General features: G+C 56.5%; 49 protein-coding genes, 4 tRNA genes and 1 rRNA gene. 1 reads left to right on the plus strand and 53 read right to left on the minus strand.

What is annotated here, in order from left to right:
- Window positions 1-194: 194 nt before the first annotated feature.
- From NJC38_RS27240 to NJC38_RS27250, 3 genes are all read right to left on the minus strand, one after another.
- Window positions 195-1,424 (minus strand): site-specific integrase, encoded by a 1,230-nt coding sequence (locus NJC38_RS27240; protein ID WP_253117953.1) that lies wholly within the window; start codon window positions 1,422-1,424, stop codon window positions 195-197.
- A 143-nt stretch (window positions 1,425-1,567) separates the two neighbouring features.
- A complete protein-coding gene (locus NJC38_RS27245) occupies window positions 1,568-2,143 on the minus strand; it encodes a single-stranded DNA-binding protein (protein ID WP_045484060.1) in 576 nt (191 codons plus the stop codon).
- Window positions 2,144-2,152: 9 nt separating this feature from the next.
- Complete coding sequence (locus tag NJC38_RS27250; RefSeq protein ID WP_253117954.1) at window positions 2,153-3,550, minus strand: MFS transporter; 1,398 nt, start codon at window positions 3,548-3,550, stop codon at window positions 2,153-2,155.
- A 128-nt stretch (window positions 3,551-3,678) separates the two neighbouring features.
- Here NJC38_RS27250 and uvrA point away from each other — a divergent pair, with 128 nt between their 5' ends.
- Window positions 3,679-6,513, plus strand: coding sequence for an excinuclease ABC subunit UvrA (uvrA, locus tag NJC38_RS27255; RefSeq protein WP_253117955.1), 2,835 nt, complete (start codon window positions 3,679-3,681; stop codon window positions 6,511-6,513).
- 142 nt (window positions 6,514-6,655) lie between these two features.
- Here the strand turns inward: uvrA and bfr are convergent, their stop codons facing one another.
- The 50 genes from bfr to rrf form a co-directional block, all read right to left on the minus strand.
- Complete coding sequence (bfr, locus tag NJC38_RS27260; RefSeq protein WP_045484066.1) at window positions 6,656-7,120, minus strand: bacterioferritin; 465 nt, start codon at window positions 7,118-7,120, stop codon at window positions 6,656-6,658.
- Between the two features lie 155 nt (window positions 7,121-7,275).
- Window positions 7,276-8,724, minus strand: coding sequence for a catalase (locus NJC38_RS27265; protein WP_253117956.1), 1,449 nt, complete (start codon window positions 8,722-8,724; stop codon window positions 7,276-7,278).
- A gap of 173 nt (window positions 8,725-8,897) precedes the next feature.
- The gene (rplQ, locus tag NJC38_RS27270; RefSeq protein ID WP_045484071.1) at window positions 8,898-9,284 is read right to left on the minus strand and encodes a 50S ribosomal protein L17; all 387 of its coding nucleotides are present in this window, start codon (window positions 9,282-9,284) and stop codon (window positions 8,898-8,900) included.
- A gap of 41 nt (window positions 9,285-9,325) precedes the next feature.
- Window positions 9,326-10,327, minus strand: a complete 1,002-nt coding sequence (gene rpoA, locus NJC38_RS27275; RefSeq protein WP_045484073.1) for a DNA-directed RNA polymerase subunit alpha — start codon at window positions 10,325-10,327, stop codon at window positions 9,326-9,328.
- Between the two features lie 22 nt (window positions 10,328-10,349).
- Window positions 10,350-10,970: a 30S ribosomal protein S4 gene (rpsD, locus tag NJC38_RS27280; protein WP_045484076.1), complete on the minus strand. Its 621-nt coding sequence runs from the start codon at window positions 10,968-10,970 to the stop codon at window positions 10,350-10,352.
- Between the two features lie 18 nt (window positions 10,971-10,988).
- On the minus strand, window positions 10,989-11,378 hold the full coding sequence (rpsK, locus tag NJC38_RS27285; RefSeq protein WP_002555466.1) for a 30S ribosomal protein S11: 390 nt from the start codon (window positions 11,376-11,378) through the stop codon (window positions 10,989-10,991).
- A 30-nt stretch (window positions 11,379-11,408) separates the two neighbouring features.
- On the minus strand, window positions 11,409-11,765 hold the full coding sequence (gene rpsM / locus NJC38_RS27290; RefSeq protein WP_045484080.1) for a 30S ribosomal protein S13: 357 nt from the start codon (window positions 11,763-11,765) through the stop codon (window positions 11,409-11,411).
- Window positions 11,766-11,895: 130 nt separating this feature from the next.
- Window positions 11,896-12,012: a 50S ribosomal protein L36 gene (gene rpmJ, locus NJC38_RS27295; RefSeq protein WP_002555468.1), complete on the minus strand. Its 117-nt coding sequence runs from the start codon at window positions 12,010-12,012 to the stop codon at window positions 11,896-11,898.
- 28 nt (window positions 12,013-12,040) lie between these two features.
- Entirely contained in the window at window positions 12,041-13,372 is a 1,332-nt protein-coding gene (gene secY / locus NJC38_RS27300; RefSeq protein WP_045484083.1) for a preprotein translocase subunit SecY, read from the minus strand.
- Window positions 13,373-13,807 (minus strand): 50S ribosomal protein L15, encoded by a 435-nt coding sequence (gene rplO / locus NJC38_RS27305; protein ID WP_045484086.1) that lies wholly within the window; start codon window positions 13,805-13,807, stop codon window positions 13,373-13,375. It abuts the gene before it with no gap.
- Window positions 13,808-13,810: 3 nt separating this feature from the next.
- Window positions 13,811-13,987: a 50S ribosomal protein L30 gene (rpmD, locus tag NJC38_RS27310; RefSeq protein ID WP_045484089.1), complete on the minus strand. Its 177-nt coding sequence runs from the start codon at window positions 13,985-13,987 to the stop codon at window positions 13,811-13,813.
- Between the two features lie 2 nt (window positions 13,988-13,989).
- Window positions 13,990-14,490: a 30S ribosomal protein S5 gene (gene rpsE, locus NJC38_RS27315; RefSeq protein ID WP_045484099.1), complete on the minus strand. Its 501-nt coding sequence runs from the start codon at window positions 14,488-14,490 to the stop codon at window positions 13,990-13,992.
- A gap of 3 nt (window positions 14,491-14,493) precedes the next feature.
- Window positions 14,494-14,844 (minus strand): 50S ribosomal protein L18, encoded by a 351-nt coding sequence (gene rplR, locus NJC38_RS27320; RefSeq protein ID WP_002555473.1) that lies wholly within the window; start codon window positions 14,842-14,844, stop codon window positions 14,494-14,496.
- A gap of 10 nt (window positions 14,845-14,854) precedes the next feature.
- Window positions 14,855-15,388 (minus strand): 50S ribosomal protein L6, encoded by a 534-nt coding sequence (rplF, locus tag NJC38_RS27325; RefSeq protein ID WP_045484102.1) that lies wholly within the window; start codon window positions 15,386-15,388, stop codon window positions 14,855-14,857.
- Window positions 15,389-15,400: 12 nt separating this feature from the next.
- The gene (gene rpsH, locus NJC38_RS27330) at window positions 15,401-15,793 is read right to left on the minus strand and encodes a 30S ribosomal protein S8 (protein ID WP_045484105.1); all 393 of its coding nucleotides are present in this window, start codon (window positions 15,791-15,793) and stop codon (window positions 15,401-15,403) included.
- A gap of 209 nt (window positions 15,794-16,002) precedes the next feature.
- Window positions 16,003-16,308: a 30S ribosomal protein S14 gene (gene rpsN, locus NJC38_RS27335; protein WP_045484107.1), complete on the minus strand. Its 306-nt coding sequence runs from the start codon at window positions 16,306-16,308 to the stop codon at window positions 16,003-16,005.
- 14 nt (window positions 16,309-16,322) lie between these two features.
- Window positions 16,323-16,862, minus strand: a complete 540-nt coding sequence (gene rplE / locus NJC38_RS27340; protein WP_045484112.1) for a 50S ribosomal protein L5 — start codon at window positions 16,860-16,862, stop codon at window positions 16,323-16,325.
- A 20-nt stretch (window positions 16,863-16,882) separates the two neighbouring features.
- A complete protein-coding gene (gene rplX, locus NJC38_RS27345) occupies window positions 16,883-17,197 on the minus strand; it encodes a 50S ribosomal protein L24 (RefSeq protein ID WP_045484115.1) in 315 nt (104 codons plus the stop codon).
- A gap of 11 nt (window positions 17,198-17,208) precedes the next feature.
- Window positions 17,209-17,577, minus strand: a complete 369-nt coding sequence (rplN, locus tag NJC38_RS27350) for a 50S ribosomal protein L14 (protein WP_045484118.1) — start codon at window positions 17,575-17,577, stop codon at window positions 17,209-17,211.
- A 23-nt stretch (window positions 17,578-17,600) separates the two neighbouring features.
- A complete protein-coding gene (gene rpsQ, locus NJC38_RS27355; RefSeq protein WP_045484121.1) occupies window positions 17,601-17,867 on the minus strand; it encodes a 30S ribosomal protein S17 in 267 nt (88 codons plus the stop codon).
- A 2-nt stretch (window positions 17,868-17,869) separates the two neighbouring features.
- Window positions 17,870-18,061, minus strand: coding sequence for a 50S ribosomal protein L29 (gene rpmC / locus NJC38_RS27360; RefSeq protein WP_002555481.1), 192 nt, complete (start codon window positions 18,059-18,061; stop codon window positions 17,870-17,872).
- A complete protein-coding gene (gene rplP / locus NJC38_RS27365) occupies window positions 18,061-18,474 on the minus strand; it encodes a 50S ribosomal protein L16 (RefSeq protein WP_009397508.1) in 414 nt (137 codons plus the stop codon). Before rplP ends, rpmC begins: the two co-directional genes overlap by 1 nt.
- Window positions 18,475-18,486: 12 nt before the next feature.
- Window positions 18,487-19,173: a 30S ribosomal protein S3 gene (rpsC, locus tag NJC38_RS27370; protein WP_045484124.1), complete on the minus strand. Its 687-nt coding sequence runs from the start codon at window positions 19,171-19,173 to the stop codon at window positions 18,487-18,489.
- A 13-nt stretch (window positions 19,174-19,186) separates the two neighbouring features.
- Entirely contained in the window at window positions 19,187-19,519 is a 333-nt protein-coding gene (gene rplV / locus NJC38_RS27375; RefSeq protein ID WP_045484127.1) for a 50S ribosomal protein L22, read from the minus strand.
- 13 nt (window positions 19,520-19,532) lie between these two features.
- Window positions 19,533-19,808, minus strand: coding sequence for a 30S ribosomal protein S19 (gene rpsS, locus NJC38_RS27380; protein ID WP_004883670.1), 276 nt, complete (start codon window positions 19,806-19,808; stop codon window positions 19,533-19,535).
- A gap of 16 nt (window positions 19,809-19,824) precedes the next feature.
- Window positions 19,825-20,649 (minus strand): 50S ribosomal protein L2, encoded by an 825-nt coding sequence (rplB, locus tag NJC38_RS27385; RefSeq protein ID WP_045484132.1) that lies wholly within the window; start codon window positions 20,647-20,649, stop codon window positions 19,825-19,827.
- A gap of 14 nt (window positions 20,650-20,663) precedes the next feature.
- On the minus strand, window positions 20,664-20,963 hold the full coding sequence (rplW, locus tag NJC38_RS27390; protein WP_045484135.1) for a 50S ribosomal protein L23: 300 nt from the start codon (window positions 20,961-20,963) through the stop codon (window positions 20,664-20,666).
- Window positions 20,960-21,562, minus strand: a complete 603-nt coding sequence (gene rplD, locus NJC38_RS27395) for a 50S ribosomal protein L4 (RefSeq protein WP_045484138.1) — start codon at window positions 21,560-21,562, stop codon at window positions 20,960-20,962. Before rplD ends, rplW begins: the two co-directional genes overlap by 4 nt.
- Before the next feature lie 12 nt (window positions 21,563-21,574).
- A complete protein-coding gene (rplC, locus tag NJC38_RS27400; protein WP_045484141.1) occupies window positions 21,575-22,210 on the minus strand; it encodes a 50S ribosomal protein L3 in 636 nt (211 codons plus the stop codon).
- An 81-nt stretch (window positions 22,211-22,291) separates the two neighbouring features.
- The gene (gene rpsJ / locus NJC38_RS27405; protein WP_003186070.1) at window positions 22,292-22,603 is read right to left on the minus strand and encodes a 30S ribosomal protein S10; all 312 of its coding nucleotides are present in this window, start codon (window positions 22,601-22,603) and stop codon (window positions 22,292-22,294) included.
- Window positions 22,604-22,743: 140 nt separating this feature from the next.
- Entirely contained in the window at window positions 22,744-23,937 is a 1,194-nt protein-coding gene (tuf, locus tag NJC38_RS27410; protein WP_045484144.1) for an elongation factor Tu, read from the minus strand.
- 32 nt (window positions 23,938-23,969) lie between these two features.
- A complete protein-coding gene (gene fusA, locus NJC38_RS27415; protein ID WP_253117957.1) occupies window positions 23,970-26,102 on the minus strand; it encodes an elongation factor G in 2,133 nt (710 codons plus the stop codon).
- Window positions 26,103-26,132: 30 nt separating this feature from the next.
- A complete protein-coding gene (gene rpsG / locus NJC38_RS27420; protein WP_003186074.1) occupies window positions 26,133-26,603 on the minus strand; it encodes a 30S ribosomal protein S7 in 471 nt (156 codons plus the stop codon).
- A 123-nt stretch (window positions 26,604-26,726) separates the two neighbouring features.
- On the minus strand, window positions 26,727-27,104 hold the full coding sequence (rpsL, locus tag NJC38_RS27425; RefSeq protein ID WP_045484153.1) for a 30S ribosomal protein S12: 378 nt from the start codon (window positions 27,102-27,104) through the stop codon (window positions 26,727-26,729).
- A 198-nt stretch (window positions 27,105-27,302) separates the two neighbouring features.
- On the minus strand, window positions 27,303-31,502 hold the full coding sequence (gene rpoC, locus NJC38_RS27430) for a DNA-directed RNA polymerase subunit beta' (protein ID WP_253117958.1): 4,200 nt from the start codon (window positions 31,500-31,502) through the stop codon (window positions 27,303-27,305).
- Between the two features lie 63 nt (window positions 31,503-31,565).
- A complete protein-coding gene (gene rpoB, locus NJC38_RS27435) occupies window positions 31,566-35,639 on the minus strand; it encodes a DNA-directed RNA polymerase subunit beta (RefSeq protein WP_253117959.1) in 4,074 nt (1,357 codons plus the stop codon).
- A 219-nt stretch (window positions 35,640-35,858) separates the two neighbouring features.
- The gene (rplL, locus tag NJC38_RS27440; protein WP_045484166.1) at window positions 35,859-36,230 is read right to left on the minus strand and encodes a 50S ribosomal protein L7/L12; all 372 of its coding nucleotides are present in this window, start codon (window positions 36,228-36,230) and stop codon (window positions 35,859-35,861) included.
- A 75-nt stretch (window positions 36,231-36,305) separates the two neighbouring features.
- Entirely contained in the window at window positions 36,306-36,806 is a 501-nt protein-coding gene (gene rplJ, locus NJC38_RS27445; RefSeq protein ID WP_045484170.1) for a 50S ribosomal protein L10, read from the minus strand.
- Window positions 36,807-37,001: 195 nt separating this feature from the next.
- Window positions 37,002-37,697 carry a 50S ribosomal protein L1 gene (gene rplA, locus NJC38_RS27450; RefSeq protein WP_045484173.1) on the minus strand — a complete coding sequence of 232 codons (696 nt, stop codon included), beginning with the start codon at window positions 37,695-37,697 and terminating at the stop codon, window positions 37,002-37,004.
- Window positions 37,697-38,128 (minus strand): 50S ribosomal protein L11, encoded by a 432-nt coding sequence (rplK, locus tag NJC38_RS27455; protein ID WP_045484176.1) that lies wholly within the window; start codon window positions 38,126-38,128, stop codon window positions 37,697-37,699. Before rplK ends, rplA begins: the two co-directional genes overlap by 1 nt.
- A 117-nt stretch (window positions 38,129-38,245) precedes the next feature.
- A complete protein-coding gene (nusG, locus tag NJC38_RS27460) occupies window positions 38,246-38,779 on the minus strand; it encodes a transcription termination/antitermination protein NusG (RefSeq protein WP_045484179.1) in 534 nt (177 codons plus the stop codon).
- Between the two features lie 9 nt (window positions 38,780-38,788).
- Window positions 38,789-39,157, minus strand: coding sequence for a preprotein translocase subunit SecE (secE, locus tag NJC38_RS27465; RefSeq protein WP_045484182.1), 369 nt, complete (start codon window positions 39,155-39,157; stop codon window positions 38,789-38,791).
- A 43-nt stretch (window positions 39,158-39,200) separates the two neighbouring features.
- Window positions 39,201-39,276 (minus strand) — tRNA-Trp (locus tag NJC38_RS27470).
- A gap of 174 nt (window positions 39,277-39,450) precedes the next feature.
- A tRNA-Thr gene (locus tag NJC38_RS27475) sits at window positions 39,451-39,526 on the minus strand.
- 27 nt (window positions 39,527-39,553) lie between these two features.
- Window positions 39,554-39,627: transfer RNA gene (locus NJC38_RS27480), tRNA-Gly, on the minus strand.
- Between the two features lie 24 nt (window positions 39,628-39,651).
- Window positions 39,652-39,736, minus strand: a tRNA-Tyr gene (locus NJC38_RS27485).
- Between the two features lie 143 nt (window positions 39,737-39,879).
- Window positions 39,880-40,305, minus strand: coding sequence for a hypothetical protein (locus tag NJC38_RS27490; RefSeq protein WP_253117960.1), 426 nt, complete (start codon window positions 40,303-40,305; stop codon window positions 39,880-39,882).
- Between the two features lie 7 nt (window positions 40,306-40,312).
- A complete protein-coding gene (locus tag NJC38_RS27495) occupies window positions 40,313-41,062 on the minus strand; it encodes a pantothenate kinase (protein ID WP_045484187.1) in 750 nt (249 codons plus the stop codon).
- Window positions 41,052-42,011, minus strand: a complete 960-nt coding sequence (gene birA, locus NJC38_RS27500) for a bifunctional biotin--[acetyl-CoA-carboxylase] ligase/biotin operon repressor BirA (RefSeq protein ID WP_253117961.1) — start codon at window positions 42,009-42,011, stop codon at window positions 41,052-41,054. The genes NJC38_RS27495 and birA overlap by 11 nt, the downstream gene beginning before the upstream one ends.
- Window positions 42,012-42,157: 146 nt before the next feature.
- Window positions 42,158-42,260: ribosomal RNA gene (gene rrf, locus NJC38_RS27505) — 5S ribosomal RNA — on the minus strand; the annotation flags it as partial.

Here is a 42,260-nt window from a genome sequence, read left to right on the forward strand (position 1 = left end):
TGCGCCCGTGAGGGCAGATAACCAAGGCGTTGCCTTGGTTATCTAATAATCAGCGGCTGAAAATCGGGCCTTTCGGCATCCTCAAGCCGTCCATTTCCGGCTGATGGGCAACTTGTTCGGAGTTTCCCTAGAAAGCTCATACCCGTCTCTAGATAAAAACCTATCTGAACTCAGTAAGCTCTCGATGCTGACTCTCATTCACCCTCTCCCAGCTTTTGATTTTTCTTACCGAGAACTCTCTCTTGCATTGCAACCACTGCAATACCCGCCTGCTCTTTGATGCGCCTACTGTTGTACCTAGCAGGCATCTGGGATGTCTGAGTCCACCCCAAGAGCTTGGCGCGGAGTTGCTGCTCTTTCTCGGGAGACACTCCATTTGCATCCATGATTTTAGAGAAGTCATAGTTCCAATGGTGCCTGAGGGCATGAGCATGAATACTTTTGAAGTCTGAAGCCGACGCCGCAAGTTGTGACATGAATTTACCGAATCCAGAATTTGACAGAGGTTGGCCTTGAAAACGACCAGCCTTATGGGTCACAAATAGGTAACCGTGTTTATTTGACCCCGGCACCTCAGTACGAAATTTTTGGATATAGAGCATAACTGCATCTGAAATATCGTTGCTGAGAGGAATCGTCCGGCCTAGCGTTTTAGCAAGAGGCTGATACAAGCGGGGATCAAACCTGGAGTCAGGGCGCCTGACGACTTTGACGGTTCTTTTGTTGAACGAAAAATCTTCGACCTTGAGGTTGAGCAACTCACCTCTTCGCATGCCCGTGGCCCTCAGGATCACGAACATCAGGGAATTCCGCACCTGCACGGCGTAATCGAAAACAGGGTTCTTTTCTGAACCAGGCTCCAGAGCATCAGTAACAGCAGCCAGAACCTCCTCATCCAGGTAGTTGTCTTCTCGATCAGTGTTAGACCTAGTGTCCTTCTTGGGCCTGTTGTCCTTGATCGCCTGGGACATCTGGGCAATGGCCGCACTACTGACTTCAGTGTGGGGGTGAAGCCTGCCCGCAAGGAATTTCAGATATTCTGCGATCACCGACATCCGAGAGTATTGGCTCTCAGAGCTCACCACTCGGACACTCTGCTTGATTGCGCGAACGTTGCTGGAAAGCTGCTGAGCAGGCGCCAGGGGAATCTGCATGAAGTCGCGGAGCGAGTGGATCTCATTTGGCAAAAGCAGCTCGCTCCGCTTAAAGCGCGACTCTAGCTCAAGGCCATAGTAATCCTGCCAGGCGTACATCGCCTTTATCGCTGTCAACGCGTTGATGATCGTATTGATAGCAAGGCCACCGCCTCGAAGCATGCACGTCACGAATAGCGCCGGGTAGAAGAGAGGCATTCCCAACTCGTCCACCAGCATGGCGAATCGCTCTCCCTGATTGCCCGTGAACCTACGAATCGACAGCTTCATAACCACCCCGAATTCTTAACTTAAATTCAAGGTAGGAGACTACCGAAACTCGGTCAACAATTTTTTTACAGCGCAAAAACGACAAAGCCCCCGCAATGCGGGGGCTCTGGGCCTAAACTTTACAAAAAAGTCTAAGGTAACTGCTAGAACGGGATATCGTCATCGAAGCTGTCGAAGTCGGCCGCCGGCTGCGGAGCCGGTTTTGGCGCGGGTCGCGACTCACGCTGCGGCTGGCTGTACGACTGTTGTGGCGACTGGTCGTAAGACTGATGCTGCGGCGACTGATCGTAGGACTGCTGTGGCGCCGGAGCCGGACGTGACTGCTGCGGGCGCGACTGGCCGTAGTTGCCACCACCCTGGTTGTCGCCCTGCTGCGGACGGCCACCGAGCAGTTGCATGGTGCCCTGCATGTCGACGACGATTTCAGTGGTATAACGCTTGATGCCGTCTTTTTCCCATTCGCGAGTCTGCAGCTTGCCTTCGATGTAGACCTGCGAGCCTTTGCGCAGGTACTCGCCGGCAATTTCCGCGACCTTGCCGAACAGCGAGACGCGGTGCCATTCGGTACGCTCGACCTTCTGGCCGCTCTGCTTGTCGGTCCATTGTTCACTGGTAGCCAGACTCAGGTTGGTCACGGCGTTGCCGTTAGGCAGGTAACGGACTTCGGGATCCTGGCCGCATGTACCGACCAATATGACTTTGTTAACCCCACGGGCCATAACGTTCTCCTAGACTTCACACGTTTGAGTGGCTGGACTGTTGACCAGCTTTTCGAGCGACGCGCGATCCAATAGTTTTGTATCAAGTTTGATATAGATGGCCGCCTCTTCGGCAACCACCACAGCATCTGTTACGCCCGGTACGGACTTCAGGCGTTGTGCCAGGCCTGTTTCTCGCTGTGCCTCAGGCGACAGCGGCAGGCGCAGGCTGGTCACGTAAGGCGGCTCGCGCATGCTCATGGCAACGACCAGCCAGATGGCCGCCAGCGCTGCGCAGCCCAGAAACACCACGTCCAGCCCGCCCTGCTGAAATAGCCAGCCGCCCATGATTCCGCCGACCGCAGAGCCGAGGAACTGGCTGGTGGAATACACCCCCATGGCCGTGCCTTTGCCGCCTGCCGGCGAAACCTTGCTGATCAGCGATGGCAGTGTGGCCTCCAGCAGGTTGAACGCGGTGAAGAATACCACGCTGCCGATCACCAGCGTTCGCAGCGTGTCGCCAAAAGCCCAGAAGAATATTTCAGAGAGCATCAGCACCGTAACAGCGCCAATCAGCACGGCCTTCATGCGGCGCTTCTTTTCGCCATAAATGATGAACGGCAGCATGGCGAAGAACGACACCAGCAGCGCCGTGAGATACACCCACCAATGCTCTTCCTTGGGCAGGCCGGCCTTTTCCACCAGCGCCAGCGGCAAGGCCACGAAACTGGACATCAGCATGGCATGCAGGACGAAGATTCCCAGGTCCAGACGCAGCAGGTCTGGATGGCGCAAGGTCGCGCCCAGGGCTGCCTTGTCGACCCCGGACTCTCGATGCATCAACGGCCCCGAAGACCTGGGCACCATGAACGCCACGATCAGGATCCCCAGCAGCGCCATGGCGCCGGTGGCAAGAAACAGACCGGACAGGCCGAATGCACTGGTCAGCACCGGGCCTATCACCATGGCAATGGCAAACGACAGGCCGATGGTCATGCCAATCATGGCCATGGCCTTGGTGCGGTGCTGTTCCCGGGTCAGGTCCGAGAGCAAGGCCATGACGGCGGCTGAAATCGCCCCGGCACCTTGCAACACACGACCGGCAATCACCCCTTCGATGGAATCGGCCCCCGCAGCCACCAGGCTGCCGAGCGCGAATACCAGCAACCCCAGGTAAATCACCGGGCGTCGGCCGATGCGGTCGGAGATAAAGCCCAGCGGGATCTGCAAAATGGCCTGGGTCAGGCCATAGGCGCCAATGGCCAGGCCGATCAGTGCCGGCGTAGCGCCCGCCAGGTCCATGCCATAGGTGGACAACACCGGCAGGACCATGAACATGCCGAGCATGCGAAAGGCGAACACCAGCGCCAGCCCGCCCGCCGCGCGGGTCTCGGCACCACTCATGCGTTCGCTATGGGAGTCTTGCATGGAAAAACCTCGTGTGAACCGGCGGCGATTCTACCAGTCCCAACGAGGTACGGCACATACGCGGCGCTTTGCCGCGTAATGGCGTGGGGCCGTATACTCCGTCGTTTATGCCCGCCAGCGAGGCCGCAGTGGATAAAATCCTGATTCGTGGGGCTCGGACCCACAACCTGAAGAACATCGACCTGACCCTTCCTCGCGACAAGCTGATCGTTATCACCGGGCTGTCAGGCTCCGGCAAGTCTTCGCTGGCGTTCGACACGCTATATGCCGAAGGCCAGCGCCGTTATGTCGAATCGCTGTCGGCCTATGCCCGGCAGTTCCTGTCGATGATGGAAAAGCCCGATGTCGACACCATTGAAGGTCTGTCGCCCGCCATCTCCATCGAGCAGAAATCCACCTCACACAACCCGCGCTCAACCGTCGGCACCATCACCGAAATCTACGACTACCTGCGCCTTTTGTATGCGCGGGTCGGCCAGCCGCGCTGCCCGGACCACGATATACCGCTGGAGGCCCAGACCGTCAGCCAGATGGTCGATCTGGTACTGGCCGAACCTGAAGGCCGCAAACTGATGCTGCTGGCCCCGGTGGTGCGCGAGCGTAAAGGCGAGCACCTGTCGGTGTTCGAAGAGCTGCGTGCACAAGGGTTCGTCCGCGCCCGGGTCGACGGTACCCTGTATGAACTCGATGAAGTCCCCAAACTCGACAAACAGAAGAAGCACTCCATTGATGTGGTGGTCGACCGCTTCAAGGTGCGTGGCGACCTGCAGCAGCGCCTGGCCGAATCGTTCGAGACCGCCCTGCAACTGGCCGATGGCATTGCCTGGGTCGCACCGATGGATGACGAGCCAGGCGAAGAGATGATCTTCTCGGCGCGCTTCGCCTGCCCGATCTGCGGTCATGCGATCAGCGAGCTGGAGCCCAAGCTGTTTTCCTTCAACAATCCGGCCGGCGCCTGCCCAAGCTGCGACGGTCTGGGCGTCAAACAGTTCTTCGACGTCAAGCGCCTGGTCAATGCCGAATTGACCCTCGCCGAGGGGGCGATACGCGGCTGGGACCGACGTAACGTCTATTACTTCCAGATGCTTGGCTCACTGGCCCAGCACTACAAGTTCAGCCTGGAGGTGCCGTTCAAGGAGTTGAAAGCCGATATCCAGAAGGTGCTGCTCAATGGCAGCGGCACGCAGAGTGTCGATTTCCGCTACCTCAATGACCGCGGCGATATCGTCAAGCGCGCCCACCCGTTCGAAGGCATCGTGCCGAATCTGGAGCGTCGTTATCGGGAGACCGAATCGGCCACCGTACGCGAAGAGCTGGCCAAGTTGCTCAGCACCCAATCCTGCCCGGACTGTCGTGGTACCCGCCTGCGCCGCGAAGCCCGGCATGTGTGGGTCGGTGAGCGGACCCTGCCCGCCGTGACCAATATGCCGATTGGCGACGCTGCCGAGTATTTCGCCGGGCTGACCATGACAGGCCGGCGCGGTGAGATCGCCGCGAAAATTCTCAAGGAAATCTGCGAGCGTCTGCAATTTCTGGTCAACGTCGGCCTGGACTACCTGACCCTGGACCGCAGCGCCGACACACTGTCGGGTGGCGAGGCGCAGCGTATTCGTCTGGCCAGCCAGATCGGCGCCGGCCTGGTCGGGGTCATGTACATCCTCGACGAGCCGTCGATCGGCCTGCACCAGCGCGATAACGACCGACTGCTGGCAACCCTCAAGCATCTGCGCGATATCGGCAACACAGTGATCGTGGTCGAGCACGACGAGGATGCGATCCGCCTGGCCGATTACGTGGTGGATATCGGTCCTGGCGCCGGCGTACATGGCGGGCAGATCGTTGCCGAAGGCACGCCTGCCGAAGTCATGGCGCATCCCGACTCGCTGACCGGTAAATATCTGTCAGGCCGAGTGAAGATCGAAGTCCCGGCCAAACGCACAGCGCGCAACAAGAAGCTGTCGCTGACCCTAAAAGGCGCACGCGGCAACAACCTGCGTAACGTGAATCTGGAAATTCCGATCGGCCTGCTGACCTGTGTGACCGGCGTATCCGGCTCGGGCAAGTCGACGCTGATCAACAATACGCTGTTCCCCCTCGCCGCCACTGCACTCAACGGTGCCACGACGCTGGAAGCCTCTGCTCACGACAGCATCAACGGCCTGCAGCATCTGGATAAGGTGGTGGATATCGACCAGAGCCCGATCGGCCGCACACCGCGCTCCAACCCGGCGACCTATACCGGGCTGTTTACGCCGATTCGCGAATTGTTCGCCGGGGTACCGGAGTCGCGCTCGCGGGGTTATGGCCCCGGCCGCTTCTCGTTCAACGTCAAGGGCGGACGCTGCGAGGCCTGTCAGGGTGACGGCCTGATCAAGGTAGAGATGCACTTTCTGCCGGACATCTACGTGCCCTGCGATGTGTGCAAGAGCAAGCGCTACAACCGCGAAACCCTGGAGATCAAGTACAAGGGCAAGAACATTCACGAGGTGCTGGAAATGACCATCGAGGATGCCCGCGAGTTCTTTGATGCCGTACCTGCTCTGGCGCGCAAGCTGCAAACCCTGATGGACGTCGGCCTGTCGTATATCAAGCTGGGTCAGTCAGCAACCACGCTGTCCGGCGGCGAAGCACAACGGGTCAAGCTGTCACGCGAGCTGTCCAAGCGCGACACGGGCAAGACCTTGTATATCCTTGATGAACCAACCACCGGCCTGCACTTTGCCGATATCCAGCAGTTGCTCGACGTGCTGCATCGCCTGCGCGACCACGGCAACACCGTGGTGGTAATCGAGCATAACCTGGATGTGGTCAAGACCGCAGACTGGCTGGTCGACCTGGGGCCTGAAGGTGGATCACGCGGTGGCCAGATCATCGCCACCGGTACGCCGGAAGACGTGGCGGCCATGGAGCAATCGCATACCGGCCACTATCTCAAGCCGTTGCTGGAGCGTGATCGCGCCTGAGGGCAGCTACAAGCTTCAAGTTACAAGCTGCAAGCAGAAGCAACACCGCACTTTCTTGCAGCTTGCCGCTTATAGCTTTCAGTCCAATAAAAAAGCCCCTGTCACAGCAATGTGCAGGGGCTTTTTAATGATTTGCTGCCTGTCAGAACTGCGACTGCAGGTAGTTCTGCAGGCCGATGGATTTGATCAGGCCCTGCTGTTTTTCCAGCCAGTAGGTGTGATCTTCCTCGGTATCGGCCAGTTGCAGGCGCAGGATGTCGCGGCTGATGTAGTCACCGTGCTTTTCGCACAGCTCAATGCCTTTACACAGCGCAGCACGCACTTTGTATTCCAGGCGCAGGTCGCTGGCCAGCATCTCCGGTACAGTCGTACCGACATCCAGATCGTCCGGGCGCATGCGCGGGGTGCCTTCAAGCATGAGAATCCGGCGCATCAACGCATCGGCGTGCTGTGCCTCCTCTTCCATCTCATGATTGATGCGCTCGTAGAGCTTGGTGAAGCCCCAGTCTTCGTACATGCGCGAGTGAATGAAATACTGGTCACGCGCAGCGAGTTCGCCGGTGAGCAAAGTATTGAGGTAATCAATGACGTCTGGATGGCCTTGCATCGCCAAACTACTCCCTACAGAAAGGCTGTAGTTTGAACCAAGCCTCTCTTGAGGTCACGGCCATTCGCGCAATAAAACGATAAAAAGCAGTGAAAATCGGTTATCAAGAAGCGAAAAACCGCCCAAATGAGGGCGGTTCTGTTTATCACTATTACTTAGCTAACGGTTACACCCAACGCCTTGGCAATGCCTTCACCATAAGCCTGGTCAGCCTTGTAGAAGTGCTGTAGCTGGCGCTGCACAACATCGCTGCTGACCCCGGCCATGGCGCCGGCAATGTTGTTGATCAGCAACGCTTTCTGCTCATCATTCATCAGGTTGAACAGCTTGCCGGCCTGGCTGTAGTAGTCAGTGTCCTCGCGGTGATCATGACGGTCCGCAGCGCCACTGAGCGCCAGCGCCGGCTCAGCGTAACGCGGCGCCTGCTTAGGGGCATCACCATAGCTGTTGGGCTCGTAATTCGGAGCAGCACCACCGTTGTCACCATAGGCCATGGCGCCATCGCGCTGATAGGTGTTCACCGGGCTCTTGGCCGCATTGATCGGCAGGTGCTGATGGTTGGTGCCTACCCGGTAGCGATGCGCGTCGGCATAGGCAAACACGCGGCCTTGCAGCATACGGTCTGGCGACAGACCAACGCCTGGAACCATGTTGCTCGGTCCAAATGCCGCCTGCTCGACCTCGGCAAAATAGTTCAGCGGGTTGCGGTTCAGCTCCAGCTCACCGACCTCGATCAGCGGGAACTCCTTCTGCGACCAGGTCTTGGTCACGTCGAACGGGTTCTCGTGATGCTGATTGGCCTGTTGTTCGGTCATGATCTGGATGCAGACCTGCCATTTCGGGAAATCACCGCGCTCAATGGCTTCGAACAGATCGCGCTGTGCGTAGTCAGGATCGGTACCGGCAATGCGCGCAGCATCGGCCGGTGCGAGGTTCTTGATGCCTTGTCTGGTCTTGTAGTGCCATTTCACCCAATGCCGCTCACCGGCAGCGCTGATCAGGCTGTAGGTATGGCTGCCGAAGCCGTGCATATGCCGGTAGCCGTCCGGGATGCCGCGATCGGAAAACAGAATAGTGACCTGGTGCAGCGCCTCAGGCGAATGCGACCAGAAGTCCCACATCATCTGCGCACTTTTCAGGTTACTTTGCGGCAAGCGCTTCTGGGTGTGGATAAAGTCCGGGAATTTGAGCGGGTCACGAATGAAGAACACCGGCGTATTGTTGCCGACGATGTCCCAGTTGCCTTCTTCGGTGTAAAACTTCAGCGCAAAGCCGCGTGGGTCACGCTCTGTGTCGGCCGAGCCACGCTCGCCACCGACAGTAGAAAAGCGCAGGAAAATCGGGGTCTGCTTGCCCACCGCTTCGAACAGCTTGGCGCTGGTGTACTGAGTGATGTCGCGGGTAACCGTAAAGGTGCCATGCGCGCCCGAGCCTTTGGCGTGTACACGGCGCTCAGGGATGTTCTCACGGTTGAAATGCGCGAGCTTCTCGATCAGGTGGAAATCATCGAGCAACAATGGACCGCGAGGGCCTGCCGAGCGAGAGTTCTGGTTGTCAGCAACAGGTGCGCCGCTTGCGGTGGTAAGGGTCTTGGTCTGGCTCATCGGTAATCCTCCTCAGGCATTGAAGCATCCGTTTAAACGGCTTGAGGAAGAGTATTGTCCATATTCGTTACAAGGGTAAATTGATTGCTTGTTAAACGTTGATAGCAATTACCAATGTACAGAAAACAAAAAACCGGGCACTAGGCCCGGTTTCTTGTGATCAGACTGACGTCTTACTCGGCATCTACAGCAGCAGCACCGACTGGACGATCAACCAGCTCGACGTACGCCATTGGCGCGTTGTCGCCAGCGCGGAAACCGCACTTCAGGATACGCAGGTAGCCACCCGGACGGGTTGCATAGCGCTTGCCCAGATCGTTGAACAGTTTGCCTACAGCGGACTTCGAACGAGTACGGTCGAAAGCCAGACGACGGTTGGCAACGCTGTCTTCCTTGGCCAGAGTGATCAGCGGCTCGGCAACGCGGCGCAGTTCTTTGGCTTTTGGCAGGGTAGTTTTGATCAGCTCGTGCTCGAACAGCGACACTGCCATGTTTTGAAACATGGCCTTGCGGTGCGCGCTGGTGCGGCTCAGGTGACGACCACTTTTACGATGACGCATGGTTCATTCCTTACCAAACTCGCGTTCGGTGATTACGACGATCAGGCCGTGGCCTTGTCGTCCTTCTTAAGACTTGCCGGCGGCCAGTTGTCGAGGCGCATGCCGAGTGACAAACCGCGGGAGGCCAAAACGTCCTTGATTTCAGTCAGGGACTTCTTGCCCAGGTTCGGAGTTTTCAACAGCTCTACTTCGGTGCGCTGAATCAGATCACCGATGTAGTAGATGTTCTCCGCCTTAAGGCAGTTGGCCGAACGCACGGTCAGTTCCAAATCGTCAACCGGACGAAGCAGGATCGGATCGATCTCGTCTTCCTGTTCGATTACAACAGGCTCACTGTCACCTTTGAGGTCGACGAACGCAGCCAACTGCTGTTGCAGAATGGTTGCAGCACGGCGGATAGCCTCTTCAGGATCCAGAGTACCGTTGGTTTCCAGATCAATAACCAGCTTGTCCAGGTTGGTACGCTGTTCGACACGGGCGTTTTCCACCACGTATGCGATACGACGGACCGGGCTGAACGAAGCGTCCAGCTGAAGACGGCCAATGCTACGGCTTTCGTCTTCATCGCTCTGACGCGAGTCGGCCGGCTCATAACCACGACCACGAGCTACGGTGAGCTTCATGTTCAGGACGCCGTTGGACGCCAGGTTAGCGATTACGTGATCGGGGTTAACGATCTCGACATCATGATCCAGCTGAATATCGGCAGCGGTAACCACCCCCGAACCCTTTTTCGACAAGGTCAGCGTAACTTCGTCTCGACCGTGCAGCTTGATAGCCAGGCCTTTGAGGTTCAACAGGATTTCAATGACGTCTTCCTGTACACCTTCGATCGCGCTGTACTCGTGGAGTACACCGTCGATCTCGGCCTCGACTACTGCACAGCCGGGCATGGAGGACAACAAGATGCGACGCAACGCATTGCCCAGGGTATGGCCGAAACCACGCTCGAGAGGCTCGAGCGTAATCTTGGCGCGGGTTGGACTGACAACCTGAACGTCGATGTGACGTGGTGTCAGAAACTCATTTACCGAAATCTGCATGGATGCACCTATTTTCTAGCCCTTACTTGGAGTAGAGCTCGACAATCAGGCTTTCGTTGATGTCGGCGGATAGATCACTGCGAGCAGGAACGCTTTTGAAAACGCCCGACTTCTTCTCAGTGTCTACGTCTACCCATTCTACGCGGCCACGTTGGGCACACAGTTCAAGAGCCTGGCCAATACGCAGCTGGTTCTTCGCCTTTTCACGGACAGCAACAACGTCGCCGGCACGTACTTGGTACGAAGGAATGTTTACAGTCTGACCATTGACGCTGATCGACTTGTGCGAAACCAGTTGACGGGATTCAGCACGAGTCGAGCCGAAGCCCATGCGGTATACAACGTTGTCCAGACGGCATTCGAGCAGTTGCAGCAGGTTTTCACCGGTTGCACCTTTCTTGCTAGCGGCTTGCTTGTAGTAGCCGCTGAACTGACGCTCGAGAACACCGTAGATACGACGTACTTTTTGCTTTTCACGCAGCTGGGTGCCGTAGTCGGACTGACGGCCACGGCGCTGGCCGTGGATACCTGGGGCTGCTTCGATGTTGCACTTGGATTCGAGTGCGCGCACACCGCTCTTCAGGAAAAGGTCAGTGCCTTCACGACGAGCAAGTTTGCATTTTGGACCAATGTAACGAGCCATTTCTTACAGTCTCCTGGATTACACGCGGCGCTTCTTCGGCGGACGGCACCCGTTGTGCGGGATTGGTGTCACGTCGGTGATGCTGGCGATCTTATAGCCACAGCCGTTCAGAGCGCGAACAGCGGACTCACGACCTGGGCCTGGACCCTTGACGTTGACGTCGAGGTTCTTGAGACCGTATTCCAGCGCGGCTTGACCAGCACGCTCGGCAGCTACCTGAGCAGCGAACGGGGTGGACTTACGCGAACCACGGAAACCCGAACCGCCGGAGGTAGCCCAGGACAGGGCGTTACCTTGACGATCGGTAATGGTGACGATGGTGTTGTTAAAAGACGCATGGATGTGGGCGATGCCATCAACCACTGTCTTTTTAACTTTTTTACGAGGACGAGCAGCAGGTTTTGCCATGACTAATTTCCTGTCGAAACGCTGGAGCGATTACTTGCGGATCGGCTTACGCGGACCTTTGCGAGTACGTGCGTTGGTCTTGGTACGCTGACCGCGTACTGGCAGACCGCGACGGTGACGCAGACCGCGGTAGCAGCCCAAGTCCATCAAGCGCTTGATTTTCATGTTGATTTCGCGACGCAGGTCACCTTCAGTGGTGATCTTCGCCACTTCGCCACGCAGCTGTTCGATCTGCTCGTCGCTCAGATCCTTGATTTTTACAGCCGGGTTTACGCCGGCATCTGCACAGATTTTCTGTGCAGTAGTGCGACCAACACCATAGATGTAGGTCAGCGAGATAACAGTATGCTTGTTATCTGGAATGTTAACGCCTGCAATACGGGCCATTCAGTGGGACTCCAGTTGACAGCTACCTACGCCCCGGAAGCCAAGAAATAGGGCGCGAGATAATATCGCTGTAGTAACAATTAATCAACCCAGCAGCACACTAGCTGCTGGGCTTAAGCACAGCTCACAATCAGCCTTGGCGCTGCTTATGACGTGGTTCCGCGCTGCAAATTACTCGAACAACACCTTCGCGGCGAATAATTTTGCAGTTACGGCACAGCTTTTTCACCGATGCACGAACTTTCATCACCAACTCCTCGAACCTTATGGGTCTCTCAGCGCAGCATGCCGCTGCCGCCGTAGCCCTTCAGGTTGGCTTTCTTCATCAGGGATTCATACTGGTGCGAAACGAGGTGCGATTGTACTTGCGACATGAAGTCCATCACAACCACGACCACGATCAGCAACGAGGTCCCGCCAAGGTAGAACGGAACGTTGGCAGCCACCACCAGGAACTGGGGAAGCAAGCAAACGGCCGTCATATAAAGAGCACCGAACAGGGTCAAACGGGTCAAAACGCCATCAATGTAGCGCGCCGACTGCTCGCCTGGACGAATGCCCGGAATAAAGGCACCGGACTTTTTCAGGTTTTCCGCTACGTCTTTCGGATTGAACATCAACGCCGTATAGAAGAAGCAGAAGAAAATGATCCCTGCACTAAACAGCAGAATGTTCAACGGCTGACCAGGAGCGATCGACTGCGAGAGGTCCTGCAACCAGCCCAAACCTTCAGACTGACCGAACCAGGAACCCAGCGAAGCCGGGAACAGCAGAATGCTGCTTGCAAAAATGGCCGGGATCACACCAGCCATGTTCACTTTCAGCGGCAAGTGGCTGGTCTGTGCAGCGAAGACCTTGCGGCCCTGCTGACGCTTGGCGTAGTGCACAGCAATACGACGCTGGCCACGCTCAATGAACACCACGAAACCGATGATCGCTACCGCCAGCAAACCGATGGCAACCAGCGCGAAAATGTTGATATCGCCCTGACGTGCAGACTCGAAAGACTGCCCGATTGCCCTCGGAAGACCAGCAACGATACCTGCGAAGATCAACATCGAGATACCGTTACCAACACCACGCTCGGTAATCTGCTCACCCAGCCACATCATGAACATCGCACCAGCCACGAAGGTGGTAACGGCCACGAAGTGGAAGCCGAAGTCTGCAGCGAACGCCACACCCTGACCGGCCAGGCCGACGGACATGCCGACAGCTTGAACCAGAGCCAGGATGACGGTGAGATAGCGGGTGTACTGGCTGATCTTGCGACGGCCAGCTTCACCTTCCTTCTTCAACTGCTCCAGCTGCGGACTGACGGCGGTCATCAGCTGCATGATGATCGATGCCGAAATGTACGGCATGATCCCCAATGCAAAGATGCTCATCCGCTCCAGTGCGCCACCGGAGAACATGTTGAACAAGCTAAGAATGGTCCCCTCATTCTGTCGAAACAGTTCCGCCAGCCGGTCCGGATTGATACCAGGCACTGGGATATGCGCACCGATCCGATAGACGATAATCGCCAGGAACAGAAAACGCAGTCGAGCCCAGAGCTCGGACAGTCCGCCTTTGCTGAGCGCTGAGAGAGCACCTTGCTTAGCCATTTATTCCTCGAACTTGCCGCCAGCTGCTTCGATAGCCGCACGTGCACCTTTGGTGACGGCGATTCCCTTGATAGTGACAGCGCGAGTAACTTCGCCCGACAGCATGATTTTCACACGCTGAACGTTCTGGTTGATCACGTTGGCATCTTTCAGGGTCTGTACAGTTACGACGTCGCCTTCCACTTTGGCCAGCTCGGACAGACGCACTTCTGCGCGGTCCATGGCTTTCAGGGAAACGAAACCGAACTTGGGCAGACGGCGATGCAGAGGCTGTTGACCACCCTCGAAACCAGGGGCAATGGTGCCACCGGAACGGGAAGTCTGACCTTTGTGACCACGGCCACCGGTCTTGCCCAGGCCACTACCGATACCACGGCCTGGACGATGCTTCACGGGACGGGAACCCGGAGCTGGACTCAGATCATTGAGTTTCATCGATTAACCCTCGACGCGCAGCAGGTAGTAAGCCTTGTTGATCATCCCGCGATTCTCGGGAGTATCCTGGACTTCTACGGTGTGACCGATGCGACGCAGACCCAGACCCTTAACGCACAGTTTGTGGTTAGGCAGACGGCCAGCGACGCTCTTGATCAGCGTTACTTTTACGGTAGCCATGATCAGATGATCTCCTCAACGCGCTTGCCACGTTTGGCAGCGATGGAATCAGGAGACTGCATAGCCTTCAGACCCTTGAAAGTGGCGTGAACCACGTTTACAGGGTTAGTCGAGCCATAGCACTTGGCCAGGACGTTCTGAACACCAGCAACTTCCAGAACAGCACGCATCGCGCCACCGGCGATGATACCGGTACCTTCCGAAGCAGGCTGCATGTAAACCTTGGAGGCGCCATGAGCAGACTTGGTAGCGTACTGCAGAGTGGTGCCGTTCAGGTCAACCTGAATCATGTTGCGACGAGCAGCTTCCATCGCTTTCTGGATGGCGGCAGGCACTTCGCGGGACTTGCCACGGCCAAAGCCTACACGGCCCTTGCCATCACCTACCACGGTCAACGCGGTGAAGGTGAAGATACGACCGCCTTTGACGGTCTTGGCAACGCGGTTAACCTGAACCAGCTTCTCGATGTAGCCTTCGTCGCGTTTTTGATCGTTATTTGCCATAACTTAGAACTCCAGCCCGCCTTCACGAGCAGCATCAGCCAGCGCCTTGACACGGCCGTGGTACTTGAAGCCAGAACGGTCGAAGGCAACTTGCGATACGCCAGCGGCTTTAGCGCGCTCAGCAACCAGCTTGCCAACCTTAGTGGCCGCGTCGATGTTGCCAGTGGCACCATCACGCAGTTCTTTGTCCAAAGTCGAAGCGCTTGCCAGGACTTTGCTGCCGTCGGCCGAAATGACCTGGGCATAGATGTGCTGCGAAGAGCGGTGCACGCAGAGACGAACGACTTCGAGTTCGTGCATTTTCAGGCGTGCTTTGCGAGCGCGACGCAGTCGGGTAACTTTTTTGACGGTCATTTGCTATGCCCTACTTCTTCTTGGCTTCTTTACGACGGACGACTTCGTCTGCGTAACGCACACCTTTGCCTTTGTAAGGCTCAGGACGGCGGAAGTCGCGGATCTCAGCGGCCACCTGACCAACCAGCTGCTTGTCGATACCACGAATCAGGATATCGGTCTGGCTAGGAGTCTCAGCGGTGATGCCATTCGGCAGTTCGTAATCCACTGGGTGCGAGAAGCCAAGCGCCAGGTTCAGGACGGAGCCTTTTACCTGAGCCTTGTAACCAACACCTACCAGCTGGAGCTTGCGCTCGAAGCCTTGGCTAACGCCCTGGACCATGTTGTTGACCAGTGCGCGAGTGGTACCGGCCATTGCGCGAGTCTGTTGATCGCCATTGCGAGCAGCAAAACGCAGCTCACCGGCTTCTTCAACGACTTCAACGGACGAGTGGACATTCAGTTCGAGGGTGCCTTTGGCGCCCTTGATGGAAAGCAGCTGGCCGGCGAGTTTGATCTCGACGCCCGATGGCAGCTTAACGGGGTTCTTCGCTACGCGTGACATAGTTATCCCCCCTTAGAACACAGTGCAAAGCACTTCGCCGCCGACACCGGCAGCGCGCGCAGCACGATCAGTCATCACACCTTTGTTGGTGGAGACGATAGACACACCGAGGCCGCCACGTACTTTTGGCAGATCGTCGGAGGACTTGTACTGACGCAGGCCTGGACGGCTGACGCGTTTGACTTCTTCGATGACCGGACGGCCTTCGAAATATTTCAGCTCAATGGACAGCGAAGGTTTGACTTCACTGCTGACCTGATAACCCGCAATGTAACCTTCGTCTTTGAGAACTTTGGCTACAGCTACCTTCAACTTGGAAGATGGCATGCTCACAACGGGCTTTTCAGCCATCTGGGCATTACGGATACGAGTTAGCATGTCCGCTAACGGGTCCTGCATACTCATGGGCTAGACGCTCCTGATACAGATAAAATTAGCCTTCCGGCTACTACATTTCGCCGAGACAACCGGGCAAAGAAAAACACGGGCTCAGGCGAGCCGGCAATTCTAGTCTTCCCCCAGAAATGAATCAAGCCCCATAAGGGGCTTGATTCAGTCTCGCAACATCCAGCGACCAGCGGTAGAACCACCGGGCGCCGTTGTCGAGATACGTGTTACCAGCTGGCTTTCACCAGACCTGGTACGTCACCACGCATGGCAGCTTCACGCAGCTTGTTACGGCCGAGGCCGAACTTGCGGTAAACGCCGTGCGGACGACCAGTCAGGCGGCAACGGTTACGCAGGCGCGAAGCGCTGGCGTCACGTGGTTGCTTCTGCAGAGCTACGGTAGCTTCCCAACGCGCTTCTGGACTTGCGTTCAGATCAACGATGATAGCTTTCAGCTCGGCACGCTTCTTGGCGTACTTGGCAACGGTGAGCTGACGCTTCAGCTCACGGTTTTTCATGCTCGTCTTGGCCATTATCCGGACTCCAATCAGTTACGGAACGGGAACTTGAAAGCACGCAGCAGGGCGCGGCCTTCGTCGTCGTTCTTGGCAGTGGTGGTCAGGGTGATGTCCAGACCGCGCAGAGCATCGATCTTGTCGTAATCGATTTCCGGGAAAATGATCTGCTCTTTCACGCCCATGCTGTAGTTGCCACGACCATCGAAGGACTTGGCATTCAGGCCGCGGAAGTCGCGAACCCGAGGCAGGGAGATCGACAGCAGACGATCCAGGAATTCGTACATACGATCACGGCGCAGAGTAACCTTCACGCCAATCGGCCAACCTTCACGAACCTTGAAACCCGCAATCGACTTGCGAGCGAAAGTCACAACGGCCTTTTGACCGGTGATCTTTTCCAGGTCAGCAACAGCGTGCTCGATGACTTTCTTGTCACCGACCGCTTCGCCCAGACCCATGTTCAGGGTGATTTTGGTAACGCGCGGAACTTCCATCACGTTCGCCAGCTTAAGTTCTTCCTTAAGCTTGGGAGCGATATCCTTCCGGTAAATCTCTTTCAGTCGTGCCATGGTCTTCTACCTAGCAGTGTTCAAGCATCAACCGCTTTTTGGGTCGACTTGAAGACACGAATTTTTTTGCCGTCTTCTACTTTGAAACCAACGCGGTCAGCCTTGTTGGTTTCGCCGTTGAAAATGGCGACGTTGGAAGCGTGCAGAGGCGCTTCTTTCTCGACGATACCGCCCTGAACGCCCGACATCGGGTTCGGCTTGGTATGACGCTTCACCAGGTTCACACCACCAACAACCAGACGGTTGTCAGCGAGGACCTTCAGCACCTTACCGCGCTTACCTTTGTCTTTGCCGGCGATCACGATGATCTCGTCGTCACGACGAATCTTTTGCATGTCGGATCTCCTTACAGCACTTCAGGGGCGAGCGAGACGATCTTCATGAACTTCTCACCGCGAAGTTCACGAGTCACTGGCCCGAAGATACGGGTGCCGATCGGCTCTTGCTTGTTGTTCAACAGAACAGCAGCGTTACCATCGAAGCGAATGATCGAACCGTCTGCACGGCGAACGCCGTGACGGGTGCGGACTACAACAGCAGTCATCACCTGGCCTTTCTTCACTTTACCGCGAGGAATGGCTTCCTTGACGGTAACTTTGATGATGTCACCGATACCAGCGTAACGACGATGGGAGCCACCCAGCACCTTGATGCACATAACGCGGCGAGCGCCGCTGTTATCGGCCACATCGAGCATGGATTGAGTCTGAATCATATAATTTCTCCGACCCCTAGTCCTTAGACTTCCACAGCGCGTTCGACGATTTCAACCAGTGCCCAGGACTTGGTCTTGGCTACCGGACGAGTTTCACGAATAGTGACTTTGTCGCCGATATGGCACTGATTGGTTTCGTCATGCGCGTGCAGCTTAGTCGAACGCTTAACGTATTTACCGTAGATCGGGTGCTTTACGCGACGCTCGATCAATACGGTGATGGTCTTGTCCATCTTGTCGCTGACGACACGGCCAGTCAGCGTGCGGACGGTTTTTTCAGCTTCAGCCATGATCACTTACCTGCCTGCTGGTTGAGCACAGTTTTCACGCGAGCGATGTCACGCTTAACTTGCGAGAGCAGGTGCGACTGCCCCAACTGGCCAGTTGCTTTCTGCATGCGCAGATTGAACTGGTCGCGCAGCAAGCCGAGCAGTTGCTCGTTCAGTTGCTGTGCTGATTTTTCACGAAGTTCATTCGCTTTCATCACATCACCGTCCGCTTAACAAAGGAGGTGGCAAGTGGCAGCTTCGCAGCAGCCAGGGCAAAAGCCTCACGCGCCAACTCTTCAGAAACACCCTCGATCTCGTACAGGACTTTGCCTGGCTGGATCTGGGCAACCCAGTATTCAACCGAACCCTTACCTTTACCCATCCGCACTTCGAGAGGCTTCTTGGTAACCGGCTTGTCCGGGAACACACGGATCCAGATCTTGCCGCCACGTTTTACGTGACGGGTCAGGGCACGACGTGCCGACTCGATCTGACGGGCGGTGAGACGACCGCGGGCTACAGCTTTCAGCGCGAACTCGCCGAAGCTGACTTTGCTACCGCGCAGAGCCAGACCACGGTTGTGGCCGGTCATTTGCTTGCGGAACTTCGTACGCTTTGGTTGCAACATTTGGCGTACCCCTTACTTGGCAGCTTTTTTACGAGGCGCTGGTGCTTGCGGCTTCAGCTCTTCCTGGCGACCACCAATTACTTCGCCTTTGAAGATCCAAACCTTTACACCGATCACACCGTAAGTGGTGTGCGCTTCGTAAGTGGCATAGTCGATGTCGGCACGCAGGGTGTGCAGAGGCACACGACCTTCGCGATACCATTCAGTACGTGCGATTTCAGCACCGCCGAGACGACCGCTAACCTGAATCTTGATACCTTTGGCACCAATGCGGATAGCGTTCTGTACGGCGCGCTTCATGGCGCGACGGAACATGACACGACGCTCCAGCTGCTGAGCAACGCTCTGGGCAACCAGCATACCGTCGAGCTCCGGCTTGCGGATCTCTTCGATATTGATGTGCACAGGCACACCCATTTGCTTGGTCAGGTCCTGACGCAGTTTCTCAACATCCTCACCCTTCTTGCCGATCACGATGCCGGGACGAGCGGTGTGGATGGTGATGCGTGCTGTCTGAGCCGGACGATGAATATCGATACGGCTAACGGACGCGCTTTTTAGTTTGTCCTGGAGGTACTCACGCACTTGCAGATCTGCCAGCAGGTAGTCTGCATAAGTGCGACCGTCTGCGTACCAGACGGAGGTGTGCTCCTTGACGATTCCCAGGCGAATGCCAATGGGATGTACTTTCTGACCCATCTCTTCGACTCCGTTACTTGTCAGCAACCTTGACAGTGATATGGCAAGACCGCTTGACGATGCGATCAGCACGGCCTTTGGCACGTGGCATGATGCGCTTCAGCGAACGCCCTTCGTTGACGAAAACAGTCGAGACCTTCAGGTCATCAACGTCTGCGCCTTCGTTATGCTCGGCGTTGGCTACGGCCGACTCCAGCAATTTTTTCAGGATCTCAGCGGCTTTCTTACTGCTGAAAGCCAACAGGTTGAGCGCTTCGCCCACCTTCTTCCCGCGGATCTGGTCGGCGACCAAGCGGGCTTTCTGGGCGGAGATTCGAGCGCCCGACAACTTAGCGGCTACTTCCATCGTTCCTTACCCCTTAACGCTTGGCTTTCTTGTCAGCCACGTGCCCGCGATAAGTACGGGTACCGGCAAACTCGCCCAGTTTATGGCCAACCATATCTTCACTTACCAGAACCGGTACGTGCTGACGGCCGTTGTGTACTGCGATGGTCAGACCGACCATTTGTGGCAGGATCATCGAACGACGAGACCAGGTCTTAACTGGTTTGCGATCGTTCTTTTCCGCCGCCACTTCGATCTTCTTCAGTAGGTGAAGATCAATAAAAGGACCTTTTTTCAGAGAACGTGGCACTGTCGTATCCCTCTATTTACTTGCGACGACGGACGATCATTTTGTCGGTACGCTTATTACCACGGGTTTTAGCACCCTTGGTTGGGAAGCCCCATGGCGATACCGGATGACGACCACCGGAGGTACGACCTTCACCACCACCATGTGGGTGGTCAACCGGGTTCATGGCAACACCACGAACGGTTGGGCGAACGCCACGCCAGCGCTTGGCACCAGCTTTACCCAGCGAACGCAGGCTGTGCTCGGAGTTCGAGACTTCACCCAGGGTCGCACGGCACTCGGCCAGAACCTTGCGCATTTCGCCGGAGCGCAGACGCAGGGTCACGTAGACGCCGTCACGAGCGACCAGCTGAGCCGAAGCACCAGCGGAACGAGCGATCTGGGCACCTTTGCCAGGCTTCAGTTCGATAGCGTGAATGGTGCTACCAACCGGGATGTTGCGCAGCTGCAGGGTGTTACCGGCCTTGATTGGGGCCAGGGCACCGGAGATCAGCTGGTCGCCTGCACTCACGCCTTTAGGGGCGATGATGTAGCGACGCTCGCCATCTGCATAACGCAGCAGGGCGATGTGAGCAGTACGGTTCGGGTCGTATTCGATACGCTCAACGATGGCAGCGATGCCATCCTTGTCGTTGCGACGGAAGTCGACCAGACGGTAATGCTGCTTGTGGCCACCACCGATGTGACGAGTGGTAATGCGACCATTGTTGTTACGACCACCAGACTTCGATTTTTTCTCGAGCAGCGGTGCGTGAGGAGCGCCTTTGTGCAGCCCCTGGTTGACCACCTTGACCACGAAACGGCGGCCAGGGGAAGTCGGTTTGCATTTAACGATTGCCATGATGCACCCCTTCCTTACTCAGCACTGCTGCTGAAATCGAGATCTTGGCCTGGCTGAAGGGAGATAACTGCCTTCTTCCAGTCATTGCGTTTGCCCAGACCGCGAGCAGTGCGCTTGCTTTTACCCAGAACGTTCAGGGTAGTCACGCGCTCTACTTTCACGCCGAACAGAACTTCAACGGCCTTCTTGATTTCCAGCTTGGTTGCATCAGTAGCAACCTTGAAAACGAACTGACCTTTCTTGTCAGCCAGAACTGTGGCCTTCTCGGAAACATGCGGGCCAAGCAGAACTTTAAATACGCGTTCCTGGTTCATCCCAGCAGCTCCTCGAATTTCTTCACGGCCGACACGGTAATCAGAACCTTGTCGTATGCGATCAGACTGACCGGATCGGAACCTTGCACGTCACGTACGTCGACGTGTGGCAGGTTGCGAGCAGCCAGGTACAGATTCTGGTCAACGGCGTCGGAAACGATCAGCACGTCGGTCAGACCCAGACCGTTCAGTTTACCCAGCAGGTCCTTGGTTTTCGGCGCTTCGACAGCGAAGTCCTGAACCACGACCAGACGGTCGGTACGAACCAGCTCAGCGAGGATGGAGCGCAGAGCTGCGCGGTACATCTTCTTGTTGAGCTTCTGGGAGTGATCCTGAGGACGAGCAGCAAAAGTGGTACCGCCGCCGCGCCACAGTGGGCTACGGATAGTACCGGCACGAGCACGGCCAGTACCTTTCTGACGCCATGGGCGCTTACCGCCACCAGAGACGTCGGAACGGGTTTTTTGCTGCTTGCTGCCCTGACGACCGCCAGCCATGTAGGCGACGACTGCCTGGTGCACCAGGGTCTCGTTGAACTCGCCGCCAAATGTCAGTTCGGAAACTTCGATGGCTTGAGCGTCATTTACATTTAATTGCATGTCAGCTTCCCCTTAACCGCGAGCCTTGGCTGCCGGACGTACAACCAGGTTGCCGCCAGTAGCGCCAGGAACAGCGCCCTTGACCAACAACAGATTGCGTTCAGCGTCCACGCGCACTACTTCAAGGGATTGCACGGTCACGCGCTCAGCGCCCATATGACCGGACATTTTCTTGCCCTTGAATACACGACCAGGAGTCTGGCACTGGCCGATAGAGCCCGGGACGCGGTGGGAGACGGAGTTACCGTGGGTGTTATCTTGACCGCGGAAATTCCAGCGCTTGATAGTACCCGCGAAACCCTTACCTTTGGACTGACCGGTCACGTCGACCAGTTGACCAGCAGCGAAGATTTCGGCGTTGATCAGATCACCAGCCTTGTACTCGCCTTCTTCAAGACGGAATTCAAGAACGGTACGACCTGCGGCAACGTTCGCCTTGGCGAAGTGACCTGCCTGAGCAGCAGTCACGCGCGAAGCACGACGCTCACCAACAGTGACTTGCACTGCACGGTAGCCATCAGTTTCTTCAGTTTTGAACTGAGTGACGCGATTCGGCTCGATCTCAATGACCGTAACCGGAATAGAGACACCTTCTTCGGTAAAAATGCGGGTCATACCGCACTTACGACCGACTACACCAATAGTCATGTTGTAAACCTCATGAGTGTACGGGGCTTTCACCCGCTATGGCCGCCCATTTCAGAGCGTTACACGACCAAGACCCAAGTCTTAGCCGAGGCTGATCTGCACTTCCACGCCAGCCGCAAGATCAAGCTTCATCAGAGCGTCAACGGTTTTATCCGTTGGCTGGACGATGTCCAGGACGCGCTTATGAGTGCGGATTTCGTACTGGTCGCGCGCGTCTTTGTTGACGTGCGGAGAAACCAGAACGGTGAACCGCTCCTTACGGGTAGGCAGTGGAATAGGACCACGCACCTGTGCCCCAGTACGTTTCGCGGTTTCCACGATTTCCTGGGTAGATTGGTCGATCAGGCGATGGTCAAAAGCCTTCAACCTGATACGGATTTGCTGATTTTGCATTGGATTCCAGACTCCGATTGCTATCCCGACGAGCGCAATACGCCCGTTTAAAGGAGGCGCAATTCTATAGACGCTTCAGAATAGTGTCAACCCAATAAAAAAGCCCCCGCTAGGCGGGGGCTTCTTCAACCTATCGCTTATTAGGCGATGATTTTTGCAACGACGCCAGCACCAACGGTACGGCCGCCTTCACGAATGGCGAAACGCAGACCGTCTTCCATTGCGATTGGCTTGATCAGGGTGACTTCCATCTGGATGTTGTCACCTGGCATCACCATCTCAACGCCTTCTGGCAGTTCGCAGTTACCGGTTACGTCAGTAGTACGGAAGTAGAACTGAGGACGGTAGCCTTTGAAGAAAGGAGTGTGACGACCACCCTCTTCCTTGCTCAGAACGTAGACTTCAGCTACGAACTTGGTGTGAGGCTTGATGGTGCCTGGCTTGGCCAGAACCTGACCACGCTCAACGTCGTCACGCTTGGTGCCACGCAGCAGAACGCCGCAGTTCTCACCAGCACGGCCTTCGTCCAGCAGCTTGCGGAACATTTCAACGCCGGTGCAAGTGGTCTTGGTGGTGTCACGCAGACCAACGATTTCAACTTCTTCCTGGATGCGAACGATACCACGCTCAACACGACCAGTTACCACGGTGCCACGACCGGAGATCGAGAACACGTCTTCGATTGGCATCAGGAAGGTCTTGTCGATAGCACGCTCAGGCTCTGGGATGTAGCTGTCCAGAGTCTCAACCAGCTTCTTGACAGCCGAAGTACCCATTTCGTTGTCGTCTTGGCCGTTCAGAGCCATCAGAGCCGAACCGATGATGATTGGAGTGTCATCACCTGGGAAGTCGTAGGTGCTCAGCAGGTCGCGAACTTCCATCTCGACCAGTTCCAGCAGCTCAGCGTCGTCAACCATGTCAGCCTTGTTCAGGAAGACAACGATGTACGGAACGCCAACCTGACGGGACAGCAGGATGTGCTCACGAGTTTGTGGCATCGGGCCATCGGCAGCCGAGCAAACCAGGATCGCGCCGTCCATCTGGGCAGCACCAGTGATCATGTTTTTGACGTAGTCGGCGTGACCTGGGCAGTCAACGTGCGCGTAGTGACGAACAGAAGAGTCGTACTCTACGTGAGCAGTGTTGATGGTGATACCACGAGCCTTTTCTTCTGGCGCGCTGTCGATTTTGTCGAAGTCGACTTTAGCCGAACCGAAAACCTCGGAGCAAACGCGAGTCAGAGCAGCGGTCAGAGTGGTTTTACCGTGGTCAACGTGACCGATGGTGCCAACGTTGACGTGCGGTTTGTTACGTTCAAATTTTTCTTTAGCCACGACAGTGAACTCCTAGCCTAAAGGGGGTTAGATCAACCTTGTTTTTTAACGAGCGCTTCGACGATGTTCGACGGAGCTTCAGCGTATTTGGAGAATTCCATGGAGTAGCTCGCGCGACCCTGAGACATGGAACGAACGTCGGTCGCATAACCGAACATTTCTCCTAGCGGTACTTCAGCACGGATAACCTTGCCGGAGACCGAGTCTTCCATACCCTGGATCAGACCACGACGACGGTTCAGGTCACCCATCACGTCACCCATGTAGTCCTCAGGGGTCACTACCTCGACCTTCATGATCGGCTCAAGCACCTTACCGCCACCCTTTTGGGCCAGTTGCTTGGTCGCCATCGAAGCAGCGATCTTGAACGCCATCTCGTTGGAGTCGACGTCATGGTAGGAACCATCAAATACGGTAGCCTTCAGGCCGATCAGCGGATAGCCGGCAACAACGCCGTTCTTCATCTGCTCTTCGATGCCCTTCTGGATCGCCGGGATGTATTCCTTAGGAACCACACCACCTACAACTTCGTTGGCGAAGACCAGACCTTCGGTAATGTTGCCCTTGTCGTCCACGTCCGGAGTCGAGAAACGAACCCAGCAATGACCGAACTGACCGCGACCACCGGACTGACGAACGAATTTACCTTCGATCTCGACGTTGTCCTTGGTGATGGTTTCACGGTAGGAAACCTGCGGCTTACCGATGTTGGCTTCGACGTTGAACTCGCGCTTCATGCGGTCAACGAGGATGTCCAGGTGCAGCTCACCCATACCGGAGATAATGGTCTGACCAGTCTCTTCGTCGGTACGAACGCGGAACGATGGGTCTTCCTGAGCCAGCTTGCCCAGTGCGATACCCATTTTTTCCTGGTCCTGCTTGGTTTTCGGCTCAACAGCCACCGAAATTACAGGCTCAGGGAAGTCCATACGCTCCAGGATCACCTGCTTGTCGGCGTCGCAAAGGGTATCACCAGTGGTGACGTCCTTCATGCCGATCAGCGCAGCGATGTCGCCGGCACGTACTTCTTTGATTTCTTCGCGCTGGTTCGCGTGCATTTGCACCATACGACCCACACGCTCTTTCTTGCCCTTGACCGAGTTGATCACGGAGTCGCCCGAGCTCAGGAAGCCCGAGTAGACGCGCACGAAAGTCAGAGTACCAACGAACGGGTCGGTGGCAATCTTGAACGCCAGAGCCGAGAACGGCTCGTCGTCGCTGGCGTGACGCTCGATTTTCGGAGCGTTTTCGTCTTCGACGTGATCAGGGTGGATACCCTGGATCGCAGCGATTTCGGTCGGAGCCGGCAGGAAGTCGATAACGGCGTCGAGAACCAGAGGAACACCCTTGTTCTTGAAGGACGAGCCGCAGACCGCAGGAACGATTTCACCAGCCAGGGTGCGCGCACGCAGACCAGCCTTGATCTCTTCTACAGTCAGCTCACCTTCTTCAAGGTACTTGTTCATCAGCTCTTCGCTGGACTCGGCAGCCGCTTCAACCATGTTGGAGCGCCACTCTTCGGCCAGCGCCAGCAGATCGGCAGGAATTTCTTCCTCACGATAAGTGGTGCCTTTGTCGTCTTCGTTCCAGTAGATCGCCTTCATCTTGATCAGATCGACCTGACCGGCGAACTCTTCTTCAGCACCGATAGCGATCTGGATCGGAACCGGGGTGTGACCCAGACGGTTCTTGATCTGACCTACTACGCGCAGGAAGTTTGCACCAGCACGGTCCATCTTGTTCACGTAGACGATACGTGGAACGTTGTACTTGTTCGCCTGACGCCATACGGTTTCAGACTGAGGCTCGACACCGGAGGTGCCGCAGAACACAACGACCGCGCCGTCGAGTACACGCAGCGAACGCTCTACTTCAATGGTGAAGTCAACGTGGCCAGGGGTATCGATAACGTTTACGCGATAGTTGTCGTACTGACCGCGGGAACCCTTCCAGAAGGTGGTGATGGCAGCGGAGGTAATGGTGATACCCCGCTCCTGCTCTTGCACCATCCAGTCAGTGGTCGCAGCGCCGTCATGCACTTCACCGATCTTGTGGCTCAGACCGGTGTAGTACAGGATCCGCTCGGTAGTGGTGGTCTTGCCCGCGTCAACGTGAGCACAGATACCAATGTTACGGTAGCGGTTGATTGCAGTAGTACGAGCCATAAAGCCCTCGCAAAAAGATTGAAGCCGAAATTAGAAGCGGTAGTGCGAGAAAGCCTTGTTGGCTTCGGCCATACGGTGAACGTCTTCACGCTTCTTGACAGCAGCACCTTTGCCTTCGGCAGCGTCCAGCAGCTCGCCGGCCAGGCGCAGCGCCATGGACTTCTCGCCGCGCTTGCGGGCGAAGTCTACCAGCCAGCGCATTGCCAGCGCGTTACGGCGGGACGGACGAACTTCGACAGGAACCTGGTAAGTAGCACCGCCTACACGGCGCGACTTCACTTCGACCAGCGGAGCGATGGCGTCGAGAGCTTTCTCGAAGATTTCCAGGGGATCGCTGTTCTTGCGTTCTTTAACCTTGTCCAGCGCGCCATAAACGATACGCTCGGCAACGGCTTTCTTGCCGCTTTCCATTACGTGGTTCATGAACTTCGCCAGGATCTGGCTTCCGTATTTCGGATCGTCAAGGATCTCGCGTTTTGCTGCTACGCGTCTTCTTGGCATGGATAAGCCCTCAAACGGTCTTCAGGTTAGCCCGGGACAGCACTCCAGAGGAGCTTGCCCGACCTTACTCTTATCGACTCAAAAAAATAGAAAAGTGCAAAATCAGTCAGAAACCAAAGCCACTTAGGCTTTTTTAGGCTTCTTGGTACCGTATTTCGAACGACCTTGGTTACGACCTTTGACGCCGGAAGTATCCAGAGAGCCGCGAACGGTGTGGTAACGAACACCTGGCAAGTCTTTTACACGACCGCCGCGGATCAGTACCACGCTGTGCTCTTGCAGGTTGTGGCCTTCACCACCGATGTACGAGGAAACCTCGAAACCGTTGGTCAGACGCACACGGCATACTTTACGCAGTGCCGAGTTAGGTTTTTTCGGCGTAGTGGTGTACACGCGGGTGCACACGCCACGACGTTGCGGGCAGTTCTGCAGCGCAGGAACGTCGGATTTCTCGACGATACGCTTGCGCGGCTGACGTACCAGCTGGTTGATAGTTGCCATCTACTAGCTCCACTGTTGACTTGCAGACGCTATTGCCTGCAAGAAAGCAAATGACAGGGCGATAGGCCCTGTCAAATTTAGGGGTACAAGAGTCTAAAGAGGATCTCGCCCCCAGTCAAGGCAATGCCCCGACCTCTTCCACCGTCTTGCGACAACTGAATGTTGCCGCAAGACCTGAAAAACGCCGGGGCATAACCCTTAGTTACCGCTGGAGTTCAACGCCTCGGTCAGAGCGGCCTCGACTTCGCTGGCGCTGACGCGCTGCGGCTTGTCGATATCACGGCGACGCTTACGCTCGCTGTGGTAAGCCAGACCTGTACCTGCCGGGATCAGACGACCCACGACGACGTTTTCTTTCAGGCCGCGCAGGTAATCGCGCTTGCCGGTTACTGCTGCTTCGGTCAGCACGCGGGTAGTCTCCTGGAAGGAGGCCGCGGAGATGAACGACTCGGTCGACAGCGATGCCTTGGTGATACCCAGCAGTACGCGGGTGTACTTGGCAATGAACTTGTCGTCGCTGGCCAGACGCTCGTTTTCCATCAGGACCTGGGTCAGTTCGACCTGATCGCCCTTGATGAAGCTGGAGTCGCCCGATTCAGCCACTTCAACCTTGCGCAGCATCTGACGCAGGATGGTCTCGATGTGCTTGTCGTTGATCTTAACGCCTTGCAGACGGTAAACGTCCTGGATCTCGTTAACGATGTACTTGGCCAGCGCGCTCACACCCAGCAGACGCAGGATGTCGTGCGGATCGCTCGGACCGTCGGAGATAACTTCGCCGCGGTTGACCTGTTCGCCTTCGAAGACGTTCAGGTGGCGCCACTTCGGAATCAGCTCTTCGTACGGCTCGCTGCCATCGTTCGGCGTGATGACCAGACGACGCTTGCCCTTGGTCTCTTTACCGAAGGCGATGGTACCGCTGACTTCTGCCAGGATCGACGCCTCTTTAGGACGACGAGCCTCGAACAGGTCGGCAACGCGCGGCAGACCACCGGTGATGTCACGGGTCTTGGACGTTTCTTGCGGAATACGCGCGATAACGTCACCGATTGCGATCTGAGCACCGTCAGCGACGTTGACCAGAGCGTTGGCCGGCAGGAAGTACTGGGCCGGTACGTCGGTACCAGGCAGCATCAGGTCCTTGCCATCGAGGCCGACCATCTTCACCGCAGGACGGATGTCCTTGCCGGCAGCCGGACGGTCTTTGACGTCGAGGACTTCGATGTTGGTCATACCGGTCAATTCGTCTGTCTGACGCTTGATGGTAATACCTTCTTCCATGCCCACGTAGGTCACGGTACCTTTCATCTCGGTAACGATCGGGTGAGTGTGCGGATCCCACTTGGCCACGATCGAGCCAGCGTCGACCTTGTCGCCTTCCTTCACCGAAATCACAGCACCGTAAGGCAGCTTGTAGCGCTCACGCTCACGACCGAATTCGTCGGCGATTGCCAGCTCACCGGAACGCGATACCGCGACCAGGTGACCGTCGACACGCTCTACGTGCTTCAGGTTGTGCAGACGAACGGTACCGCCGTTCTTGACCTGTACGCTGTCGGCAGCGGAAGTACGGCTTGCCGCACCACCGATGTGGAACGTACGCATGGTCAGCTGGGTACCCGGCTCACCGATGGACTGGGCAGCGATAACGCCGACCGCTTCACCGATATTGACCTGATGACCGCGAGCCAGGTCGCGACCGTAGCAGCTCGAGCAGATACCGAAACGGGTTTCGCAGCTGATCGGCGAACGCACGATGACTTCGTCGATGCTGTTCAGCTCGATGAATTCAACCCACTTCTCGTCAACCAGAGTGCCGGCCGGAACGATGACGTCCTCGGTGCCTGGCTTGAACACGTCACGGGCGATTACACGACCCAGTACACGCTCACCCAACGGCTCTACAACGTCACCGCCTTCAATGTGCGGAGTCATCAGCAGGCCGTGCTCGGTGCCACAATCGACCTCGGTCACAACCAGGTCTTGTGCAACGTCTACCAGACGGCGAGTCAGGTAACCGGAGTTCGCAGTCTTCAGTGCGGTATCCGCCAGACCTTTACGAGCACCGTGAGTCGAGATGAAGTACTGGAGTACGCTCAGACCTTCACGGAAGTTCGCAGTGATTGGCGTCTCGATGATCGAGCCGTCCGGCTTGGCCATCAGACCACGCATACCGGCCAGCTGACGGATCTGGGCAGCGGAACCCCGTGCACCGGAGTCAGCCATCATGTACATCGAGTTGAACGATTCCTGATCGACTTCAGCACCCGTGCGGTCGACAACCTTCTCTTTCGAGAGGTTGGACATCATCGCCTTGGATACTTCGTCGTTGGCCTTGGACCAGAGGTCGATCACCTTGTTGTACTTCTCGCCCTGGGTTACCAGGCCGGAAGCATACTGGCTTTCGATCTCTTTCACTTCGGCGGTAGCGGCATCGATGATGCGCGCCTTCTCATCCGGAATGACGAAGTCGTTCACACCAATCGATACGCCGGAGATCGTCGAGTAGGCGAAACCGGTGTACATCAGCTGGTCAGCGAAAATGACGGTGTCCTTCAGACCAACCACGCGGTAGCACTGGTTGATCAGCTTGGAGATCGCCTTCTTCTTCATCGGCTGGTTGACCACGTCATACGACAGGCCGGCCGGAACCACCTGGAACAGCAACGCACGGCCGACAGTGGTGTCGACAATACGGGTGTTCTTCACGCTGTTGCCGTCACGATCGTTAACGGTTTCGTTGATACGAACCTTGATCTTGGCGTGCAGGGCAGCCTCGCCGGCGCGGAATACGCGGTCGACTTCCTGCAGGTCAGCGAACACGCGGCCTTCGCCTTTGGCGTTGATCGCTTCACGGGTCATGTAGTACAGACCCAGTACCACGTCCTGCGACGGAACGATGATTGGCTCACCGCTGGCTGGCGACAGGATGTTGTTGGTCGACATCATCAACGCACGGGCTTCGAGCTGGGCTTCCAGGGTCAGCGGTACGTGAACGGCCATCTGGTCGCCGTCGAAGTCGGCGTTGTACGCAGCACAGACCAGCGGGTGCAGCTGAATAGCCTTACCTTCGATCAGTACTGGTTCAAATGCCTGGATACCCAGACGGTGAAGCGTAGGTGCACGGTTGAGCAGCACGGGGTGTTCGCGAATCACTTCGGCGAGAACGTCCCACACCTCTGGCAGCTCGCGCTCGACCATCTTCTTGGCAGCTTTGATGGTCGTGGCCAGGCCACGCATTTCCAGCTTGCCGAAGATGAACGGCTTGAACAGCTCCAGTGCCATCTTTTTCGGCAGACCGCACTGGTGCAGACGCAGGGTCGGACCTACGGTAATTACCGAACGACCGGAGTAGTCAACACGCTTACCGAGCAGGTTCTGACGGAAACGACCCTGCTTACCCTTGATCATGTCAGCCAGGGATTTCAGAGGACGCTTGTTGGAACCGGTGATTGCACGACCGCGACGACCGTTGTCGAGCAGGGCATCGACCGCTTCCTGCAGCATGCGCTTTTCGTTGCGCACGATGATGTCAGGAGCCGACAGGTCCAGCAGACGCTTCAGACGGTTGTTACGGTTGATCACACGACGATACAGATCGTTAAGATCGGACGTCGCGAAACGGCCACCGTCCAGCGGAACCAGCGGACGCAGGTCTGGCGGCAGAACCGGCAGAACGGTCAACACCATCCACTCAGGCAGGTTGCCGGAGCCCTGGAAGGCTTCCATCAACTTCAGACGCTTGGACAGCTTCTTGATCTTGGTTTCGGAGTTGGTTTGCGGAATTTCTTCGCGCAGACGGCCAATCTCGTGCTCCAGATCAATCGCGTGCAGCAGTTCGCGGACAGCCTCGGCACCCATGCGGGCATCGAAGTCGTCACCGAACTCTTCGAGGGCTTCGAAGTACTGCTCGTCGTTCAGCAACTGACCCTTTTCCAGGGTGGTCATGCCTGGGTCGATAACGACATAGCTCTCGAAGTAGAGAACACGCTCGATATCACGCAGGGTCATGTCCATCAGCAGGCCGATACGGGACGGCAGCGACTTCAGGAACCAGATGTGGGCAACCGGCGAGGCCAGTTCGATGTGAGCCATACGCTCACGACGGACTTTGGCCAGCGCGACTTCAACGCCGCACTTCTCACAGATCACACCGCGATGCTTGAGGCGCTTGTACTTGCCGCACAGGCACTCGTAGTCCTTGACCGGGCCAAAGATCTTGGCGCAGAACAGGCCGTCACGCTCAGGTTTGAACGTACGGTAGTTGATGGTCTCCGGCTTTTTAACTTCACCGAACGACCACGAACGGATCATCTCAGGCGATGCCAAACCGATACGGATGGCGTCGAACTCTTCGACTTGACCCTGGTTTTTCAACAGATTCAGTAGGTCTTTCAAGGCCTTTCCTCCTGGCGGAGCAAGGAGCAGGCAGTAGCGCCCTGCTCCCATTCACGTCACGTGTTATTCGGTTTCCAGATCGATATCGATACCGAGAGAACGGATCTCTTTGATCAACACGTTGAAGGACTCGGGCATGCCCGGCTCCATACGGTGATCGCCGTCCACGATGTTCTTGTACATCTTGGTCCGACCGTTCACGTCGTCCGACTTCACTGTGAGCATTTCTTGCAGAGTGTAAGCGGCGCCGTATGCTTCCAGCGCCCAGACTTCCATCTCCCCGAAACGCTGACCACCGAACTGCGCCTTACCACCCAGCGGCTGCTGGGTAACCAGGCTGTAGGAACCCGTGGAACGCGCGTGCATCTTGTCGTCCACCAGGTGGTTCAGTTTCAGCATGTACATGTAGCCAACGGTTACAGCGCGCTCGAACTTGTTGCCGGTACGGCCGTCGAACAGCTGCATCTGGCCGCTGTCAGGCATATCTGCCAGACGCAGCATCGCCTTGATCTCACGCTCTTTGGCCCCGTCAAACACCGGAGTCGCCATAGGCACGCCGTTGCGCAGGTTCTTCGCCAGGTCGAGGATTTCCTGGTCAGAGAAGCTGTCCAGGTTTTCCTGACGGCCACCGATCTCGTTGTAGATCTCGGCCAGGAACTTGCGCAGCTCGATGACTTTGCGCTGCTCTTCGAGCATACGGTTGATCTTCTCGCCCAGACCCTTGGCTGCGAGGCCCAGGTGGGTTTCAAGGATCTGACCGACGTTCATACGCGAAGGTACACCCAACGGGTTCAGGACGATATCGACCGGAGTACCGTTGGCGTCGTGCGGCATGTCTTCGACCGGCATGATCACCGAGACAACACCCTTGTTACCGTGACGACCGGCCATCTTGTCACCCGGCTGGATGCGACGGCGGATAGCCAGGTAAACCTTGACGATCTTCAGTACGCCTGGAGCCAGGTCATCGCCTTGCTGCAGCTTGCGCTTCTTGTCTTCGAACTTGTCGTCCAGCAGACGACGACGATCAACGATGTAAGCCTGAGCTTTTTCGAGCTGCTCGTTCAGAGCATCTTCGGTCATGCGCAGCTTGAACCACTGGCCGTGCTCAAGACCGTTGAGGATCTCGTCGGTGATCTCCTGGCCTTTCTTCAGGCCAGCGCCGCCTTCCACGGTCTTGCCAACCAGAGCCGAACGCAGACGTTCGAAGGTTGCACCTTCAACGATGCGGAACTCTTCGTTGAGGTCCTTGCGGATCTCGTCCAGCTGGGACTTCTCGATCGACAGGGCACGGGAGTCGCGCTCGACGCCATCACGAGTGAAGACCTGTACGTCGATGACAGTACCCTTGGTGCCGGTTGGCACGCGCAGGGAGGTGTCTTTGACGTCGCTGGCCTTCTCACCGAAGATTGCACGCAGCAGCTTCTCTTCCGGGGTCAGCTGGGTTTCGCCCTTCGGCGTGACCTTGCCCACCAGGATGTCGCCAGCAGCCACTTCGGCGCCGACGTAAACGATACCGGCTTCGTCCAGTTTGTTCAGTGCAGCTTCACCCACGTTCGGGATGTCTGCAGTGATTTCCTCTGGGCCCAGCTTGGTATCACGCGCCACACAGGTCAGTTCCTGGATGTGGATCGTGGTGAAGCGGTCTTCCTGAACCACACGCTCGGACAGGCAGATGGAGTCTTCGAAGTTGAAGCCGTTCCATGCCATGAACGCGATGCGCATGTTTTGACCGAGCGCCAGTTCACCCATGTCGGTGGACGGACCGTCGGCCATGATGTCACCACGACTGACCACATCACCACGGCTCACCAGCGGACGCTGGTTGATGCAGGTGTTCTGGTTGGAACGGGTGTACTTGGTCAGGTTGTAGATATCCACACCCGCTTCGCCGGTTTCGACTTCATCGTCGGCAACCCGGACCACGATACGGCTGGCATCCACGGAGTCGATCACGCCGCCACGACGAGCCACGACGCAAACGCCGGAGTCGCGAGCCACGTTACGCTCCATACCGGTACCAACCAGCGGCTTGTCGGCACGCAGAGTTGGGACCGCTTGACGCTGCATGTTCGAGCCCATCAACGCACGGTTGGCGTCGTCGTGCTCGAGGAACGGAATCAGCGAGGCTGCAACCGAGACTACCTGCTTGGGCGATACGTCCATCAGGGTTACGTCGGCAGGCGCCTTGACGGTGAATTCGTTCAGGTGACGAACGGCTACCAGCTCGTCGATCAGTTCCTGCTTGTCGTTCATCGCGGCCGAAGCCTGGGCGATGACGTGGTCAGCTTCTTCGATTGCCGACAGGAACACGATGTCGTTGCTGACAACGCCGTCTTTCACTACACGGTACGGGCTTTCCAGGAAGCCGTACTGGTTGGTACGGGCATAGGCCGCCAGAGAGTTGATCAGCCCGATGTTCGGACCTTCAGGCGTCTCGATCGGGCACACACGGCCGTAGTGAGTCGGGTGTACGTCACGAACTTCGAAGCCTGCACGCTCACGAGTCAGACCGCCAGGGCCGAGTGCGGAAACACGGCGCTTGTGGGTGATCTCGGACAGCGGGTTGTTCTGGTCCATGAACTGCGACAGCTGGCTGGAACCGAAGAACTCTTTCACCGCCGCCGCGACCGGCTTGGCGTTGATCAGGTCCTGCGGCATCAAGCCTTCGCTTTCTGCCATCGACAGACGTTCCTTGACCGCACGCTCAACGCGCACCAGGCCAACACGGAACTGGTTCTCGGCCATTTCACCAACGCAACGAACGCGACGGTTACCCAGGTGGTCGATGTCATCGACGATACCTTTGCCGTTACGGATATCGACCAGGGTCTTGAGAACCTCGACGATATCTTCCTTGCACAGCACGCCCGAACCTTCGATCTCGGTACGACCGATACGACGGTTGAACTTCATGCGACCCACTGCCGACAAGTCGTAGCGCTCAGCACTGAAGAACAGGTTGTTGAACAGGGTCTCGGCGGCATCCTTGGTTGGCGGCTCGCCAGGACGCATCATGCGGTAGATCTCGACCAGAGCTTCCAACTGGTTGCTGGTGGAGTCGATCTTCAGCGTGTCGGAGACGAACGGACCGCAGTCGATGTCGTTGGTGTACAACGTTTCGATGCGCACGACCTGACCCTTGGCGATCTTGGCCAGCAGGTCGGTGGTCAGTTCGGTGTTGCACTCGGCGATGATCTCGCCAGTCGCCGGATGCACGATAACCTTGGCGGTAGTGCGACCCAGGAGATATTCCAGAGGCACTTCCAGCTCTTTGATACCGGCTTTTTCCAGCTGGTTGATGTGACGGGCAGTGATACGGCGACCCTGCTCGACAATAACCTTGCCGCTGTCGTCCTTGATATCAAGAACGGCGATTTCACCACGCAGACGTTGCGGTACCAGCTCCAGGTTCAGGCTCTGATCGCGGATATGGAAAACGTTGGTGGTGTAGAAGGCATCCAGCACCTGTTCGGTGGTGTAGCCCAGCGCGCGCAGCAGTACGGACGCCGGCAGTTTGCGGCGACGGTCGATACGCACGAATACGCAGTCTTTCGGGTCGAACTCGAAGTCCAGCCAGGAACCGCGGTATGGAATGATGCGAGCGGAGTACAGCAGCTTGCCGGAGCTGTGAGTCTTGCCACGGTCGTGGTCGAAGAACACACCAGGCGAACGGTGCAGCTGGGACACGATGACGCGCTCGGTACCGTTGATAACGAAGGTACCGTTTTCAGTCATCAGGGGGATTTCACCCATGTAGACTTCTTGCTCTTTGATGTCCTTGATCGCTTTGTTCGACGATTCTTTGTCGAAAATGATCAGACGAACCTTGACCCGCAGAGGTACTGCGTAAGTCACGCCACGCAGCACGCACTCCTTGACATCAAATGCCGGTTCGCCCAAGCGATAACCTACATACTCCAGGGCAGCATTGCCGGAGTAGCTGATGATCGGGAAAACGGATTTGAAGGCTGCATGCAGACCGACGTCGCGGAACTGATCTTTGGTCGCTCCCGCCTGCAGGAATTCACGATACGAATCCAGCTGGATGGCCAGGAGATACGGCACATCCATTACGTCCGGCAACTTGCTAAAGTCCTTGCGGATACGTTTTTTCTCAGTGTATGAGTAAGCCATCAGCGTTCCCCAGCTTGGTCACCTGCCTGTTTGGCTCCTTCGACGGAAGCAGCCAGAAAATCGTGCAAACCCTCTTGGTTTGCGCCACCGTCTCGGTGGTATTGCACGTTGTAGAGCGTTGGCCTGGCCACACGTCTATAACGGAAAAAGGCCGGTGGCATAAGCCACCAGCCATCAGCCTTCTGCTTGACGCTTGGGCTGGACGCTCAAGGTCGATGCTTATTTCAGCTCGACTTTAGCGCCTGCTTCTTCCAGAGCAGCCTTGGCTTTCTCAGCCGACGCCTTGTCAACGCCTTCCAGAACGGTAGCTGGAGCGCCGTCAACGGCAGCTTTAGCTTCTTTCAGGCCCAGACCGGTCAGCTCACGAACAGCCTTGATCACGTTAACTTTCTTCTCGCCAGCTTCGGCCAGGATAACGTTGAACTCGGTTTGCTCTTCAACAACGGCAGCAGCGCCACCGGCAGCTGGGCCAGCCGAAGCGGCAGCAGCAGTAACACCGAACTTCTCTTCGAAGGCTTTGATCAGTTCTACGACTTGCAGAACGGACATCTCGGCAACGGCGTTAAGGATATCTTCTTGAGAGATGGACATGACTCAATTTCCTGAATTGGGGGACGGCCTGTGCGACCATCGAAATAAACAAAAACGCGTTAGAAGGGCTCAGCCTCAGGCTGCAGCAGCTTCTTTCTGGTCGCGAACAGCCGCCAGAGTACGAGCCAGCTTGCTGGTAGCGCCTTGGATCACGCTCATCAGCTGCGAAATGGCTTCGTCGCGGGTCGGCAAGCTTGCCAGTACGTCGATCTGATTAGCTGCGAGGAACTTGCCCTCGAACGCAGCTGCCTTGATCTCGAACTTGTCCTGACCTTTGGCAAACTCTTTGAACAGACGAGCAGCAGCGCCCGGGTGTTCGTTGGAGAAAGCGATCAAGGTCGGGCCGGTGAACACATCGTTGAGGACACTGTATTCAGTGTCAGCAACGGCGCGCTTGAGCAGGGTGTTACGTACGACACGTACATAAACGCCAGCTTCACGAGCCTCTTTACGGAGTCCGGTCATAGCGCCTACAGTCACACCACGGGCATCAGCCACGACAGCGGACAGGGCAACTTTGGCAGCCTCGTTGACTTCAGCGACGATGGCCTTCTTGTCTTCGAGTTTAATTGCCACGGGTTTAACTCCTGCTTGTTACCGTTTCATCCAGCCGGAGCCGGATGTCGTTTTGGTGTCTGATTCGGTAAGGAACCGGGAGCACCATCTGCGTAGGCTTGTGGTTTAAGACTTGCGTCGCCTACGGTCTTGGACAGCCCCCGCCAGGCAGGGACCCCAATTTTTGAGTGGCGCGGCATGCCGCGCCACTGCACATTACGCGTCCAGCGAGCTCTGATCGATAACCAGACCTGGGCCCATGGTGGTGCTCAGGGTTACGCGCTTGACGTAGATACCTTTCGAGGAAGCTGGCTTGATACGCTTCAGATCAGCGATCAGGGCTTCAACGTTTTCCTTCAGCTTGACGGCATCGAAGCCGATCTTGCCAACGGAAGTGTGGATGATGCCGTTTTTGTCGGTGCGGTAACGAACCTGACCAGCCTTGGCGTTTTTCACGGCGTTGGCTACGTCTGGAGTTACAGTACCGACTTTCGGGTTAGGCATCAGGCCGCGAGGACCCAGAACCTGACCCAACTGACCGACAACGCGCATGGCATCCGGAGAAGCGATGACTACGTCGTAGTTCAGGTCGCCGGCTTTCATTTCGGCAGCCAGATCGTCCATACCTACACGGTCAGCGCCGGCAGCCAGAGCGGCTTCAGCAGCTGGACCCTGGGTGAACACGGCAACACGAACAGTCTTACCGGTGCCGTGCGGCAGAACGGTAGCGCTACGAACGACCTGGTCGGATTTACGAGGATCGACGCCCAGGTTAACAGCAACGTCGAACGACTCGCTGAACTTGACGGTCGACAGCTCGGCCAGCAGGCTTGCTGCGTCAACGAAGTTGTAGACTTTGCCAGCTTCGAGCTTGCTGGCGATTGCCTTTTGACGCTTGGTCAACTTAGCCATTACACACCCTCCACGTTAAGGCCCATGCTGCGAGCAGAACCGGCGATGGTACGCACGGCTGCATCGAGGTCAGCGGCTGTCAGATCAGCGCTCTTGGTTTTAGCGATCTCTTCCAGCTGAGCACGGGTAACAGTGCCAACCTTAACAGTGTTAGGACGAGCAGAACCGCTGGCCAGGCCTGCTGCTTTTTTCAGCAGAACCGAAGCCGGGGTGCTCTTGGTTTCGAAAGTGAAGCTACGGTCGCTGTAGACGGTGATGATCACAGGAGTCGGCAGACCAGCTTCCAGGCCCTGAGTACGGGCGTTGAACGCTTTGCAGAATTCCATGATGTTCACACCGTGCTGACCCAGAGCAGGACCAACGGGTGGGCTTGGGTTAGCCTGACCGGCTTTCACTTGCAACTTGATGTACGCGTTAATCTTCTTGGCCATGAGGCACTCCAGTTACGGGTTCTAGCGCCAGTTAAGGCTCCCCGATGCATTGCACATATATCCCGGTGACGAAAAAACCCCACAGCCTTTGGCTGCGGGGTTGGGATTTCAGCTCGCTCAGACCTTCTCGACCTGGCTGAACTCCAGCTCTACCGGAGTAGAGCGACCGAAAATGAGCACAGCCACCTGAATGCGGCTCTTTTCGTAGTTAACTTCTTCAACCGAACCATTGAAGTCCGCGAATGGACCGTCAATAACACGTACAACCTCGCCCGGCTCGAACAAGGTCTTCGGCTTGGGCTTATCGCTGCCATCAGCAACGCGACGCAGAATTGCTTCTGCTTCTTTATCAGTAATCGGCGCAGGCTTGTCGGCAGTACCGCCGATGAAGCCCATCACACGCGGGGTATCCTTGACCAAGTGCCAGGTACCCTCGTTCATTTCCATCTGCACCAGCACATAGCCAGGGAAGAATTTACGCTCACTCTTGCGCTTCTGGCCGTTACGCATTTCCACTACTTCTTCAGTAGGGACCAGAATTTCGCCGAAGCCATCTTCCATGCCTGCCAGCTTCACACGCTCGATCAGCGAGCGCATGACATGCTTCTCGTAACCCGAGTAAGCATGCACTACATACCAACGCTTAGCCACGAGACACCCTTAGCCAACTATCAAGGAAACAAGCCAACCGAGCAGGGAATCAAGCCCCCACAACAGCAGCGCCATAACCAGAACCACCGCCACGACGATCAGCGTAGTCTGGCCGGTCTCTTGACGAGTCGGCCATACGACCTTACGAATCTCTGCACGCGCTTCTTTGGCAAGCGTAAAGAAAGCTTTGCCCTTGCCGGTCTGCAGCGCAACGAACGCGGCAGCAGCTGCAATCACAAGGAGAACGAGAACGCGATACAGGATCGGCTGGGCCGAGTAATACTGATTACCGACAACACCCACGACCACCAGAACGACTACCAGGAGCCACTTCAGCAGGTCAAAGCGGGAGTCTGATGCTTCAGCCTTGAGATTCATCTACGGAGATCCTGTGAAAAGAAAGCCAGATATCGAAAGAATCTGGCAGGTCAGGAGGGAATCGAACCCCCAACCTACGGTTTTGGAGACCGTCGCTCTGCCAATTGAGCTACTGACCTAAAAACAAAATCAGGCCGACCATTATGCTGACCCGACTAGATTTTATCAACACCTCTTTTCATTCACCCAAAAGCAGAAGATACCAATGAGCCATGAAAAGAATTCAAGCGAAGGCCGAGACCGACACACCCGCCTAAAACAAAGGCAGATATTTGCATATCTGCCTTTGATAATGGAGCTCTTGAGCGGATTTGAACCGCTGACCTCACCCTTACCAAGGGTGTGCTCTACCAACTGAGCTACAAGAGCGAAACCTTACGCACAAACTGCAAAATCTGGAGCGGGTAGCGGGAATCGAACCCGCATCATCAGCTTGGAAGGCTGAGGTTCTACCACTAAACTATACCCGCAGAACTTGCAATTCTTGCTAAATATGGTGGAGGGGGAAGGATTCGAACCTTCGAAGTCGTAGACGTCAGATTTACAGTCTGATCCCTTTGGCCGCTCGGGAACCCCTCCTGAGCTGGGCGGCATTATCAACCTCTGCCACCCTCTTGTCAACCACTTTCTTCAATTAAATCTTGGAGTTACGTGAGTTGATCAATCTCGCTTCTTAACTTGGCTTTCAGCCTCGCTGTGGAGCGGGCGCCATTCTATGCAAACTAATTAAGGTCTGCAACCCCTTCACATAAAATAATCCGATTTTTTAACTGCGGAAAATCCTGAGTGAGTTGAGCCACCAACTCTTCACCGACCAGCCGACGACTCTCAGGCATGACGGCAAGCCAATAACGATTGGCGCCCGCCACTTGCTGCACATGATACTGCGTACGAATATCGAGACTCTTCAGACGCTGCTCTACCGCTTTCACATCGTCAGCCTTGGCAAACCCACCCAGGTATTGGCATTCAGGCCTGCTCTCACGCCCCTCCCCTACACCCGACTCACTGACCAGCCGGATATCCTGCTGAGCAGAACGGTTAAGCGATAGCGGAATCACTTCCTTGGCACGCAGGGGAGCTTCCTGCTGATGCCAGAGGTAGTAGAAGACGTTCAGCATCAAGAGCAAAAGAAAAAGCCAACGCATGAAAACCTCAGCGAAGTGGGCAGGCCAGGGCAAGGCCGATGAAAACCAGATCAGGAACAACTCGAGCGCCAGGAATCACATCCTCGACCAACCCCGCGTCGCCGCCAGTGATAAACACATCGAAATGCTCACCCCAGTATGACCTCGCCATCTCCAACTGAGCCTGAACAAAACCGCGCAGCATTAGAGAGCAACCGCGCTCGACAGCCTCTGCGGTAGAGTGCCCCGGCCCCAAACCGACAAGCGCTCTTTCAGCGGCCGCATCATCATAACGAATACGCCTGGTGTGAGTGCGCAGCTGGTTGCGCATCAGCGGGATACCAGGGCAAATGAAGCCCCCCAGATGCAAACCTGTCAAATCGACGAAATCAGAAGTAACAGCAGTGCCAAGATCGATGACCAGACACGCTCTGCGGGCTAAATGGTAGCCCGCCACCAAGGCCAACCAGCGATCAAGCCCCAGGCGCTCATACTCATCATACCCATTCGATACCCCCGCCAGAGTCCGGGCAGGCTCGGCACACACCGGCCTCATACCGTAACAACTGCGCAGCATCTCCATCAGCTTGTGGGTCTCGTCCGGGGTGCGCACACTCACCAGGCGGCAGTGAGCAAGTTCCAGCCCCGGCAAGAGCCCCAACTGTTCCACCAGCGCACTGTCGGAATCTACGACACCACCAGCCCTGATCGAGTCATCGCCCTTCTCTGTGACGCGCCACTTGATAAAGCTATTGCCACAATCGAGTTCAAGAATCATCGCGCAACCTCAGGCTGAGCTCACCGCCACTAAAGCTTTTTTCTATACCACCGACATCCAGTCGCAACGCGCCAAGCTCATCGATACCAAGAACGACGCCCTCCGTTCTGTCCGCACCCGACAAGAGCGTCACTTCACGACCTTGCCACAGATGATTACGCTCCCACTCAGCCTGAAACACTGAAAAGCCTTCCTGCTGGTGCCGCTGCAAGAGCTCCTGCAGCCGGCCGGCCAGGCGAGCAGCCAGATGATTACGATCGCACAACGCTCCAGCCTCCAGGCGCACAGAAGTCCAGGACTGATCCACCTCCGAGCAAGCCTGCATATTCACGTTGATACCAATACCTATCACCACGTGACACACATCAGCCGGATCCCCCATCAGCTCCAGCAGGATCCCCGCCAGCTTGCGGCGCCCCGACAGCACATCATTTGGCCACTTGAGACCGGCCTCTTTAACGCCAAATTCCCGTAGAACCTCGACGACAGCCAGGCCCACCATCAAGCTCAGCCCCTCAATCTGGCGCATACCGCCTTCAATCCGGAGCAACAGGCTGAAATACAGGTTTTCGGCAAAGGGGCTAACCCATTTGCGACCTCGTCGCCCCCGACCTGCAGTCTGCCGCTCCGCCACCACTACGGTTGGCATGGTAGCGCCCAGAGCAATCAGTCGAGCAGCCTCGGCATTTGTAGAGTCAAGGCTCTCATGGACAATTACAGACCAGCCTTGGGGCAGCCCCGAATTCTTGATCGTCTGCTCATCATGCAGCGAAAGCGCACTGGCGAGCCTGTAGCCGCGGCCACGAACTTTGTGCAGCTCAACCCCAAGCTCCGCCTGCAACTGCTGTAACTGCTTCCAGACAGCGCTACGACTGATCCCCAACTCATCGCCCAGGACCTGACCGGAGTGAAACGCGCCATCGGCAAGAAGTCTTAGCAACGTGAGCATGAAATTAACGCCTTTTAAAGAGGCACGCATAATAGCCATGCAGACCACGGGTGCATAGGTACATGAGATAAGCATCAACGGCTGGACTTTTCAGCACGCAAAGCAAAACCCCCGATCGCAGAGCGATCAGGGGTTCTGTGTTTGAATCTTGACGATGACCTACTCTCACATGGGGAAGCCCCACACTACCATCGGCGATGTATCGTTTCACTACTGAGTTCGGGATGGGATCAGGTGGTTCCAACACTC

This window comes from Pseudomonas sp. 21LCFQ010 (genome assembly GCF_024129905.1).
Taxonomy (GTDB): Bacteria; Pseudomonadota; Gammaproteobacteria; order Pseudomonadales; family Pseudomonadaceae; genus Aquipseudomonas.

What these genes read in the sequence shown, in the direction of transcription:
- secE (WP_045484182.1), bottom strand. Translation starts at nt 39,157, where the DNA reads ATGAATCTCAAGGCTGAAGCATCAGACTCCCGCTTTGACCTGCTGAAG.
- NJC38_RS27245 (WP_045484060.1), bottom strand. Translation starts at nt 2,143, where the DNA reads ATGGCCCGTGGGGTTAACAAAGTCATATTGGTCGGTACATGCGGCCAG.
- rpsL (WP_045484153.1), bottom strand. Translation starts at nt 27,104, where the DNA reads ATGGCAACTATCAACCAGCTGGTACGTCAGCCGCGCAAGCGTATCGTC.
- rpsK (WP_002555466.1), bottom strand. Translation starts at nt 11,378, where the DNA reads ATGGCAAAACCTGCTGCTCGTCCTCGTAAAAAAGTTAAAAAGACAGTG.
- rpmC (WP_002555481.1), bottom strand. Translation starts at nt 18,061, where the DNA reads ATGAAAGCGAATGAACTTCGTGAAAAATCAGCACAGCAACTGAACGAG.
- rplN (WP_045484118.1), bottom strand. Translation starts at nt 17,577, where the DNA reads ATGATTCAGACTCAATCCATGCTCGATGTGGCCGATAACAGCGGCGCT.
- rplV (WP_045484127.1), bottom strand. Translation starts at nt 19,519, where the DNA reads ATGGAAGTAGCCGCTAAGTTGTCGGGCGCTCGAATCTCCGCCCAGAAA.
- NJC38_RS27250 (WP_253117954.1), bottom strand. Translation starts at nt 3,550, where the DNA reads ATGCAAGACTCCCATAGCGAACGCATGAGTGGTGCCGAGACCCGCGCG.
- rpoA (WP_045484073.1), bottom strand. Translation starts at nt 10,327, where the DNA reads ATGCAGATTTCGGTAAATGAGTTTCTGACACCACGTCACATCGACGTT.
- rplC (WP_045484141.1), bottom strand. Translation starts at nt 22,210, where the DNA reads ATGACTATTGGTGTAGTCGGTCGTAAGTGCGGTATGACCCGCATTTTT.
- rplD (WP_045484138.1), bottom strand. Translation starts at nt 21,562, where the DNA reads ATGCAATTAAATGTAAATGACGCTCAAGCCATCGAAGTTTCCGAACTG.
- NJC38_RS27495 (WP_045484187.1), bottom strand. Translation starts at nt 41,062, where the DNA reads ATGATTCTTGAACTCGATTGTGGCAATAGCTTTATCAAGTGGCGCGTC.
- birA (WP_253117961.1), bottom strand. Translation starts at nt 42,011, where the DNA reads ATGCTCACGTTGCTAAGACTTCTTGCCGATGGCGCGTTTCACTCCGGT.
- rpsM (WP_045484080.1), bottom strand. Translation starts at nt 11,765, where the DNA reads ATGGCCCGTATTGCAGGCGTTAACATTCCAGATAACAAGCATACTGTT.
- rplW (WP_045484135.1), bottom strand. Translation starts at nt 20,963, where the DNA reads ATGAACCAGGAACGCGTATTTAAAGTTCTGCTTGGCCCGCATGTTTCC.
- rpsD (WP_045484076.1), bottom strand. Translation starts at nt 10,970, where the DNA reads ATGGCTCGTTACATTGGTCCAAAATGCAAACTTGCTCGTCGTGAAGGC.
- rpmJ (WP_002555468.1), bottom strand. Translation starts at nt 12,012, where the DNA reads ATGAAAGTTCGTGCATCGGTGAAAAAGCTGTGCCGTAACTGCAAAATT.
- rpoB (WP_253117959.1), bottom strand. Translation starts at nt 35,639, where the DNA reads ATGGCTTACTCATACACTGAGAAAAAACGTATCCGCAAGGACTTTAGC.
- rplO (WP_045484086.1), bottom strand. Translation starts at nt 13,807, where the DNA reads ATGAAACTCAATGATCTGAGTCCAGCTCCGGGTTCCCGTCCCGTGAAG.
- rpsE (WP_045484099.1), bottom strand. Translation starts at nt 14,490, where the DNA reads ATGGCAAATAACGATCAAAAACGCGACGAAGGCTACATCGAGAAGCTG.
- NJC38_RS27240 (WP_253117953.1), bottom strand. Translation starts at nt 1,424, where the DNA reads ATGAAGCTGTCGATTCGTAGGTTCACGGGCAATCAGGGAGAGCGATTC.
- rplA (WP_045484173.1), bottom strand. Translation starts at nt 37,697, where the DNA reads ATGGCTAAGTTGACCAAGCGTCAAAAGGCAATCGCCAGCAAGCTCGAA.
- rpsN (WP_045484107.1), bottom strand. Translation starts at nt 16,308, where the DNA reads ATGGCCAAGACGAGCATGAAAAACCGTGAGCTGAAGCGTCAGCTCACC.
- rpsQ (WP_045484121.1), bottom strand. Translation starts at nt 17,867, where the DNA reads ATGGCTGAAGCTGAAAAAACCGTCCGCACGCTGACTGGCCGTGTCGTC.
- rpsJ (WP_003186070.1), bottom strand. Translation starts at nt 22,603, where the DNA reads ATGCAAAATCAGCAAATCCGTATCAGGTTGAAGGCTTTTGACCATCGC.
- rpsH (WP_045484105.1), bottom strand. Translation starts at nt 15,793, where the DNA reads ATGAGTATGCAGGACCCGTTAGCGGACATGCTAACTCGTATCCGTAAT.
- rplP (WP_009397508.1), bottom strand. Translation starts at nt 18,474, where the DNA reads ATGTTGCAACCAAAGCGTACGAAGTTCCGCAAGCAAATGACCGGCCAC.
- fusA (WP_253117957.1), bottom strand. Translation starts at nt 26,102, where the DNA reads ATGGCTCGTACTACTGCAATCAACCGCTACCGTAACATTGGTATCTGT.
- secY (WP_045484083.1), bottom strand. Translation starts at nt 13,372, where the DNA reads ATGGCTAAGCAAGGTGCTCTCTCAGCGCTCAGCAAAGGCGGACTGTCC.
- rplX (WP_045484115.1), bottom strand. Translation starts at nt 17,197, where the DNA reads ATGCAAAAGATTCGTCGTGACGACGAGATCATCGTGATCGCCGGCAAA.
- NJC38_RS27265 (WP_253117956.1), bottom strand. Translation starts at nt 8,724, where the DNA reads ATGAGCCAGACCAAGACCCTTACCACCGCAAGCGGCGCACCTGTTGCT.
- rplL (WP_045484166.1), bottom strand. Translation starts at nt 36,230, where the DNA reads ATGTCCATCTCTCAAGAAGATATCCTTAACGCCGTTGCCGAGATGTCC.
- rplK (WP_045484176.1), bottom strand. Translation starts at nt 38,128, where the DNA reads ATGGCCAAGAAGATTAACGCGTACATCAAGTTGCAAGTGAAAGCCGGT.
- rplE (WP_045484112.1), bottom strand. Translation starts at nt 16,862, where the DNA reads ATGGCACGACTGAAAGAGATTTACCGGAAGGATATCGCTCCCAAGCTT.
- rplR (WP_002555473.1), bottom strand. Translation starts at nt 14,844, where the DNA reads ATGACCGTCAAAAAAGTTACCCGACTGCGTCGCGCTCGCAAAGCACGC.
- rpmD (WP_045484089.1), bottom strand. Translation starts at nt 13,987, where the DNA reads ATGGCTACCGTAAAAGTAACGCTGATCAAGAGCGTCGCTGGCCGTCTG.
- bfr (WP_045484066.1), bottom strand. Translation starts at nt 7,120, where the DNA reads ATGCAAGGCCATCCAGACGTCATTGATTACCTCAATACTTTGCTCACC.
- rpsC (WP_045484124.1), bottom strand. Translation starts at nt 19,173, where the DNA reads ATGGGTCAGAAAGTACATCCCATTGGCATTCGCCTGGGAATCGTCAAG.
- rpsG (WP_003186074.1), bottom strand. Translation starts at nt 26,603, where the DNA reads ATGCCAAGAAGACGCGTAGCAGCAAAACGCGAGATCCTTGACGATCCG.
- rplF (WP_045484102.1), bottom strand. Translation starts at nt 15,388, where the DNA reads ATGTCACGCGTAGCGAAGAACCCCGTTAAGCTGCCATCGGGCGTCGAG.
- rplQ (WP_045484071.1), bottom strand. Translation starts at nt 9,284, where the DNA reads ATGCGTCATCGTAAAAGTGGTCGTCACCTGAGCCGCACCAGCGCGCAC.
- rplB (WP_045484132.1), bottom strand. Translation starts at nt 20,649, where the DNA reads ATGGCAATCGTTAAATGCAAACCGACTTCCCCTGGCCGCCGTTTCGTG.
- NJC38_RS27490 (WP_253117960.1), bottom strand. Translation starts at nt 40,305, where the DNA reads ATGCGTTGGCTTTTTCTTTTGCTCTTGATGCTGAACGTCTTCTACTAC.